General features: G+C 73.2%; 56 protein-coding genes and 2 tRNA genes (1 of these 58 only partly in view). 34 read left to right on the forward strand and 24 right to left on the reverse strand.

Annotation, left to right across the window (positions count from 1 at the left end; translation table 11 throughout):
• The first annotated feature begins 200 nt into the window (after nt 1-200).
• From QRT03_RS31400 to QRT03_RS31470, 15 genes are all read left to right on the forward strand, one after another.
• Entirely contained in the window at nt 201-1,223 is a 1,023-nt protein-coding gene (locus tag QRT03_RS31400; RefSeq protein ID WP_286057113.1) for a LacI family DNA-binding transcriptional regulator, read from the forward strand.
• A gap of 55 nt (nt 1,224-1,278) precedes the next feature.
• Nucleotides 1,279-2,052, forward strand: a complete 774-nt coding sequence (locus QRT03_RS31405) for a cyclase family protein (protein WP_286057114.1) — start codon at nt 1,279-1,281, stop codon at nt 2,050-2,052.
• On the forward strand, nt 2,052-2,867 hold the full coding sequence (locus QRT03_RS31410; protein WP_286057115.1) for an enoyl-CoA hydratase/isomerase family protein: 816 nt from the start codon (nt 2,052-2,054) through the stop codon (nt 2,865-2,867). Before QRT03_RS31405 ends, QRT03_RS31410 begins: the two co-directional genes overlap by 1 nt.
• A gap of 11 nt (nt 2,868-2,878) precedes the next feature.
• Nucleotides 2,879-5,101 carry a xanthine dehydrogenase family protein molybdopterin-binding subunit gene (locus QRT03_RS31415; protein WP_286057116.1) on the forward strand — a complete coding sequence of 741 codons (2,223 nt, stop codon included), beginning with the start codon at nt 2,879-2,881 and terminating at the stop codon, nt 5,099-5,101.
• Nucleotides 5,098-5,898: an FAD binding domain-containing protein gene (locus tag QRT03_RS31420; protein ID WP_286057117.1), complete on the forward strand. Its 801-nt coding sequence runs from the start codon at nt 5,098-5,100 to the stop codon at nt 5,896-5,898. Before QRT03_RS31415 ends, QRT03_RS31420 begins: the two co-directional genes overlap by 4 nt.
• On the forward strand, nt 5,895-6,347 hold the full coding sequence (locus tag QRT03_RS31425; protein ID WP_286057118.1) for a (2Fe-2S)-binding protein: 453 nt from the start codon (nt 5,895-5,897) through the stop codon (nt 6,345-6,347). The genes QRT03_RS31420 and QRT03_RS31425 overlap by 4 nt, the downstream gene beginning before the upstream one ends.
• Before the next feature lie 69 nt (nt 6,348-6,416).
• Nucleotides 6,417-7,733 (forward strand): MFS transporter, encoded by a 1,317-nt coding sequence (locus tag QRT03_RS31430; RefSeq protein ID WP_286057119.1) that lies wholly within the window; start codon nt 6,417-6,419, stop codon nt 7,731-7,733.
• 92 nt (nt 7,734-7,825) lie between these two features.
• Nucleotides 7,826-8,767, forward strand: a complete 942-nt coding sequence (locus tag QRT03_RS31435; protein WP_286057120.1) for an NADP-dependent oxidoreductase — start codon at nt 7,826-7,828, stop codon at nt 8,765-8,767.
• The gene (locus QRT03_RS31440; RefSeq protein WP_286057121.1) at nt 8,757-9,683 is read left to right on the forward strand and encodes a ketopantoate reductase family protein; all 927 of its coding nucleotides are present in this window, start codon (nt 8,757-8,759) and stop codon (nt 9,681-9,683) included. Before QRT03_RS31435 ends, QRT03_RS31440 begins: the two co-directional genes overlap by 11 nt.
• Nucleotides 9,684-9,786: 103 nt before the next feature.
• Nucleotides 9,787-10,647: an aldo/keto reductase gene (locus QRT03_RS31445; protein WP_425604933.1), complete on the forward strand. Its 861-nt coding sequence runs from the start codon at nt 9,787-9,789 to the stop codon at nt 10,645-10,647.
• Between the two features lie 46 nt (nt 10,648-10,693).
• Complete coding sequence (locus QRT03_RS31450) at nt 10,694-11,695, forward strand: amidohydrolase family protein (RefSeq protein WP_286057123.1); 1,002 nt, start codon at nt 10,694-10,696, stop codon at nt 11,693-11,695.
• A gap of 152 nt (nt 11,696-11,847) precedes the next feature.
• A complete protein-coding gene (locus QRT03_RS31455; protein ID WP_286057124.1) occupies nt 11,848-12,765 on the forward strand; it encodes a helix-turn-helix domain-containing protein in 918 nt (305 codons plus the stop codon).
• Nucleotides 12,766-12,962: 197 nt separating this feature from the next.
• A complete protein-coding gene (locus tag QRT03_RS31460; protein WP_286057125.1) occupies nt 12,963-13,388 on the forward strand; it encodes a VOC family protein in 426 nt (141 codons plus the stop codon).
• 303 nt (nt 13,389-13,691) lie between these two features.
• Nucleotides 13,692-14,606 carry a PP2C family protein-serine/threonine phosphatase gene (locus QRT03_RS31465; protein ID WP_286057126.1) on the forward strand — a complete coding sequence of 305 codons (915 nt, stop codon included), beginning with the start codon at nt 13,692-13,694 and terminating at the stop codon, nt 14,604-14,606.
• Between the two features lie 159 nt (nt 14,607-14,765).
• Entirely contained in the window at nt 14,766-14,909 is a 144-nt protein-coding gene (locus QRT03_RS31470; protein WP_286057127.1) for a hypothetical protein, read from the forward strand.
• A gap of 716 nt (nt 14,910-15,625) precedes the next feature.
• Here QRT03_RS31470 and QRT03_RS31475 read toward each other — a convergent pair.
• The gene (locus QRT03_RS31475) at nt 15,626-16,348 is read right to left on the reverse strand and encodes a mycothiol-dependent nitroreductase Rv2466c family protein (protein ID WP_286057128.1); all 723 of its coding nucleotides are present in this window, start codon (nt 16,346-16,348) and stop codon (nt 15,626-15,628) included.
• A gap of 51 nt (nt 16,349-16,399) precedes the next feature.
• Here QRT03_RS31475 and QRT03_RS31480 point away from each other — a divergent pair, with 51 nt between their 5' ends.
• A complete protein-coding gene (locus QRT03_RS31480) occupies nt 16,400-17,161 on the forward strand; it encodes an N-acyl homoserine lactonase family protein (protein WP_286057129.1) in 762 nt (253 codons plus the stop codon).
• 149 nt (nt 17,162-17,310) lie between these two features.
• Here QRT03_RS31480 and QRT03_RS31485 read toward each other — a convergent pair whose 3' ends face one another.
• Nucleotides 17,311-17,733: a DoxX family protein gene (locus tag QRT03_RS31485; protein ID WP_286057130.1), complete on the reverse strand. Its 423-nt coding sequence runs from the start codon at nt 17,731-17,733 to the stop codon at nt 17,311-17,313.
• A gap of 206 nt (nt 17,734-17,939) precedes the next feature.
• On the opposite strand from QRT03_RS31485, the gene QRT03_RS31490 reads away from it, so the two are divergent.
• Nucleotides 17,940-18,992 carry a catalase family protein gene (locus QRT03_RS31490; protein WP_286057131.1) on the forward strand — a complete coding sequence of 351 codons (1,053 nt, stop codon included), beginning with the start codon at nt 17,940-17,942 and terminating at the stop codon, nt 18,990-18,992.
• Nucleotides 18,993-19,086: 94 nt separating this feature from the next.
• Here QRT03_RS31490 and QRT03_RS31495 read toward each other — a convergent pair whose 3' ends face one another.
• The 3 genes from QRT03_RS31495 to QRT03_RS31505 form a co-directional block, all read right to left on the reverse strand.
• Nucleotides 19,087-19,944 carry an alpha/beta hydrolase family protein gene (locus QRT03_RS31495; protein ID WP_286057132.1) on the reverse strand — a complete coding sequence of 286 codons (858 nt, stop codon included), beginning with the start codon at nt 19,942-19,944 and terminating at the stop codon, nt 19,087-19,089.
• Between the two features lie 316 nt (nt 19,945-20,260).
• Complete coding sequence (locus QRT03_RS31500) at nt 20,261-21,433, reverse strand: DUF3182 family protein (RefSeq protein WP_286057133.1); 1,173 nt, start codon at nt 21,431-21,433, stop codon at nt 20,261-20,263.
• Nucleotides 21,434-21,474: 41 nt separating this feature from the next.
• Nucleotides 21,475-23,022 carry an MFS transporter gene (locus tag QRT03_RS31505; RefSeq protein ID WP_286057134.1) on the reverse strand — a complete coding sequence of 516 codons (1,548 nt, stop codon included), beginning with the start codon at nt 23,020-23,022 and terminating at the stop codon, nt 21,475-21,477.
• 343 nt (nt 23,023-23,365) lie between these two features.
• Here QRT03_RS31505 and QRT03_RS31510 point away from each other — a divergent pair, with 343 nt between their 5' ends.
• Complete coding sequence (locus QRT03_RS31510; RefSeq protein ID WP_286057135.1) at nt 23,366-23,836, forward strand: single-stranded DNA-binding protein; 471 nt, start codon at nt 23,366-23,368, stop codon at nt 23,834-23,836.
• A gap of 150 nt (nt 23,837-23,986) precedes the next feature.
• Here the strand turns inward: QRT03_RS31510 and QRT03_RS31515 are convergent.
• The 7 genes from QRT03_RS31515 to QRT03_RS31545 all read right to left on the reverse strand — a co-directional run bounded on the left by QRT03_RS31515 (nt 23,987) and on the right by QRT03_RS31545 (nt 31,004).
• Nucleotides 23,987-24,062: transfer RNA gene (locus QRT03_RS31515), tRNA-Lys, on the reverse strand.
• Nucleotides 24,063-24,124: 62 nt separating this feature from the next.
• A tRNA-His gene (locus QRT03_RS31520) sits at nt 24,125-24,197 on the reverse strand.
• Nucleotides 24,198-24,489: 292 nt separating this feature from the next.
• Nucleotides 24,490-25,098: an oligoribonuclease gene (gene orn, locus QRT03_RS31525; protein WP_286057136.1), complete on the reverse strand. Its 609-nt coding sequence runs from the start codon at nt 25,096-25,098 to the stop codon at nt 24,490-24,492.
• Between the two features lie 105 nt (nt 25,099-25,203).
• Nucleotides 25,204-26,295, reverse strand: coding sequence for an acyl-CoA dehydrogenase family protein (locus QRT03_RS31530; protein ID WP_286057137.1), 1,092 nt, complete (start codon nt 26,293-26,295; stop codon nt 25,204-25,206).
• A gap of 57 nt (nt 26,296-26,352) precedes the next feature.
• Nucleotides 26,353-27,972: an AMP-binding protein gene (locus QRT03_RS31535; RefSeq protein ID WP_286057138.1), complete on the reverse strand. Its 1,620-nt coding sequence runs from the start codon at nt 27,970-27,972 to the stop codon at nt 26,353-26,355.
• Entirely contained in the window at nt 27,969-29,984 is a 2,016-nt protein-coding gene (locus tag QRT03_RS31540; protein WP_286057139.1) for an SDR family oxidoreductase, read from the reverse strand. The genes QRT03_RS31535 and QRT03_RS31540 overlap by 4 nt, the downstream gene beginning before the upstream one ends.
• A gap of 111 nt (nt 29,985-30,095) precedes the next feature.
• Entirely contained in the window at nt 30,096-31,004 is a 909-nt protein-coding gene (locus QRT03_RS31545) for an AraC-like ligand-binding domain-containing protein (protein WP_286057140.1), read from the reverse strand.
• Between the two features lie 83 nt (nt 31,005-31,087).
• Here QRT03_RS31545 and QRT03_RS31550 point away from each other — a divergent pair, with 83 nt between their 5' ends.
• Nucleotides 31,088-32,266, forward strand: coding sequence for an acyl-CoA dehydrogenase family protein (locus QRT03_RS31550; RefSeq protein WP_286057141.1), 1,179 nt, complete (start codon nt 31,088-31,090; stop codon nt 32,264-32,266).
• A gap of 4 nt (nt 32,267-32,270) precedes the next feature.
• Here the strand turns inward: QRT03_RS31550 and QRT03_RS31555 are convergent, their stop codons facing one another.
• Nucleotides 32,271-32,465 (reverse strand): hypothetical protein, encoded by a 195-nt coding sequence (locus QRT03_RS31555; RefSeq protein WP_286057142.1) that lies wholly within the window; start codon nt 32,463-32,465, stop codon nt 32,271-32,273.
• A gap of 87 nt (nt 32,466-32,552) precedes the next feature.
• Here QRT03_RS31555 and ligD point away from each other — a divergent pair, with 87 nt between their 5' ends.
• Complete coding sequence (gene ligD / locus QRT03_RS31560) at nt 32,553-33,551, forward strand: non-homologous end-joining DNA ligase (RefSeq protein ID WP_286057143.1); 999 nt, start codon at nt 32,553-32,555, stop codon at nt 33,549-33,551.
• Between the two features lie 71 nt (nt 33,552-33,622).
• Here the strand turns inward: ligD and QRT03_RS31565 are convergent, their stop codons facing one another.
• The 5 genes from QRT03_RS31565 to QRT03_RS31585 form a co-directional block, all read right to left on the reverse strand.
• The gene (locus tag QRT03_RS31565; protein WP_286057144.1) at nt 33,623-34,498 is read right to left on the reverse strand and encodes a DUF1206 domain-containing protein; all 876 of its coding nucleotides are present in this window, start codon (nt 34,496-34,498) and stop codon (nt 33,623-33,625) included.
• A 135-nt stretch (nt 34,499-34,633) separates the two neighbouring features.
• Nucleotides 34,634-35,008, reverse strand: coding sequence for a hypothetical protein (locus QRT03_RS31570; RefSeq protein ID WP_286057145.1), 375 nt, complete (start codon nt 35,006-35,008; stop codon nt 34,634-34,636).
• 76 nt (nt 35,009-35,084) lie between these two features.
• Nucleotides 35,085-35,984, reverse strand: coding sequence for a glycosyltransferase family 9 protein (locus QRT03_RS31575; protein ID WP_286057146.1), 900 nt, complete (start codon nt 35,982-35,984; stop codon nt 35,085-35,087).
• Nucleotides 35,985-36,022: 38 nt separating this feature from the next.
• Nucleotides 36,023-36,847: a SigB/SigF/SigG family RNA polymerase sigma factor gene (locus QRT03_RS31580; protein ID WP_425604934.1), complete on the reverse strand. Its 825-nt coding sequence runs from the start codon at nt 36,845-36,847 to the stop codon at nt 36,023-36,025.
• Entirely contained in the window at nt 36,844-37,272 is a 429-nt protein-coding gene (locus tag QRT03_RS31585; protein ID WP_286057147.1) for an ATP-binding protein, read from the reverse strand. Before QRT03_RS31585 ends, QRT03_RS31580 begins: the two co-directional genes overlap by 4 nt.
• 249 nt (nt 37,273-37,521) lie before the next feature.
• On the opposite strand from QRT03_RS31585, the gene QRT03_RS31590 reads away from it, so the two are divergent.
• The 7 genes from QRT03_RS31590 to QRT03_RS31620 all read left to right on the forward strand — a co-directional run bounded on the left by QRT03_RS31590 (nt 37,522) and on the right by QRT03_RS31620 (nt 44,498).
• Nucleotides 37,522-38,031, forward strand: coding sequence for a D-glycero-alpha-D-manno-heptose-1,7-bisphosphate 7-phosphatase (locus QRT03_RS31590; protein WP_286057148.1), 510 nt, complete (start codon nt 37,522-37,524; stop codon nt 38,029-38,031).
• A complete protein-coding gene (locus tag QRT03_RS31595) occupies nt 38,022-39,074 on the forward strand; it encodes a glycosyltransferase family 9 protein (RefSeq protein WP_286057183.1) in 1,053 nt (350 codons plus the stop codon). Before QRT03_RS31590 ends, QRT03_RS31595 begins: the two co-directional genes overlap by 10 nt.
• A 51-nt stretch (nt 39,075-39,125) precedes the next feature.
• Nucleotides 39,126-40,184, forward strand: coding sequence for a glycosyltransferase (locus tag QRT03_RS31600; RefSeq protein ID WP_286057149.1), 1,059 nt, complete (start codon nt 39,126-39,128; stop codon nt 40,182-40,184).
• 180 nt (nt 40,185-40,364) lie between these two features.
• A complete protein-coding gene (locus tag QRT03_RS31605; RefSeq protein ID WP_286057150.1) occupies nt 40,365-41,645 on the forward strand; it encodes a glycosyltransferase in 1,281 nt (426 codons plus the stop codon).
• 101 nt (nt 41,646-41,746) lie between these two features.
• A complete protein-coding gene (locus tag QRT03_RS31610) occupies nt 41,747-42,286 on the forward strand; it encodes a D-sedoheptulose-7-phosphate isomerase (RefSeq protein ID WP_286057184.1) in 540 nt (179 codons plus the stop codon).
• Nucleotides 42,283-43,815 carry a D-glycero-beta-D-manno-heptose 1-phosphate adenylyltransferase gene (gene rfaE2 / locus QRT03_RS31615; protein ID WP_286057151.1) on the forward strand — a complete coding sequence of 511 codons (1,533 nt, stop codon included), beginning with the start codon at nt 42,283-42,285 and terminating at the stop codon, nt 43,813-43,815. The genes QRT03_RS31610 and rfaE2 (QRT03_RS31615) overlap by 4 nt, the downstream gene beginning before the upstream one ends.
• Nucleotides 43,812-44,498 (forward strand): SDR family oxidoreductase, encoded by a 687-nt coding sequence (locus QRT03_RS31620; RefSeq protein ID WP_286057152.1) that lies wholly within the window; start codon nt 43,812-43,814, stop codon nt 44,496-44,498. Before rfaE2 (QRT03_RS31615) ends, QRT03_RS31620 begins: the two co-directional genes overlap by 4 nt.
• Here the strand turns inward: QRT03_RS31620 and QRT03_RS31625 are convergent.
• Complete coding sequence (locus tag QRT03_RS31625) at nt 44,489-44,908, reverse strand: anti-sigma factor antagonist (protein ID WP_286057153.1); 420 nt, start codon at nt 44,906-44,908, stop codon at nt 44,489-44,491. The genes QRT03_RS31620 and QRT03_RS31625 overlap by 10 nt on opposite strands.
• Before the next feature lie 179 nt (nt 44,909-45,087).
• Here QRT03_RS31625 and rfaE2 (QRT03_RS31630) point away from each other — a divergent pair, with 179 nt between their 5' ends.
• Nucleotides 45,088-46,560, forward strand: coding sequence for a D-glycero-beta-D-manno-heptose 1-phosphate adenylyltransferase (rfaE2, locus tag QRT03_RS31630; protein WP_286057154.1), 1,473 nt, complete (start codon nt 45,088-45,090; stop codon nt 46,558-46,560).
• Nucleotides 46,553-47,377, forward strand: a complete 825-nt coding sequence (locus QRT03_RS31635) for a glycosyltransferase family 2 protein (protein WP_286057155.1) — start codon at nt 46,553-46,555, stop codon at nt 47,375-47,377. Before rfaE2 (QRT03_RS31630) ends, QRT03_RS31635 begins: the two co-directional genes overlap by 8 nt.
• A 72-nt stretch (nt 47,378-47,449) precedes the next feature.
• Here the strand turns inward: QRT03_RS31635 and QRT03_RS31640 are convergent, their stop codons facing one another.
• The 3 genes from QRT03_RS31640 to QRT03_RS31650 form a co-directional block, all read right to left on the reverse strand.
• Complete coding sequence (locus tag QRT03_RS31640) at nt 47,450-49,498, reverse strand: 4-alpha-glucanotransferase (RefSeq protein WP_286057156.1); 2,049 nt, start codon at nt 49,496-49,498, stop codon at nt 47,450-47,452.
• Between the two features lie 208 nt (nt 49,499-49,706).
• Nucleotides 49,707-50,063, reverse strand: coding sequence for a hypothetical protein (locus tag QRT03_RS31645; protein ID WP_286057157.1), 357 nt, complete (start codon nt 50,061-50,063; stop codon nt 49,707-49,709).
• A gap of 79 nt (nt 50,064-50,142) precedes the next feature.
• The gene (locus QRT03_RS31650; RefSeq protein WP_286057158.1) at nt 50,143-51,852 is read right to left on the reverse strand and encodes a RecQ family ATP-dependent DNA helicase; all 1,710 of its coding nucleotides are present in this window, start codon (nt 51,850-51,852) and stop codon (nt 50,143-50,145) included.
• 50 nt (nt 51,853-51,902) lie between these two features.
• Here QRT03_RS31650 and QRT03_RS31655 point away from each other — a divergent pair, with 50 nt between their 5' ends.
• Nucleotides 51,903-52,976 carry a DNA topoisomerase IB gene (locus QRT03_RS31655; RefSeq protein ID WP_286057159.1) on the forward strand — a complete coding sequence of 358 codons (1,074 nt, stop codon included), beginning with the start codon at nt 51,903-51,905 and terminating at the stop codon, nt 52,974-52,976.
• A 9-nt stretch (nt 52,977-52,985) separates the two neighbouring features.
• Here the strand turns inward: QRT03_RS31655 and QRT03_RS31660 are convergent, their stop codons facing one another.
• Nucleotides 52,986-53,750, reverse strand: coding sequence for an ATP-binding protein (locus QRT03_RS31660; RefSeq protein WP_286057160.1), 765 nt, complete (start codon nt 53,748-53,750; stop codon nt 52,986-52,988).
• Between the two features lie 118 nt (nt 53,751-53,868).
• Between QRT03_RS31660 and QRT03_RS31665 the strand changes: the two genes are divergently transcribed.
• On the forward strand, nt 53,869-54,399 hold the full coding sequence (locus QRT03_RS31665) for a proteasome activator (protein WP_286057161.1): 531 nt from the start codon (nt 53,869-53,871) through the stop codon (nt 54,397-54,399).
• 10 nt (nt 54,400-54,409) lie between these two features.
• Here QRT03_RS31665 and QRT03_RS31670 read toward each other — a convergent pair whose 3' ends face one another.
• On the reverse strand, nt 54,410-54,724 hold the full coding sequence (locus tag QRT03_RS31670) for a WhiB family transcriptional regulator (protein ID WP_286057162.1): 315 nt from the start codon (nt 54,722-54,724) through the stop codon (nt 54,410-54,412).
• Between the two features lie 287 nt (nt 54,725-55,011).
• On the opposite strand from QRT03_RS31670, the gene QRT03_RS31675 reads away from it, so the two are divergent.
• The 3 genes from QRT03_RS31675 to QRT03_RS31685 all read left to right on the forward strand — a co-directional run.
• Nucleotides 55,012-55,413: an STAS domain-containing protein gene (locus tag QRT03_RS31675; RefSeq protein ID WP_286057163.1), complete on the forward strand. Its 402-nt coding sequence runs from the start codon at nt 55,012-55,014 to the stop codon at nt 55,411-55,413.
• A gap of 181 nt (nt 55,414-55,594) precedes the next feature.
• Nucleotides 55,595-56,062, forward strand: a complete 468-nt coding sequence (locus QRT03_RS31680) for an ATP-binding protein (protein WP_286057185.1) — start codon at nt 55,595-55,597, stop codon at nt 56,060-56,062.
• Nucleotides 56,059-56,544, forward strand: partial view of an RNA polymerase sigma factor SigF gene (locus QRT03_RS31685; RefSeq protein ID WP_286057164.1) — the 5' portion only. Its footprint extends 303 nt past the window's final position; only the first 486 of its 789 coding nucleotides appear in the window; it begins with the start codon at nt 56,059-56,061; its stop codon lies beyond the right edge, outside the window. The genes QRT03_RS31680 and QRT03_RS31685 overlap by 4 nt, the downstream gene beginning before the upstream one ends.

Below are 56,544 nucleotides of genomic sequence, written 5' to 3' on the forward strand. Positions count from 1 at the left end.
CGACGGGCGGGGCCGGTCGGCTGCGCGGCGACCTCGGGCGGCACGAGCGCCCGACGGGCACGGAGGAACTCGCCGAGTTCGTTGCCGTGATCCATGCGATCGACGCTAGCCACGCCGTGCGCCGCCCGCGTGGGTGCGCGACACCCACCTCCGACTCCCGGCGCGCGGGTACGGTCCGCGCGACGAGAGGGGGTCGGGCGATGGAGAGGCGACGCCGCCCCACGCTGGCGGACGTCGCGCGGATGGCCGGGGTGGACGCCAGCCTGGTGTCCCGGGTGCTGCGCAACGATCCCCGCGGGTTCGCCTCCGCCGAGACGGCCGAGCGTATTCGCGCGGCCGCCGGGGAGATCGGCTACCGGGCGAATGCCGCTGCCCGCGGTCTGCGCAGCGCACGGACGATGACGCTGGGGCTGCTGCTGCCCGGCTTCTCCAGCCCCGTGTACGCCTCGATCGCGCACGGCGTCGAGGAACGCGCGGGCGAGCAGGGTTACGGGCTCGTGCTCGGCACGCACGCCGCGGGCGATCCTCACGAGACGATCACCGGCATGCTCATGCACGGGCGGGTGGACGGCCTGCTGGTGTCCTCGGGTCGGATCGAGGACCGTGCGCTGCGCCGGCTCGTCGAGCAGGCCCCGCAGTCGGTGGTGCTGGTGAACCGTCAGGTCCGCGGGGTGGCGGCCAGTGTGGTGCTTCGGGATGCCGACGCGTCGGCGGTGGCGGTGGCGCACCTGGCCGAGCTCGGCCATCGCCGGATCTGCGGCATCTTCGGGCCACGCAGCCTGGACACGATGGTCCGGCGGCGTCGGGGCTTCCTCGCGGAGGCGACGAGGCGCGGCGTCGAGGCGTCGGTGGTGGAGATGGCGGAGCGCGACCATCGGGCCGGTGCGGACGGTGTCGTACAGGCGCTGAAAGGTGGAACTCGGCCGACGGCCCTGGTGGCCGGCACATTTCCCATGGGGGTCGGGGTACTCGCCGGACTGCACGAGGCCGGGGTCGACGTGCCCGGGCGTATCTCGGTCGTCGCGCTGCACGACGACGGCCTCGCCGACTACCTCGTTCCTCGGCTCACGACGGTCGCGATGGCGGCCGAGCGGCTCGGGGCGGAGGCCGTCGACCTGGCGATCGCGTTGGTCGACGGGGCCGATCCGCGTCGGGTGGTGGTGCCCGACCCGCCTCGGCTGGTGCGGCGGGAGTCGACCGCGTCCTTGATATCAAACGATTGACCAGGTTCCCGTGCGGTTCGTAGCTTCTCGATGTCACCGACAAGGAGAGTCACCGATGACCCGCATCGTCGACATCTCGATGACGCTCGAGAACGGCGTCCCCTCGGACCCCCCGGGCTACGAGTTCGAGATCGAGTACACCAGCCATCAGGACACGGTGGCGATGCTGCAGAGTCGCTACGCCGGCCTGCGGCCCGACGAGCTGCCGAACTCCGAGGCGTTCGCGCTCGAGACCGTGCACCTGTCCACCCACAACGGCACCCACGTCGACGCACCGTGGCACTATGCGTCCCGGATGGAGGACGGCGGCCGACCGCGCACCATCGACGAGATGCCGCTCGACTGGTTCCAGCGTCCAGCGGTCAAGCTCGACTTCCGGCACGTCGAGGACGGCTACGTGGTCACGGCCGCCGATCTCGAGGCCGAGTTCAAGCGCATCGAGTACACGCTGCGACCGCTGGACATCGTCCTGGTCAACACCTCCGCCGGCGCGCGCTTCGGCAGTCCGGAGTACGCCCGCAGCGGATGCGGGATCGGGCGGGAGGCGACCCTCTGGTTGTGCGACCGGGGAGTGCGGGTCGTCGGTACGGACGCCTGGAGCTGGGACGCCCCGTTCCCGTACGTGGCGGAGCGCTACGCCCGCGACAAGGACGCCTCGATCATCTGGGAGGGGCACAAGGCCGGACGGCACACCGAGTACTGCCAGATCGAGAAGCTGCGCCATCTCGAGCAGCTGCCCGACCACGGATTCACCGTCTCCTGTTTCCCGGTCAAGATTCACGCCGCGTCCGCAGGCTGGACCCGAGCCGTCGCGATCCTGGAGGCCTGATGTCGACCGACAGCACGCACAGCCACGCCCACGCGATGTCGCACCTGGACCGGGAGCCGACGTCCTTCGACTCCTACAAGGACCGCTACAAGACGATCCTCATGGAGCGGACAGACGGCATCCTGGAGGTGACGTTCCACACCGACGGCGGTCCGTTGCAGTGGAGCCTGTTGGCGCACCACGAGTTCGAGGACGCCTTCCTCGAGATCGGTCGGGACCGCGAGAACGACGTCGTGATCCTGACGGGCACGGGCGAGGCATTCAGCGGGCCCGCGATTCGGCCTGGCGAGCACCCCAACCGCCGCACCATGACCCCCGAGGTCTACGACCCGATCCAGTGGGAGGGCAAGCACCTGCTGCCCAACCTGCTGGCCATCGAGGCGCCGGTCATCGCGGCGATCAACGGGCCGGCGGTCCGGCACGCGGAGATACCACTCGTGAGCGACATCGTGCTCGCGACCGAGGACACCTACATCCAGGACACCGCACACTTCCCCGGCGGCATGGTGCCCGGGGACGGCATGCACGTGATCATGCCGCTGCTCATGGGGCCGACGCGCGGGAGGTACTTCCTCTACACCGGCCAGCAGGTCGGTGCCGCGGAGGCGAAGGACATGGGTCTGGTGAACGAAGTGCTGCCGCGAACAGACCTGCTGCCGCGGGCCCGCGCGCTCGCTCGGCTCCTGCTGCAGCAGCCCCGGCTGGTGCGTCGCTACAGCCGGACGGTGCTGACCGAGGACCTGCGCCAGCGCCTGCACGGCCTCCTGGGCTATGGCCTCGCCCTCGAGGGCCTGGCGCGCATGAAGAGCAGCTGATGATGTCCGCGGTGAACGCAGCCGCGGCCGACCCGGCCCGGTGGCCGAAACGGAACGCCTTCGAGTTCGCGGGCGGGACGGCCGTCTTCATCGACGACGTCCGTCCGTCCGTCCTGCTGCACATGGCTGTCGTGCGCAGCAGTCGGGCCCATGCCCGGCTGCGTCGGGTGGACACCGCCCAGGCGAAGGCCGTTCCGGGAGCGGTGCGAGTCCTCGAGGGCCGCGAGGCCTCGCTGCACCTGCGGCCGCTGCCGTACCAGTTCGGCGATCCCGAGATGATCGGTGGTCGACGGATCGTGCTCGAAGCCCTCCCGGTGGACGAGGTGCGCTATGTCGGCGAGCCGATCGCGATCGTCGCGGCCGAGAGCCCGCGGGCAGCCCGGCGAGCGGCCGCAGCGGTCGTCGTGGACTACGAGGACCTGCCCGCGCTGCTCGACGCCCGAGCGTTCCTCGCCGACCCGGACCCGATCCATGTCATCGCCGAGAACGAGGTCGTGTCAGGCGCTGCCGACGAGGTCTTGCGCACGGCCGAGCACCGGTTCGGCGCGGAGTTCGCCCTGGGCCGCAGCAGCACCGCGCCCATCGAGCCCCGCGGGTACGTCGCAGCCTGGGACGGAACGCGGCTGACCGTGCACGCCACCCATCAGCAGCCTCACCAACTCCGCACCGAGCTGGCCGAGGTCCTGGACCTCCCTGCCCACGCGATCCGGGTCGTGGTGCCGAACGTCGGCGGAGCGTTCGGGCTCAAGATGACCGGGCCCGTCGAGGAGCCGTTGGTGTGCCTGCTCAGCATGCTGTGCGGGCGGCCGGTGAAGTGGATCGAGTCCCGCGCCGAGTGCTTTCTCGGCGGAGGCCGTGAACAGCTCCACCAGGTCGAGGTCGCACACGCGGCGGACGGCCGGCTCCTCGCCCTGCGGGACCAGGTCGTCATTCCGGTGGGGGCCGAGGCCGTATCGCCGGGCTGGCGGCAGGCATACGTGAGCACGGCGTCGTTCCCCACCGCCTACGTCGTCCCTCATCTCGACATCCGGTCCCGCGTCGTCGCGACCAACCTGCCGCCCTGGCACTCGTGCCGAGGATTCGGGAAGGAGGCCCCTGTGTTCGTCATGGAACGGATCCTGGACATGGTGGCCCGCCGGACCGGGCTCGATCCCGCGGAGGTCCGTCGACGCAACCTGCTGCGCCCCGAGGACCTCCCGCACCGCATGGCGTCCGGATACCGGATGGACAGCGCCGACCTCCCGACGGTGCTGAACCGGGTCCTGGAGCTCGACGGCGGTGCCGAGGCGGACGGCGTCGGGATCGCGGTCGAGGTCACCCCCGAGGGCGGCGGACACGCAGGGGGACGGTCGCGTCCCGGAGCCACCCCGACCGTCGCAGCCCCCGAAGCCGCCGCGGTTCTCCTGCGGTCCGACGGCCAGGTGGAGGTCCGCACCGGTGTCACGAACCCGGGCGGCGGCAACGACATCGCCCTCGTACGCCTGGCAGCCGGTGAGCTGGGCCTCTCTCCGGACTCGATACGCCTGGTGCAGGGCGACACCGACCTGTGTCCGCCCGGGACGGGCAATGCCAGCAGCCGGGGCGTCGCGATCGGCGGGGCCGCAGTGGTGCTGGCGGCCCGCGCGCTGGCCGACACCGTCTCCCGCCTCGGCGCGGGTCCCCTCACTGAGTCGACCATCGCCGAGCTGGTCGTCCGGTACGGGCCGCTGGAACACGTCCGCGAGTACCGCCCGGACCCACCCGAGGACCTGGAGTACCGCTACAGCTACCCGTACTTCTCCTCCGGTGCCTACGTGGCGAGGGTGGACGTCGACCGAGCCACCGGACGGGTCCGGCTGCGGTCCCTGACCGCCGTGCACGACTGCGGCCGCGTGATCGAACCGGTGCTGGTCGAGGGGCAGCTGCACGGCGCGATGGCGATGGGCGTCGGGCTGGCCCTGTCCGAGGAGAGCCGGTTCGACGCCCGAGGCGTCCTGCAGGCCTCCTCGTTCAAGGAATACCTCGCGCCCCGAGCGAACGACCTCCCCGACTTCGTGATCGGCCATCACGAGACCCGCGCGCCGCACACGCTGCTCGGCGCCAAGGGCGCGGGGGAGTCCGGACTCGGCGGCGCCCTCGCGGCGATCGCGAACGCTGTCGACGACGCGCTCGCACGCTGCGGCGGCAGGGAGGTCACCTCGATCCCGCTCGACCCACCGACGGTGCTGGCGCTCCTGCCGGAGGTGGACCAATGACCACGACATTCGCGCGGAGCCTCGACGAGGCGCTCACCGCCCTGGCCGAGAGCGCGGCCGCCGGCGCGAAGCCGGTCGTGGTGAGCGGCGGCACTCTCTGCGTCCCAGCGATGGTCAGGGGTGAACTGGACGCGGCCGACGTCGTCGACCTCGGTCGTACAGGCCTGAACACGCTCGCGGTCGGGTCCGTGATCGAGCTCGGCGCACTCGTCAGCTACCAGCAGGTGATCTCCTCTCCCAGGGTGCGTGCCGAGCTGCCGCTGCTGCACCGGATGGCCTCCGGCATCACGGGCGGGATCCAGATCCGGAACCAAGGCACCCTGGTGGGCGCGCTGTGCGCCGCCCGGCCTCAGTCCGACGCGCTCGCCGTCCTGGTCGCGCTCCAGGCCGAGGCCGTCGTCGTCTCCGCCTCGGGCACACGGACAGCGCCGGTCGCGGACCTGCTCGTCAGTCCGGGTACAACACATCTCGCGGCCGACGAGCTGGTCGCGGGCCTGCGCATACCGGCATGCCTCCACGGGACCGGATACGTGAAGCTCAAGTTCGCCGAATCGTCCTGGCCCGTCGTCACAGCGGCCGCTGTCCAGGACCGGGTCGTCCTCGGGGGAGTGGCCGGTACCCCGCAGGTCGTCCCGCTGCCCTCGAGACGCGAGGTCCGGGCGGCCGTCGTCGACCATCTCGACGCGCTGCCCACCGAACACCGGTGGGCCGACCTGCGGGCGCCATGGGCGTACCGCCGGCGCGTCGCACCGGAGATCGCGGCACGTGCGGTCGAGCTGGCGGAGGAGGCACGGTGAGGCTGCAGGTCGACGGGGCGCACGTGCAGATCGACCCCGACCCGGAGGACACCCTCGTCGACGTGCTGCGCGACGAGCTGGGGAGCACCGCGGTGCGGGTCGGGTGCCGCAACGGGGACTGCGGGACCTGCACCGCGCTCGTCGACGGGCAGTGCGTGAAGACATGCCTGGTGCTCGCGGGGCGAGCAGAAGGCGCCCGTGTCGAGACCCTGGCGAGCCTGGGGACCGAGACGAACCCGCACCCCGTGCAGGAGGCGTTCCTGGCCGAGTACGCCTTCCAGTGCGGATTCTGCCTACCCGGCATGATCCTGTCCGCCGTCACTCTCCTCGCCGACACCCCGTCGCCGTCGGACGCGGAGATTCGGAACGCCCTGAGCGGCAACCTGTGCCGCTGCACCGGCTACGTCAACGCCGTCCGCGCCGTGCGGCGCGCCGCCGCCGCCCGCTAGCTCCACCCGTTCCCCACCGTCGCGGCACGGCCGCCGGCGGGGCTCGTCGACCTGCCCGAAGGAGGGCACGTGTCCGCACCCAGCCACGACATCCCCGCCACCGCAGCGCCCCCTCGCCCCTTGCGCACCCTGCTCGGCGCAGGGGTCGGCAACGCGCTCGAGTGGTACGACTGGAGCGTCTACGCGATCTTCGCGTCGTTCTTCGCCGCGCAGTTCTTCGTCGACGACGGGACCACCGGAGCCCTGCTGTCCACCCTGGCCGTGTTCGCGGTCGGGTTCGTCATGCGGCCGATCGGCGGGTTCGTGTTCGGGTGGCTCGCTGACCGCCGCGGTCGCCGGTACTCGATGACCAGCTCGATGATGCTCATGGCGATCGGCAGCCTGGTCATCGGGCTCGCGCCGACCCACGCGCAGGTCGGGGTGTGGGCGGCGATCATCCTCCTCCTCGCCCGGCTCGCCCAGGGGCTCGCCCACGGCGGAGAGATCGCCGCGTCGTACACCTACATCGCCGAGGTGGCGCCTCGCGCCCGCCGAGGCCTCTGGTCGACCAGCCTCTACGTCTCGGTGACGGCCGGCATCGTGCTCGCCTCACTGATCGGTGCAGGCGCCAGCAGCGTGTTCGGCGCCGCAGCGTTGCACAGCTGGGCATGGCGGATTCCCTTCCTGATCGGCGCGTTGCTCGGGCTGGTCGGCCTCCACCTGCGGCGAGCACTGCCCGAGACCGACGCGTTCGCCGAGCAGGGCGATCGAGGGACCGGGTCGAGCGCGCAGAGCCACCGCACGACCCGGGATCTGCTCCGCGGCCTCGCCGAGAACAGGCGGAGCGTCGCGCGCATCGTCGGGTTCAGCCTGGCGAGCACGGTCGTGGTCTACACCTGGGCGATCGGGCTCGCCAGCTTCGCGATCTCGGTCAAGGGCGTTCCCGCCACGGGCGCGCTGTGGGCCACGGTCGGGGCCAACCTCGTCTTCATGGCCACGCTCCCGCTGTGGGGACGACTGTCCGACCGCGTCGGCCGCAAGCCGGTCTTCCTCGTCTACGGGGTGGCGTTCGTCGTGCTGTCCTACCCGCTGCTCGCCACGTTGAACGATTCCCCGTGGCGCATGTTCGCGGTCATGGTCGTCGCGCTCTTCTTCCTCGGGGCCTTCGTCGGGATCATGCCGGCCTACTTCGCCGAACTCTTTCCGACCTCAGTCCGCGCATCCGGGATCGGAGTGCCCTACTCGTTCGTCGTCGCGTTCTTCGGCGGCACGGCCCCGTACGTCCTGACCTGGCTGAGCAGCCACGACCTGGTGTGGATCTTCTCCCTGTACTCCGTCGTGCTCGCGCTGATCGGCGTGGTCACCACCCTGCTCAGCCCAGAGACCAGAGCACGGGAACTCGAGTGACTTCGGTCAGCAGGAGGGTGGGTGTGCTTCACCTACCCACGCCGCGCGAGCCGCTCCTACCGTTGTCGTCGAAGATCGAGAGGAAGAGAACGATGTCGAGCGATCGGATGAAGGCCGTACGCATCCACGGCTTCGGTGACGAGTCGGTCCTGGCGGTGGAGTCCGCACCGATCCCGGAGCTCGGTCCCGGCGACGTCCTGGTGCGGGTGCACGCAGCAGCAGTGAACCCGGTCGACTCGCTGGTCCGGCAGGGGATCTTCGCGGTCTCGCAGCGGCCGCTGCCGTGGATCCCGGGCTGGGACTTCGCTGGGACCATCGCAGCGGTCGGGACCGAAACCACCGCATGGGCGGCCGGCGACGTCGTCTACGGCCGGCCATCCCTGGCCCGGGACGGTAGCTACGCCCAGTACCTCGCGGTCGACGCAGGAGAGATCGCGGCGATCCCGCGCTCCCTGTCGCTGGAGTCCGCCGCGGCCGTACCCCTCGTGACGCTCACTGCCTGGAAGGCGTTGTTCGACCTCGGCGGACTCGAGCCGGGCGGGACGGTCCTCGTCCACGCCGGAGCGGGCGGAGTCGGCACGATGGCGGTACAGCTGGCCCACCACCGCGGAGCGAAGGTGGTGGCGACGGCGTCCGGGGACGGCATCGCGCTCGCCCGTTCGCTGGGCGCCGACGAGGTGATCGACTACCGCAGCGAGGACTTCACCGTCCGCGGCAGGTTCGCCGACGTCGTGCTCGACACCGTCGGGGGCGAGACGCTCGAGCGCTCGTACGGTGTCGTGGCTCCCAGCGGCACGCTCATCACGATCGCAGGCGCCCCCGACGAGGCGAAGGCAACCGAACTCGGGATCGAGGCCCACACCTTCGTGCTCGACTCGAACGGTCCACGGCTCGCCGAGATCGCCGGGATGATCGATGCGGGCGACCTCCGCCCCGTGGTCACCCGAGTGCTCGACCTCGACGAGGTGGCCCAGGCGCATCGGCTGATCGACTCGGGCCACACGCACGGGAAGGTCGTCCTGCGTGTCGGGTGAGCGGATCCTGGTCGCCGGGGCCGGCGCGATCGGCTCGTTCTTCGGTGCCCAGCTCGCCGCCGCCGGCCGGGACGTGACCTTCCTGGTCCGCCCCGCCAGACGAGCCGCGTTCGCCTGTGGCCTCTCCATCGCCAGCGCATCGGTACCGGTCGAGCTGGCGCAGCCACGGACGATCACCGCCACCGACCTCGGCTCGGAGCCTCCGTTCGGACTGATCCTGCTGGCGTGCAAGGCCTTCGACCTCGACGCGACGGCGTCCGACATCGAACCCGCCGTCGAGGCGGGTGCGCTCGTGCTCCCGCTGCTCAACGGTGTGCGCCAGCTCGACGTGCTCGACGAGAGGTTCGGCGCCGACGCAGTGCTCGGTGGCTCATGTTTCCTGTCGGTGCACCGGACCGACGAAGCCACCGTCCGCCACGACGGCCAGAAGGCGCGGCTGACCTTCGGCGCTCGCGGACCGGTCCGCCGGCCGGTGGAGGCGGTCGAGGCGCTCCTGACCTGCCCGGGCTTCGCGGTGCACCGCGCGCCGGACGTGGTCGCCGAGATGTGGGCGAAGTGGGTCTTCATCGCCGCGGCCGCCGGCGCCACCGGCCTGGTCGGCGGCACCGTCGGCGAACTCGTCGACGCGGACGGGGCCTGGATCGGCGCCCGGCTGCTCGCAGAGGCTGCCGCCATCGCCGCGGGTCACGGATATCCGCAGGACGAGACAGCCTTGTCCTCCTCTCGGCGCACCATCACCGAGCCGGGCTCCACCCTGGTCCCGTCCCTGCTGGCCGACGTGCGGTCCGGCAACCGGACCGAGGCCGAGCACATACTCGGCGACCTCGTCGCTCGCCGAGGAGACCCCACTCCCGGCCTGCTGGACGCGGTACTCGTGCGCCTCCGCGTGTATGACGCGACCCGGCCGAGTTCCTGAGGGTGCCGGGCCGGCGCGGGGACCGCCACTCCTCCCCGGCACGTCCTCCAGACCGCACATCGAACTCCCGCAGAGAGGTCATCTCATGACAAGCGAGGTCCGCGTGCCGAACGCGGCCGCGTCCGGCTCCTTCGAACTCGGCGGCGATCTGCCGGTGATCCGGCTCGGGTACGGGACGATGCAGCTCACCGGGTCCGGTATCTGGGGCGAGCCTGCCGACCGCGATGCGGCCGTTCGTGTCATCCGCCGCGCCGCCGAACTGGGCGTCACGTTCTTCGACACCGCAGACTCCTATGGCCCCGTCATCGCCGAGCCGCTGCTCCGCGAGGCCTTGCATCCCTACTCCGACGACATCGTCATCGCGACCAAGGCCGGGCTCACCCGCTCCGGCCCACACGACTGGCGTCCGGTCGGGCGCCCCGAGTACCTGCGCCAGCAGGCACTCCTGAGCCTCCGCCACCTGGGCGTCGACCACATCGACCTGTTCCAGCTCCACCGCGTCGATCCTCGGGTGCCCCTCGCCGAGCAGATCGGGGAGCTCAAGCTCCTGCAGGACGAGGGCGTCGTCCGGCACATCGGCATGTCCGAGGTCACCGCGGACCAGCTCGAGGAGGCCGGCAAGACCGCGCGGATCGCGGCAGTGCAGAACCTCTACAACCTGGCCGACCGCAGTGCCGAGCCCGTCCTCGACTACGCCGAGCAGAACGGGCTGGCGTTCATCCCGTGGTTCCCCCTGGCCACCGGGGCGCTCGTCAAGAGCGGTGGCCCGCTCGCCGCCATAGCCGAGCAGCACGGAGCGAGTCCGTCCCAGCTCGCGCTCGCATGGCTGCTGCGTCGTTCCCCGGCGATCCTGCCCATTCCGGGCACCTCGTCGGTCGAACACCTGGAGGACAACATTGCCGCGGCGGACGTCGATCTATCGGATGCTGACGTCGAGGCACTGACCCGGGCCGTCGCAGAATGAGCGGTCCGTCCCGCCGTTCCGGTTGTTCGCTGCAGAGGAGATGACGATGGGCAGCGTTGCGATCACCAAACGCTCGCCGAGTGCCCTGGTCGACGGGTGGATCGACGTCCACGCACACTTCAGTCCGCCGCGCACCGCCGACATGGTGGTGGCGCAGATGGAGCGATTGCAGGCGGGCTGCTGGCAGGTCGACGAGGCACCGCAGTGGGACGCCGAATCCACCTTGGCCTACATGGACCGGACCGGTATCCAGATGCAACTGCTCAGCAACATACCCCTGGAACTCGGCGCTCTACGCGACTCGAACGACTTCGGGGTCTCGCTCGTGGAGGAGCATCCGACGCGATTCGGGCTGTTGGTCGCTCTGCCCACCGACGATCCGGCGGCGTGCCTGGCCGAAGTCGACCGCGCAGACCGATGGAGGGCAGAGGGATTCGCTGTCACGTCCTTGTACAAGGGTACGTACCTCAGCGATCCCTCCCTCGAGCCCGTGTGGGCAGAGCTCAACCGCCGCAAGGCCGTCGTGTTCGCCCACCCCGATGCCTATCGAGCCACGATGGGGCGCCCCGACGCTGTCTTCGAAGTCGCGTTCCAGACTGCCCGCACCTTCGCTGACATGCTCTACAGCGGCGTGTTCCGTCGCTACCCCCACATCACCTTCATCCTCGCGCACTGCGGCGGAGCGCTGCCATCGATTGCGGGCCGCCTGCAGCTGATCGGAACCGAGCGCTGGATCCCGAACCCGAACAACGTCACCCACACGGAGATTCGAGAGCATCTGCGTCGCCTCTACCTCGACACGGCAGGGATAGCGCCGAACGGCCTGGCGAGCGGCCTGATGATGACCACGGCAGATCACATCGTGTACGGGTCGGATTGCGGTGTTCCGTGCACCACCGACGCCACCATGGACACCAACCTTCGAGGAATCTTGGCCTACGACGGCTTGTCCGAGGAGCAGATCGAATCGATTGGGACGAACGCCCTCGGTCTCTTCCCCGCGGCGGCTGCGAGGATCGTCGCGGTGGCCGAGGGGCAGCGTCCGTGAAAGATCGTGCTGATGTCGGCGGAGGGTCCGGGGCCGTGCGCTGAATGGCATCGGGCGCACGGTCGGTCGGCAGGAAAGGTGGTGCACCGGTGCCGGCCGAGCGGGTGACGAGCACACCGGCCGGGGCGCCACACCGCGAGGAGAGTGAGCGCATGAGCATCACCCGCGCCAGCGGAAGCCCATCCCCACGCGCCAGTCGCACGGACGACAGGGGAGCGCTGAGTGAGTTCCTGCGTGCTCGACGGGCGCTCGCGTCGTCGACCGCGGCAGGCTTCCCCTCCGATCGGTCCAGGCGGGTCCCCGGTCTGCGCCGGGACGAGGTCGCCCTGCTCGCCGGTGTGAGCACCGACTACTACACCCACCTCGAACAGGGGCGGGAGCGCAATCCCTCCCCCAAGGTCCTGACCGCTCTCGCCGCCGCACTGCAACTGGAGGACGAGGCTCGTACCCATCTGCTCCAGTTCGGGGTCGAGCCCCTGCCTCGAGCCCCTTTAACTGAACGGGTCGAGCCAGACCTGGTCGGATTGCTCAACCGGTTGACCGAGATTCCCGCCCTGATCATCGGGCCCAGCCAGGACGTCCTGGCCGCCAACACTCTCGCTTCCGCCCTGTACTCGGGTTTCGAGCGGTTTGACAACCTCATCAGGATGATCTTTCTGGATCCGTTCGCGAAACAGTTCTTCGACGACTGGGATTGGGCTGCTGAAGTGGCAGTGAAGAACCTACGGTCCTCGTCGGCGTCTCATCCGTACCATCCGCGGGTCACGCATCTCGTCGGCGAGACGAGCCGACGGAGCACCACCTTCTCGCGCCTCTGGTCGCGCTACGAACTGCAGCCGAGAGCGCGCGACACCAAGACGTTCCATCACCCCCAAGTCGGGGAGCTCCGGCTAAGCCACGAGTCCATGGCCATCACCAGCGCACCAGGGCAGACAATGTCGGCGTACATGGCGGAGCAGGGCAGCGACAGTGCGCTGCGACTGAGGCTGTTGGTGAAGGCGACTCCGACAAGGGTGGAACCGTGCGCACAAGCGCAGCCCGAGAACGGTGAGGCTGCGGGGTCTGAGTGATCAAGCGGCGAGCTTGCCGCCCGACCACACCGCACCTTGATATCAAGAGCTGGACGGTCCGGATCACCCTCGATACAGTCCATCTTCTTGGTCATCGAATCGTGATCCATCCGCCGCCGGTTGAAGTAGGGCGTCGCGCGGCGGGACGACACGCAGGACCGTGCTCAGCAGGAACCGTCACTGAAGATGGGTGCACCATGACGCAAGCCGGCCTCGAATTCGACAACGTCGCCGTGTCGGTCACCGATCTGGATCGCTCGCTCGAGTGGTACGAACGAGTGCTAGGCTTTCAAGTCTTCTATCGCACTTTCAGTACTGCGGTGGGCGCGGAGCTCGTCGTCATCCAACGGGGTGGTGCCCGGATCGAACTGCTCCTGAAGGACGGCGCCCGTCGGAACCCAGAAGCCGACGTGGTGCCGGGTCCTCATCTCCTCACCACCGGTGTCAAAGCGATCGTATTCCGCACCGATGATCTCGAAGGCATCACCGAGTACCTGGAATCCTGCGACGTCACTTTCGACTGGAAAGTCAGAACGCTGTCTGCCGACGGGCTGCGTTCAACCATGATTCGCGACCCCGACGGGGTTCTGATCAACGTGCTCAGCTATCCGACCGCGACGTAGACCCCGAACCCTTCTCGACGATCCAGCCACACTGCGGTGATGAGCACGGGCGGCTGCGGCCCCTCCGAAACGTCCCTCGGCGATGAAGGCGCCCTGCGAGCGTCGGCGCCGGCCGACAACCGATCACGAGCGACTCCTACTCGCGCGGGCGGCCGCCTCCTCGGGGCCGTCGACGTCCCGGCCGACGACGACGGGAGTCCCGTGCGCCGCGTCCGCAGCCACGAGCACGTGCCGCCTGATCCGGCCCCAGGACCTCTCGGCCGTCCCGTCTACCTCTGTCACCGTCGGGTGGGCAGTCTCTGCGTGATCGACTACGACGTGCGCGAGTGGACAGCCGCGGAACTCGACATGTTCCGCAGCGTCGCGCTGGCCGCGAGCAGCGAGGTCGCGCTGCGCACCGCCCTGCGGTCCTCCGAGACCGCGGCACGACTGGCCGAAGAAGCGTCCCGGCGCGCCGAGGAGCACGCGAAGGAGGCCTCCGAGCTCGCCCGCGTCCTGCAGGAAGCGCTCCTGCCCACCTCGATGCCCCAGATCCCGGGTCTGGAGCTGGCCACCCGCTACCGCGCGGGAGCCGACGGCACCAAGGTCCTCGGCGACTTCTACGACGTCTTCCCGATCCCCTCCGGCTGGGGCGTCGTCGTCGGCGACGTCTGCGGCAAGGGCATCCAGGCCGCCCGGACCACCGCCCTGGCGCGCTCGACGGTCCGCGCGGTCGGCCACACCGAGGACGACCCCGAGGTCGTGCTGACGACCCTCAACGAAGTGCTCCACGTCTGGTTCGGCGACCAACGCAGCTTCGTCACAGCCGCCTACGCCGCCCTGCACCAGCACGAGCACGGCGTGGAGGTCACGGTCGCCAGCGCCGGCCACCCAGCGGGCTTCGTCGTGTCCTGGAACGGGCGGGTGCAGCGCCTCCATGACGGCGGGCGGGTCCTCGGCATCTACGCCGAGTCCGACGTGGCCGTGGAGAACATCCCACTGGAACCCGGCGACAGCTTCGTGCTGTTCACCGACGGCATCACCGAAGCGCGACGCCCGGGGGACCCAGCACAATTCGACGAGGACGGCGTCGACCGGACGCTGCGTGCTCTCGCTCCGGGAACCTCGGCCGACGGCATTGCGACCGCCGTCAGCGACGCGGCCCTCGCCCACGCCGGCGGTGAGGTCTCCGACGACACCGCCGTCCTCGTCCTCCGCAAGCCGCCCGAACAACGCTGAACGGAGGTCAGGGCGCGAGCGCAGCCCTGCCCGGGGGTCACCCGAGGAGGAGTTGCTGCAGCTCGACATCCGCGCGGCGATGTTGACGTCGCGGCCGAAGTAGTCGCCGCCGTCGAACCTGGGTCGGCCGAGACGGACACCGCCGCGCTGCCGTAACCGGTGCCCGCCCATCTCCTCGGGGTCGAGCCCGTTGACGAGGTCGAGGACCGCGCCGAGGCCCTGGGCGTCGACGGCCACGGCCGCGAAGCTCTGCTCGAGCTGCTCTCTACGCTCGCCGGCCGCGTGAACGGGCCGGCGAGCTGACGTGACCTCGTCAGCCCGGGTGCATCATCTGGTGACCTGGGGTGGCCCGTCGAGAAGATCCAGCACGTCCCGCAGTGCCAGGTAGGCCTCTTCGCGGTCGCCGATCGCCAGGTAGGCGCACGCCGTCGTGACTGCGATCCGCGGCGGTCCGGGCTGCTCCGTCCGTCGTCCGGTGGCCCAGTCGCAGGGGAGGAGGTGGCGTGGTGTCCGACTCGCCCGCCCATCGACGCGCGTGGGGTCTCGGTCGAGGTGTGGTGGTCACGGAAGACCTCATGGTCGTCGCCGTCCCACGGTCGACGAATGGCCCGAAGACCGACACAACGGTCGGACAGCAGTACGGCTGAGGTTCCCGACCTCCCCTCTGACCACAGGCAGGGTGCACCCGGCCCACGCACGACCTCTCGCCCCTCGAGCGAGGTGTGAACCGGCCCAGCGTGTCCGGACACCTCGTCGGGGTCACTTCCCCGCAGGCGTGGCGAGGCCGGCGAGCCCTCGCGGGCCCAGTGTCCGGAGCCCGTCCGGCAGAGCGAGCAGGTGGTGGGAGAGCCCGCCAGGACGCCGCCGTCATGCGGCAGCGCAAGGTAGCCGCCGAGCTCGCCGCTCATCAGCAGCGGCAAGGCGCGGTGGTTGTCCTTCTCGACCATGCGCCGATCAACGCTGCTCGCCCTGCTCGCGTTCGCGTGGCGCGACGGGGGCGCGCACGACGGTCCGCGTGGTCACCGCACGTAGGTGTCGGTGCGTGCGAGCTTCGCGGAGAGCGGGGTCTCGGGGAACGAGCGCACGGTGCGCTTGAGCTCGGCGAACCCACGCCACCTGGCGAGGGTGACGACGGCGTCCCACAGGGGCAGCGCGTCGTCGTCGGAGGGGACGGCGTCGATGACCGGACCGAACAACGCCGGACCGCCCTGCTCGCCGCCGTGCCCGGGCGGGTCGAAGGACAGGATCGGGGTGCCGACCCCGCCCCCGCAGCGCTCGGCCGCCTCCTGGGTCTCGGCGCGCAGCGCCTCGTCGTGCGAGCTGTCGGAGGCCGCGTCGGCGAGGTCGGTGGGGAGACCGACCCGCTCCAGGGCCGGGCGGAGATCGCGGCGGCGAGCCATCTCGTGCATGACGGCGTCGAAGTCGTCGCCGGCCGGAGCCTCCTGGTCCCACACCAGCTCCCCCAGTGCGGTGTAGAGGTCCCCGACGACATCGGGTCCGTGCGCCTCGCGGGCGGCGTGCACGACGCGCAGCATCTCGAGCCCGCGCAGGTGGCCGTCGGGGTACTCGGGTGAGGCCTGCTTGCGCTCCTCGTAGCTGGTCTCCTCGTTGAGGATCGCCAGGGAGAGCGGCCGCCAGGTGATGTCGAGATCGCGGTGCGCGGAGACCTGGACCACCCAGCGCGAGGTCACCCAGCAGAACGGGCAGATCGGATCGAAGAAGAACTCCAGTCGGGTGGTCATCTCTTGCGGGTACCCCGCGGTCGCGGACGATCACCCGGGGAGGAGACCACCATGACGGCGCGTCGACTGTGGGCCCTCGACGGCGCCCGACTGACGATGGACCGGGCGGAGATGCTCGACGGCGTCGCGCCCGGCCCGGTCACGCTCGTCGTACCGAGCTTCCTGATCGAGCACGACCACGGGCTGGTCCTGTTCGACACCGGCCTCGCCCCGGAGGCGGCAGTCGATGCGCAGGCCGCCTACGGCGAGATCGGCCGCCAGATCGCGTTCGCCCCGGAGAAGCGGGTCGACCGTCAGCTCGAGTCGTTCGGGTTCGCGCCCTCGCAGGTCACCCACGTCGTGGTCTCCCACGTCCATTTCGACCACACCGGCGGCCTGCGCCTGTTCCCGCGGGCCCGGTTCCTGCTCGGCGAGGGCGACCGGGCAGCGGTGGACGACCCCGAGGGGTCGGACCTCGCCCGCGCGGAGGATCTTGCTCCCGTCCGGGAGTCCGACTGGACGTTCGTCGAGGGCGACCTGGACCTGTTCGGGGACCGGAGCGTGGTGATGCTCGCGATGCCGGGCCACACCCCCGGCAACACGAGCCTGCTCGTGCGGTTCCCCGGCCGGACGATGCTCCTCACCGGCGACACCGCCCACCTGCGCTCTGCCGTCGAGACTCCCGCCCCCATGGGCGCCGACACCGATCCGAACGCGGCGGTCGCGTCCCTGCACCGTGTCCGTGCGCTCGCCGAGGAGGAGCACGCCGAGGTCTGGGTGGCCCACGATCCCGATGACTGGACCCACTTCTGCGGGCCCGGGCGGATCGTGTGACGGCCCCCTGACCTCGTGGCACGTCAGCGATGCCGCTCGGCGGCGCGGTCCATCGCCGCCGAGCAGGCCCACGTCGTCCACGAGGCCGGCAGCGAGGTCAGCGCTTCCGGATGCGGTCGACCTCCTGATCCCGCCGTCTGGGAGGACGCTCAGCGACGGAGCACGCGGCGCAGGTGACCACCTGCGTGCAGCGCCACAGTCCACATCACCGGCTCGGCGGCGAGCCTCACCGTCCGCTTGCGCGCGCTGTCGAGCCCCGCCCCGTCGTGACCGTGTCGGAACTGCGAGATGTTGCCCGGGAAGATGCCGATGAGGAAGGCCGTCAGCAGGGCCGACATCGTGCGGCGTTCCGCCGGCAGGATGATCATGCCCAGACCGGCCGAGAGCTCGACGCCGCCGGAGACGAGCACCGTGGCGTCCGCGTCGAACGGAACCCAGTGGGGCACCTGGGCGCGGAAGCCTTCGCGGGCGAACGTCAGGTGACCGAGGCCGGCCAGCAGCATGCCGGCACCGGCGACGTAGCGAGCGACCTCCTCGCTCGTGGTGGGTGCCGGCTGCGATCGCGGACTCATCAAGCCTCCGCTCTCCGGTGTCGATCTTCTTCTGCCCCTCGCGCGGTGCCGCCCGACCGGTCGCCGGCGGGCCAGGTGGTCGGGCTTGAACCGGTCGCCTCTAGGAGTGGGCCGCCATCGGCTGGGAGGTCCTCCACCTCGAGTACACGTGTCCCCCGGCCCCGTCTGCTCGGTTGTGCGCGATCGATGACGGGTAGATCGCTCCCATGCCCGCACCGCTGCCCTGGACGGACGACGTCGAGCGGATCCAGCCCGACGAGGCCGAGCACATCCGGCGCTGCATCGACTCGATGCTCCGCGTGAACGCGATGACGTTCGACCTCCACCGGCACGGCGTCCGCGCCACCCACGCCAAGAGTCACGGCTTCCTGCGCGGGACGCTGACCGTGCACGACGACCTGCCGCGCGAGCTGGCGCAGGGCCTGTTCGCCACCGCCGGCGCGACCCACGACGTCGTCGTGCGCCTCGCGACCGAGTCGGGTCAGCTCGACGACGACCGCAAGGCCAACGCCCGCGGGCTCTCGCTCAAGGTGTTCGACGTCGAGGGCGAGACCCTCGAGCCGGGCACGACGACGCACGACCTGCTGTTCAACACCCTGCCGATCCTCGGACCGGGCACCGCGCAGAAATTCATGGAGCTCTCCGAGATCCGCGAGCGCCACTTCTCCGACGAGAGCGCGATGACCGAGGAGATCCAGTCCCGCCCGGACGCCGAGCAGATGACCGCCTTCCACCGCCTCGTCGGGAACATCCACCCGCTGGCGCACGCCTATTACACCCAGGGCGCGTTCGGGTACGGGGACCATGTCGCGAAGATTTCGGTGTACCCGGGGACGGCCGAGCAGGAGGCGCTCGCCGACCGGGAGGTCACGAGCGACGACGACGGCAGCGTGCTGCGGGCGCTCGTCGAGTCCTGGACGACCGACCGCGAGACCGTCTTCGACGTCCGGGTCCAGCTGCGGACCTCGGAGGACATGCCGGTCGAGGACGCGTCGGTGGACTGGTCGCAGGACGAGAGCCCCTACCGCAGCGTCGCCACGGTGCGCCTGCCCCCGCAGCAGCCGTACTCGAACGCCCGCCGGGTCTTCGGCGACGACCGGCTGGCCTTCCGCCCCTGGCACGGCCTCGCCGCGCACCGCCCTCTGGGCTCGGTGAACCGGCTGCGGCAGCAGGGCTACGAGGCGCTCGGGAAGCAGCGCACCGACCTCAACGCCACCACCGGCACGACGATGACCTCGGCCTCCGAACTCCCGGACTGAGCGCTCGCGCAGGGGTTGACGGCCCGGAGAGCCTGACGGCTCCGTGCAGGACGAGGCTGGAGATCGTCCGCCAGGGCTCGTCCGGGGTCGGGCTCTAGCCGGGGAACGCGTCGAGGACCCGGCCGAGGAAGTCCTGGACCGTCGGCAGCATCTGCAGCCCGTTGTGTCCCACTCCGGGGACGAGGTCGAACCGCGCCTCGATGCCGTGCTCGGCGAAGTTGTGGTGCAGGGCGCGGAGCCGCTCCACCCGGGTGGCGCCGGCGGCGTCGGCGCCCGGCATCCAGTTGGTGCCGCCCGGGTTGTTGATCTCCCAGGTCTCGACGTCCTGCTCACCGACGACCATCTGCACCGCGACCCGACGCGCCGCGTCGAGGTCGATGTCCTGCCCGAACCGTTCGGCGAGGTCGGCGGTGCCGAGCCACCACGGGTTCGTCGGGTCGAGCATGGTGATCCGCCCGGGAGCGCCGATCGACGCCGCGGCCAGCCGGTCGGGGTGGAGGTACAGGAACCGGTGGGTGAACTGCCCGCCGCCGGAGAACCCGTGGAGCAGGAACTTGTCGGTCCGCACGCGATAGCGCTCCCCGACCTCGTCGACCATGCCGAGGAGCACCTGGTCGAACCGGATGCCCCGGTAGGCGATGAACTTGTAGTTGTGCAGGTCGTCGGGGTCCTCGATACCGGCCGGGAACAGGGGTGCCATCACCACGCACCCGTGCTGCTCGGCGAACTCGACCAGGGTGTTCCGGTAGAGCTCCGCGGTCCGTGCGGTGCCGTGCACCACCACGACGAGGGGCAGTGGGGTCGACGTCGTGCGGTGGGCCCGGGGCACGTGCAGGGTGTAGCTGAAGCGCTGGTCGACCTGCGCGGCGACGAACGGGGTCGACCCGGAGCGGTAGAACCCGGTCGGGTCGAGGACCTGGTCGTCACCGAGGTCGTTCGGGCTGTCATCCATCATCGAACAGTCCAGTCGACGACGAGCGGGCCGGCAACCGGTCCTCGGTCGGCATCGGTGTGGCCTGCGACAGCTCCTCGATCTCGTCCGGGCCGGGCGTCCGGGTGAACTCGTCGAGAGCGGAGAGATCACCGACCCCGGTAGAGCGGGGTGCCGTGCTCCCGCACGCTCGTGTCGTGCTCGCGCATCGCCGCCAGCACCGTGAGCACCGAGCCGATCCGGTAGATGACCACGCCGGAGCCGATCTCCCGGATCGACGATCGCCTCCAGGTCCGCGCGGGCCGTGAGCGCGCGGCGGCGCCACGACCGGCGCCCGTCAGTACGCTCCGATGAAGACGTACCTGCCGTCCCAGTGCTCGTCGACGCCGTTCCAGAAGACCCTGCTCCCGGGAACCGAGGCGGCGTGCCGGGCGTAGGCGACGGCCTCGTCGTCGAAGCCGTGCCGGGAGCTCCGGACGGAGTGGGACAGCGCGGCGTCCTCGCGCAGGGCGAGGATGCCGAGCAGTTCGGCGGAGGAGGCCCCGCCGACGCGGGCGGACTCCTCGACCGACGCGGCGATCTCCGTGCGGGACCCGTCGCGACGCGCCAGCTTCCCGGTGATCACGTCGACGTTGGCGCGGGTCTCGACGACCCCCTCGGGCTCCCAGGCCCGCATGCCCTCGATGAAGCGCTGCGCCGCCCGGACGACCCCGGGAGGCGGGGCCAGGCGAATCTCCTCGTGGCGTACCGGGTCGTCGACGACGACGCCGTCGTCGGGGAGGTCCTCCAGTGCGTCGGGGTCGCCGCGCACCACCACCACCGAGGTGCCGCCGTAGTTCTGGACCGTCCCCCGGACCTCCAGATCCACGGTCATCTCCAGGATGCGGCCGAACGAGCTGTAGCAGCCGTCGGGCATGCGGGTCAGTGTGACACTCCACGCCTCGACGTCGTCGATGTCGGCCTCGACCACGTACCCGTAGTGGGCGAGGTACTCGGTCAGCTCCACGTCGCAGCTCGTGCCGATGTCCTCGGCGACCTCGGCGAGGACCGACTCGAGGTTCCCGGCATCGCGGATCGTCCACTGCCCGACCCCGCTGGCCCCGTTCGGGTCCTTCAACCGCACCGCCACGAACTCGTCGAGCAGCTCCCGGGCCGCGGCCGCCAACGAGTCGGGGGAGAAGCAGCTGTACCCGGGCACCGTGGTCCCCCGGAGGTGGCGGGGAAAGCCGAGGTCGAACCACGCGGGGACCTCGGACTCGTCGAACGGCTCGTGGACCTGCACCTTGCTCGTCCGTTCCAGCAGCGCCCGCGGCAGCGTCGATCCGTAGATCCACAGCGGGGTGCCGTCGGCGTCGACCGGGTCGGACCCCGGCCGGTACTCGCAGAGGTCCTCGGTGGCGACGGCCTCGTGGGCGATCACCACGCGGTAGCCGTCGGGGACGATCTCCGCGCACAGGTCGACCAGGCCTCGGTCGCGGGCCTCGATGCCCGACAGGTACTCCGTCTCCATGGCTGCTCCGGCTCCCGGTTCTGCGTCGTCGAAGGTCGGGGTCAGTGGTAGGTGTGGCCCGCGTGCGTGCGCCCGGAGGAGGCGTGCGCCCGGTCGCAGTGACGGTCGTCCGCGCCGGGCTGCTCGTCGTCGAGCTGGTCGTCCTTCGTGTTCGTCTTCGACGACGACGGCGTCGACCGGCGACGACCCCTCAGGAGGTCGCCCACGCCGAGCGCGAACGCCGCGACCACGAATGCCGTGATGACGAGCATGCCGGTGCTCAGGGCCGCACCGTAGTCCCGACCCGACGACGCCAGGACGGTGAAGAAGACCGACGCCACCAGGGCGATGCCGATCGAGGACCCGATGCGCTGCGCGGTCTGCTGCATGCCCGCGGCAGTCCCGCCCTCGTCGGTGGGGACCTCCTGCAGGGTCAGGGCCTGGTTCGGGGTGATCACCAGGCCGCTGCCGATGCCCGAGAGGAACAGCGGCCCGGCGGTGAGCAGCCCGACCATGGGCCCGGTCTCCCCGCGCACGATGAGCAGGGTCGAGACGATCCCGACGGCCATCACCACGGTGCCCGCCACCACCAGCGGCCGGCCGAAGCGGCCGACGATCCGCCCGCCGATGGCGGCGGCGATCGCCGACCCGACGGCGTAGGGCAGCGACGCGGCCCCGGCCTCGAGCGCCGAGTAGCCGAGGCCCTGCTGGAAGTAGACGGTGAGCACGAAGAAGATCGCGGTCGAGCCCGCCATGTAGATCGTGCCCAGCGAGGAGCCCAGCACGTAGCCGGGGCTGCGCAGCACCCGCCCGTTCGCGAGCGGGTCGCCCCCGCGGGCGGCGTAGCGGCGCTCCCACCAGACGAACACGGCCAGGAACACCGCCCCGATCGCGATCGTCCACCACGGCGCACCCGCCGGGTCGCGGTCGGCGAGCACGAGGGGCAGCAGGACCGCGACGACCGAGAGGGCGAGCAGTCCGGCGCCGACCGGGTCGAGCGAGACCTGCGTGCTGCGCTCCTCGCGAGGCGGGTCGGCGGGCAGCAGACGCGGGGCGAGCACCAGGGCCAGCAGGGCGAACGGCAGGTTGACCAGGAACACCAGCCGCCACCCGAACTCGGGGCCGCCGGCCTCGATGAGCAGTCCGCCGACCAGGGGGCCGATGGCGGTCGAGGAGGCATTGACCGCGCCGAACACTCCGAACGCGGTCCCGCGCTCGGAGCCGGAGAACATCTGCTGGATGAGCCCGAGCAGCTGGGGGTTGAGCAGGCCGCCGGCGATGCCCTGGGCCAGGCGGGCGACGACGAGCCACAGCGGGGTCATCGCCAGGCCGGCGGCGACGCTGGCCAGCGCGAAGAGCACCAGCCCGACGATGAACATCTTCTTGCGGCCCCGGCTGTCGCCGAGACGTCCGCCGGGGACGAGCGCGATGCCGAAGGCCAGCGTGTAGCCCGCGACGATCCAGGAGAGCTCGGACGGGGCGGCGCCCAGGCCGGTCTGGAACGACGGCAGGGCGACGTTGACGATGCTGACGTCGATGAAGATCATGACGCCGGCGGCCATGCAGACCGCGAGCGCGCGCCATCGTCCGGGAAGGGGATTCTCGGGCATACGGAGTCGTTACCCGGGTTACGGATCGACCATGTGGGGCCCGGGGGCGGTGTGGGCTTGACCGCGTCGGGCTGTACGGGCTCGTCCGTGTCCCTCGCCGGGGTGGGCGTCAGACGTCGGCGAGGACCTGCAGGACGGCGATGCTCCCGGCGTGTCGCCGGGCGGCCTCGACGAGGAGGTCGTCCAGGCGCTCGGGGTCCGGATCGTCCTCGGCCGCGGTGAGCACGGCGTGGACGCCGGGCCCGTCGAGCTGGACACGGGGCCAGCCTTGTCAGGTCCTCTCCGGACGCTGCTGAGCGGGAGCGCGTCACATCAGCACCGAGCGCCACCAGGACGCCCCACGATGTCCACCGCGATCCAGGTCACCGGCAACCTCACCGCCGACCCCGAGCTGCAGTACCCGCCCAACGGCCGCGCCGCCGCCCGATTCACCGTCGCGGTGAACGCCCGCCGACGCACCGAGGCAGGCGAGTGGGTCGACGGCGAGCCCACCTTCTACCCGGTCGAGACCTGGGGTGAGCAGGGCGAGCACGTGGCCGAGTCCCTGACCAGGGGCGCCCAGGTCGTGGTCCTGGGGACCGTCAAGGCTCGGTCGTGGGCGCCGACGGAGGGCGAGCGCGGTGGGAAGACCCTGACCCGGCTCGAGGTCACCGCCGAGACCGTCGCGGCGAGCCTGCAGTGGGCGACGCTGACCGTCACCACGGCCAAGCGGGTCGGCTCCTGGGCGAGGCGCCGGCGGCGAGCAGGAAGCACCGCTCTCATCGAGCCCTTGCCGGCTCGGCTCTCTGCGGGCGGACCGAACCTGTTGCTCTAGCAGAGACCTGTCGGCGTTCGAGACCCTGTGAGGGGTCAGCCGCGCGAGCAAATCTGATCTTCGACCGCGAGCCCCGTAAACAGTTTCCGGACGCTCGCACGATCAGCAATGACGTCATCAATGACGACGTAAACCGCTGACCAGCCAAGATGGTGCGCCGTCAGGGACTCGAACCCCGAACCCAGTGATTAAGAGTCACTTGCTCTGCCCATTGAGCTAACGGCGCGTGACCAGAAGACTAACATTGCTGATCTTCCAGTCCGGCAGCGGGGGTACCACTGCCGTCCGGGTGAGTGACGGGACTTGAACCCGCGACACCTGGGATCACAACCCAGTGCTCTGCCAACTGAGCTACACCCACCATTGGCTGCCACCGGCGTCCCGGCGACGACGTAGAGACTACCCGCCGCGGTCCAGCCGGTTGCCACCGGGGCGGATCGCTCGCCGGCCTGTCGCGGTGAACCGACGGGACGTCGGTGCCTTGTCGCTCTGAATCACCGCGACGAGGCCGTGGCAGGGGGCCGGGAGCCCGCGACCAGCCGGTGCCGGGACCCGGTCCGCCGCATGACGCGGGTCGTACTCCCGGCGTTTGTGACGTCCAGTGTCAGCATGGCCGCACTGCTGACGGACCGAGAGCCGACCCACACCCGCCGTCAGGAACCGTCCGCGTCGACGACGTCGGCGGCAGCCGCGCGGGCCTGGTCGGTCGTCGGGCCGGGGAGCGGCACGAACGCGGTGCGGCGGTAGTACTCGAGCTCGCGGATCGACTCCCGCGCATCGGCCAGGGCGCGGTGGGCGAGGCCCTTCTCCGGCTGGGCGTAGTAGATGCGCGGGTACCAGCGCCGGCACAGCTCCTTGATCGAGCTGACGTCGATCATGCGGTAGTGCAGGTGGGCGTCCAGCTCCGGCATGTCCCGGGCGATGAAGCCGCGGTCGGTGGCGATCGAGTTGCCGCACAGGGGAGCGGTGCGCGCATCCGGGACGTGCTCGCGGATGTAGTCCAGGACCAGCTTCTCGGCCTCGGCGAGCGTCACCGTCGACGCCCGGACCTCCTCGGTCAGCCCCGACTTCGCGTGCATCTCGACGACGACCTCGGGCATGTTCTCGAGGTCCTCGTCCGACGCGTGGATGACCACGTCCACGCCCTCACCCAGCGGGACGAGCTCCTGGTCGGTCACGAGCGCCGCGATCTCGATGAGCTTGTCCTTGCCGAGGTCGAGCCCGGTCATCTCGCAGTCGAGCCACACCAGCCGTCCGTTCACCCGGACGACCCTACTGATCTCGGCGGATCCCGGCGCGCGGGCGGCGTACCACCGGCGATTGTGACGTCCAGCGTCAGTATGGCCGCACTGCTGACACCCGGGGCCTCACGAACCCGAGAACGCCGCCAGCTGCGCCGCCCGGACGTCGTCGGTCTGGGCCTGCACCAGGTGGAACATCGCCTCGCGGGACCAGCGCTGCTCGTGCGAGGACGAGTACATCGCCGACCCGCCGCGCGCGGCGACGAGCCCGGCGGCCGCCCGGACGGTCAGCTCCGCGATCCGGCCGCGCAGCTCCAGCCGCTCCTCGACGAAGCGGTCCCGCTGCGCACTGAACTTCAGCTCGTACGCCCGCTCGCGCAGCGGCCACGCCGTCGCCGCCAGGGCCTGGGCCTCCTCGACGGCGGCAGGGCGGTCGCGCTCGTGGCCGGTGCGGAGCGTCTCGTCGATCACCCGGAGCAGGAGCCCCATCGTCGCGGGCTTGGTGTCCACGACGGTGCCGGCGTCGCGCCGGCGCCACTCGTCGACCGGCACGACGGCGGCCACCTCGTCGGGGCCCACGGCCACGTCGTGCAGCGACAGCCCGACCGTGCGCGTCCCGCCCATGACGGCCAGCGAGTACGGCTCGGAGGCGGTGAGCCCGCGCCGCTCGTGGGCGGGGAGCAGGGCGAACACGATCTCGCCGGAGTCGGCGACCGCCGCGATCAGCACGAGGTCGACCAGCCCCCACCCGGTGCACCACTCCGCCCGACCCGTGAACCGCCACCCGGACCGGCCGTCGGGAACGGCCGTGATCGCTGGTGGACCCGGACGGCGCAGGTGCGCGACGGCGATCCCGCCGAGCTCGTCGCCGCGGCACAGCGCCTCGCGGTACTGCTCGGCCGCGGGGTACGACGAGTCCAGGGTCAGCTTCTGCGGCGTGCGGTGCTGGGTGAGGACGAACCACGACGCCGCGTCGGCCCCGGCGAGGATCTCCTCGACCTCGGACAGCGCGCGCTCGTCGCGCCCCAGCCCGCCGTGCTCGGCGGGGGCCGCCACGCTGTAGAGCCCCTGCGCGGCCAGCCAGCGCAGGATGCAGCGCTGCACGCCGATCGCGGGGTCGTCGCTGTCGGCGGCGTTCTCGAGCAGCATCTCGGCGGCACCGCGCGCGAGGGCGAGCGGGTCACTGCCGAGCGTCAGGTCCGGGGGGTGGACGCTCATGACCTCAGGGTCTCCAAGGGGAGCGGGGGAGTCGAGATCCTGTCTACCAGCGGGAGGTCACGAACCGAGTTCGGACTTCACGACCTTCCCCGTCTGGTTGCGGGGCAGCTCGTCGACGAACTCCACGTCGCGCGGGGACGCGAAGCGGGCGAGGTGGTTCTTGACGTGGTCGCGGACCTCGTCGGCGGTCAGCTCCGCGCCGCTCTCCAGCACTAGATAGGCCGCGAGACGCTGGCCGTACTCCTCGTCGTCGACCCCGACGACCGCGGCCTCCTTGACGCCGTTCATGTCCCCGAGCAGGCCCTCGACCTCGCCGGCGTGGATGTTCTCGCCGCCGGAGACGATCATGTCGTCGGCGCGGCCGGAGATGAACAGCAGGCCGTTCTCGTCGTAGTGCCCGAGGTCGCCGGTGCCGAGCATGTCGTCGACGACCTCGGTCTCGCCCCGCCCGCCGGTGTAGCCGGTGAAGAGCATGTCGTTCCCGACGAAGATGCGGCCGGTCTCGCCGGCCGGGAGCTCCTGGTCGTCGTCCCCCAGGATCTTCACGTCGGTGCCCGCCGGCGGGCGACCAGCCGTGCCCGGTTCCCGACGGAGCTCCTCGGGCTTCGCGATCGAGGCCCACGAGACCTCGGTGGAGCCGTAGAGCATGTAGAGCTTCTCGCCGAAGGTGTCCAGGAACTCGGTGACCTTGTGCGGCGGCATCGCCGACCCGGTCGCGGTGACCGTCTTCAGCGCGGACGTGTCGTAGCGGGCGATCACGTCCTCGTCGAGCTCCAGGATGCGCTGCAACATCACCGGCACCGCGAACATCGACGTGCAGCGGTGGATCGCGAGCTGGCGCAGCGCGTCCTCCGGGTCGAACTTGCGGCGCAGCACCAGCGTCGAGCCCATGAGCGAGCCGATCTGGAACGCCGCGAAGCCCCAGGTGTGGAAGAGCGGCGCGGACACCAGGGCGGGCTCGCGGGCGGTGAGCGGGATGCGCGAGAGGATCGCGTTGACCGGGCCGATGCCGTTCGGGGACGGACGCTCGGCGCCCTTCGGCGTCCCGGTCGTCCCCGAGGTGAGCACGATCGTCTTGCCCGTCGGTGGCTTCGTCGGCAGCTCCTTCGAGCCGTCGACCGCGATGAGCCCCTCCAGGGTGTCGTCGCCCCAGCAGCCGGAGCCCTCGTCCTGCCACGCCCCGATGCGCGTGACCGACTCCGGGACCTCCTCGAGCCGGTCGGCGAGGTCGGAGTCGACGACGACGCTGGTCAGCTCCTGCTCCTCGGCCACCGCCTTCATCTGCCCGGTCGACAGGCCGGTGTTCATCAGGACGACGTCCGCGCCGATCTTCGAGGTCGCGATGATCGTCTCGATCGGGCCGCGGTGGTTGCGGCAGAGCACCGCGACCTTGCTGCCCGGGCCGACACCGCGGTCGGCCAGCGCCCGGGCGAGCCGGTCGGTGCGCTCGTGGAGCTCGCGGTAGGTCAGCGTGCCGCGGTCGTCGACGATCGCGATCTGGTCCGGGTGGCGCCACGCGCCGATGGTGTAGGCCGTGGTCGGCGTGAACCCGTACCGGTAGAGCGCGTACGGGAACTTCACCACCCGGTGCGGCGCGATCGGCGCGACCACCCCGGCCCCGATCAACAGACGGACACCCGTCGCGAGCTCGGTCGGGGTACCGAAGGGCGTCCTCACCAGTGCACTCCAGGAAGCAGTCGGGCAAAGGCCTGCGCGCCCCGGGAGAGGGGACCGGTCTGCAGCGCGCGGTCCTCCCCGGGGGTCTTTCCGTCACTACCCTCACGCGCCGCCCGTGATTCCGGGAACACGCGATAGGCGATGTGCATGACGACGTCGACGAGCCTCGGGGTCAGCGACGACGAGACCGCGCCGAGCGTGCCGAGGGCCGTCCCGACGTGCTTGGGTCGGTCGATCAGCGCGTTCACGACCATGTCCGCGGCCTCGTCGGGCGAGAGCGTCGGGAAGGCGTCGTAGATCCGGGTCGGCGCGATCATGTCCGTGCGGACCAGGGGCATGTGCACCGTCGTGAACGTGACGCCGTCCCCGATCACCTCGGTCGCGACGATCCGCGCCCACGCGTCCAGCGCCGCCTTCGAGGCGACGTAGGCGGAGAACCGGGGCGGGCCGGTCTGCACGCCGATCGAGGAGATGTCGACGACGTGGCCGAAGCGCCGCTCGATCATGTGCGGCAGCAGCGCCATCGTCAGGCGGATCGCGCCGAAGTAGTTGATCGCCATCGTGCGCTCGAAGTCGTGGAACCGGTCCAGCTCCAGCTTCACCGAGCGCCGGATCGAGCGGCCGGCGTTGTTCACGAGCATGTCGATGCCGGTGTCCGGCCCGGCGTGGTCGGCGAGCATCGACTTCACGGTCGCATCGACGGATTCCGCGTCGGTGATGTCGCAGGAGTAGGCGTGCGCCTGGCCACCCTCGCGCTCGATCTCGGCCTTGACCTCCTCGAGCTCGTCCGAGCGCCGCGCGACCAGCAGCGGGACCCCGCCGTTGCGGGCGACCCGGATCGCGGTCTCGCGGCCGATGCCGCTGGAGGCTCCGGTGATCACGACCCGGCGGCCGAGCAGGGGCGGACCCGGCCGGTCGCGGCGCGCTCGGTTCGGGTCGAGGTGCTCGCGCCAGTACCGGACGAGGACCGGGGCGTAGTCGCCGAACTCGGGCGGCTGGAAGCCGTCCAGGGCCTGCACGGTCTGCTCGGCCGCGTAGACGCACGGGAAGGTCAGGTGCGGCAGGACCTCCGGCGGGATGTCGAACTCGGCCAGCGCGATGTCGCGGGCGGACCCGCCGGCGCCGGTGTCGGCGAGCGAGTCGGCAGCGCGAGTCAGGGCCTTCCCGACGGCGGTCGGCAGCACCGGCAGGAGCTTCGGGGCCCCGAGCGGGCCGGCGAGCGCGTTGTAGATCTCCGACAGCGGCTGGGGGCGCGGGTTCACCAGGTGGAACGCGCGGCCGTCGAGGTCGGGGGTGTGCACCAGGCGGACCATCGCGTCGGCGACGTAGTCGACCGGGACGATGTTCGTCGCGCCCAGTTCCGGCGCGGGCAGGCGGAGGAATCCCGGGAGCCGGCCGAGGGCGCTGATCGCGCCCATCAGGTAGTACGGCCCGTCGATCTTGTCCATCTCGCCGGTCTGCGAGTCACCGACGACGATCGCGGGCCGGTACACACGCCACGCGACCGTCGACTCCTCGCGGACGATCTTCTCCGCCGCGAACTTCGTCTCGTGGTACGGGTTGCCGAAGCTCTGCCCGAGGTCGAAGTCGTCCTCGGTGAACACGCCCTCGTGCTCGCCGGCGACCGCGACGCTCGAGACGTGGTGCAGGCAGCGCGCCCCGATCTCGGCGGCGACCGCGACGACGTGGCGCGTCCCGTCCACGTTCGCGGTGCGGTTGGCCTCCTCGTCGGCCGTGACGTCGTAGATCGCGCCGAGGTGCAGCACGTCGTCGACCTGGCCGGAGAGGTCGTCCACGGTCGCGTCGTCCAGCCCGAGCCGCGGCGCGGTCAGGTCGCCGGTGACCGGCACCAGCTTGTCCGCGCCGTCCAGCTCGCGCGTCCGCCGGCGCAGCTTCTCCACCGACCCGCCGCGGACCAGCGCGTAGACCGCCTCGCAGTCCTCGCGCGCCAGGAGCCGGGCGAGGACCGCGCGCCCGAGAAACCCGGTACCGCCGGTAACGAGGTAGCGCATGGCGCTGGATCGTGGCACGAGACACCCGAGCGCGCTACGCCGAGTGCACCGTTCGTCGTCGCCCGGCGACCGGTGGTGCGATCGGGGGACGACCGGAGGCAACCCGGCCGTTCACGCGAGCATCGCCCGGCGATAGGCGGTGGGCGTCCGTCCCGTGTGTCGACGCACCAGCTGACCGAACCGGGTCGCGTTCGGGAACCCCCACCGTCGCGCGATCGACGACACCGGCGTCGCCGCCTCCGCCGGGTCGGCGAGGTCGGCCAGGCACCGTTCCAGACGGCGGGTGCGGATGGTCCCGGCCGGGGTGCGGCCTGCCTCGGCGAGCACGGCGTGCAGGTGGCGCGGCGAGACGAACAGCGCGGCCGCGGCCGAGCGGGGCGTGAGGTCCACCTCGGCGAGGTGGGCCTCGACGTGCTCGTCGAACGCGGCGCGCAGGCCCTCGTGCGGGTCGTCCGGGACGAGCAGGCCGCGCCGGCCGAGCTCGTCGTCGAACAGGGTGCGCGCGAGCTCCACGGCCTGCTGGGCCGCGAGCCCGGCGCCCGCGCCCGTCGAGGACTGCAGGCCGGTCAGCAGGCCGGCCACCGCGGGCGCGAGACCGTGCGCGCCGCGCAGGGTCGTGGCGGTCAGCGGGTCGGGGCGCCGGTGCGCGCCCGGACCGGTCGTCGGGAACCGGAAACACAGGCTGCGGTAGCCCGCGGCCGCGACGATCTCGACCGGGCGGGCGGAGTCGTAGAAGACCAGGTCACCGGGCCCGACGATCGCGGTGCGGCCGTCCTGGCGGAACTCCGCGCCGCCCTCGAGCTGCAGCGAGAGCAGCGTCTCCGCGGAGGCGTGCGCGGCGATGTGCTCGCGGGCGCGCACCGCGACGTGCGGGTGGGCGACCATCGCGATCAGCGAGGTCGGCCCGAGCCGGCGCGTCGTCACCCGCCCGCGGAAGCGCTCGGGGCGGGAGAACGAGAAGTCCGCGGCGACGAGGGCGTCCGACACCACGTCGGACCAGGCGGTCGCGTCGGCGTCCATGTCCCCACCTCGTGCGCCCGTCGGAGAGGCCCGTGCACTGTAGCGAGAGCCCTGAGACGCACGCCACACCTAGCGTCGGGGTCATGACCGAGCAGCTCACCCGCCCCGGCCTGCACGTCGGCGACGACGCCGCGATCCTCGCCCGCCTCGAGGCCCTCGACCCGCTGCTGCGCGACGAGGCCGACGCCGTCGAGACCGGCGGCCGCCTCACCCCGCGGGTGGTGGAAGCCCTCGAGGACGCGGGCGCGTTCGACGTCGGGATGCCGGCCGAGCTCGGCGGGCCGGAGTTCACGCCCAGCCAGCTGATCCGGGCCGTCGAGACCGTGTCGCGCGCCGACGCCTCGACCGGCTGGGTCGTCATGACGCTGCAGATGGTCGCGGGGACCACGGTCGCCTATCTGGGCGCGGACACCGTCGCGGACATGCTCGACGGCGGCCACCGGATCCTGGCGGCCGGGCAGGGCACGCGGCCGGGCCGCGCGCGGGCGGTCCCGGGCGGCTACCGCGTGTCCGGGTCCTGGCAGTTCGCCTCCGGGTTGCTGCACTGCAGCCACGTGCACACCGCGGCGATCGTCGAGGAGACCGGCGAGGCGCTCGTGTTCACCCTGCCCAAGGATGAGGCGTCCCTGGTGGAGAACTGGGACGTCATGGGCCTGCGCGGCACCGGCAGCATCGACTACCACCTCGACGACGTGTTCGTCCCGGCCGCGCGGACCTACGTCGCGACCACCACCGAGCCCCTCGTCGGCGGGGCCGTCTACCGGTGCGGCCTGGCGAACATGGCCGGCATCTGCCACGCGGGCTGGGCGCTCGGGGTGGGGCGACGGCTGCTCGACGAGATGTCCGCACTCGCCGTCGCGAAGAGCGGGACGTACCGGGCGGGCGTCGACACGACGGAGTTCCACGCCGCCTACGCCCGGGCGGAGGCGACGTTGCGCGCGGCGCGGGCGTGGACGTTCGAGGTGTGGGCCGACAACGAGGCCACGCTCGCGACCGGCTCCCCGCTCACCACCGACCAGGAGACCCTCACCCGCCTCGCCCTCGCGTCGACGACGGAGGCGGCGCTCGAGGTCGGCCAGACGGTCTACCGGTGGGCCGGGACGACCGCGCTGCGCTCCGGACCGCTCAACCGCGTCTTCCGCGACCTGCACGGGGGAACGCAGCACGTCACGTCCGGACCCGCCGTCGTGCAGGGGGCCGGGAAGCGGTTGGCCGGGCTCGCGCCGGACGCGCGGTGGGTGTTCCTGGACCTGGTGGAGTGAGCGCCTAACGGTCCTCGTCGGCCATCTTCTCGACCTCGTCCGCTGTCTGGTCGTCCTTGGCGACGGCCTCGATGCGGTCCTTGGTCTGGTCGGAGTCGTCGCGGTCCGGGTCGAGCCCGGTCAGCGCCTCCTCGGTGCCCTCGTACTCGTTCACGTACTGCTGCTCGAGGTCCGCGGCGCGCTGCGAGGGGTCGCTCATGCCGTCGGATTGTCGTTCCTGACGACCGGTGGCGCAGGTCGGGTGATCGGGCTCGCCCCCGGGCGGCCGACCGGGTAGGGAAGGCCCGTGGTCGACCTCGCGAACCTCCCGCCGGACCAGGTGCGTGCGCTGCGCCGTGCCCCGGACGCCGGGTTCCGCCCGCCGATGCTCGCGACCCTCTCGAAGCCGGTCGACCCGCCGCCCCCGCGGGCGGGCTGGACGTTCGAGCGCAAGCTCGACGGCGTGCGGGTGATCGCGACCCGGGAGCGGGGGGAGCGGCCGCGGCTGTGGAGCCGCAACCACAAGCCGGCGGACGCGAGCTACCCGGAGGTCGTCGACGCCCTGGACGCGGCCGGGCCGGACCGGTTCGTGCTCGACGGGGAGATCATCGCCGCCGACGGCCGGTTCGGGTCGCTGCAGGCGCGGATGCACCTGTCCGACGAGCGCCGGGCCCGGGCGACCGGCGTGGCGATCGAGTGCCACCTCTTCGACCTGCTGGTCCTCGACGACCTCGACGTCACCCGCCTCCCGCTGGGCACGCGGCGGGCCCTGCTGGAGACGGTCGTGCGGCCGGACCCGCCGGTCCTGGTGATCTCCCCGGTGCTCGACGGCGATCCGTTGCAGCTCCGCAACGCGGCGTGCGCCGACGGGTGGGAGGGGCTGATCGCGAAGCGCCTCGACGCCCCGTACACCGAGGGTCGCAGCCACGACTGGCTCAAGCTCAAGTGCGTCCGCGACCAGGAGTTCGTCATCGGCGGGTGGACCGACCCGGCCGGGTCGCGCAGCGTCCTCGGAGCGCTGCTCGTGGGCTACTACGACGGCGGGGTGCTCCGCTACGCCGGGAAGGTCGGGACCGGGTTCGACGATGCGGCGCTGAAGCTGCTGCGCTCCCGGCTCGACCCGCTGGCCACCGACGAGGACCCGTTCTCCGACGCCCCCCGCGAGCGCGGCCGGCACTTCGTGCGCCCGGAGCTGGTGTGCCAGGTCGGGTTCGGCGAGTGGACCTCCGACGGCCGCCTCCGCCACCCCCGATACCAGGGGCTGCGGGAGGACAAGGCGGCCCGCGAGGTGGTGCGGGAGATCTGATGTGGCCTGCGGCCAGGTGAGCACTTGGTGGGGCTATAGCCCCACTAAATGCTCACCTGGCGCAGCCACATCTAGGGGTGCCGCGCGTACGCGTCCATCACGCAGTAGACGCAGTAGGCGGCGAAGCCCAGGGCGGCGACGACGAACATCGCAGCACCGACCGTGTACGACGCCATCGTGCGCAGGGCGATGTCGACGCCGCCGATGCGGTCCGGGTCGTCGTTGATCGCCGCGGCCACCGTCAGGACCCCGACGACCCCGAACGTGATCGCCCGCGTCAGGTTCCCGACCGACCCCGTGACCAGCGTCAGCCTCCGCCGGTATCCCGCGAGCTTCTCGGGCACCAGGTCGCCCATGAACGTCGCGCGGACCCCGGTGTAGGTCATCGAGACGAACATCCCGACGGCGACCAGACCGATGACCGCGACGAGCCACCGCCCGCCCGGGTAGGCGAAGACGTCACGCACGGTCTCCTGGAAGGCGTTGCGACGGCCCTGCAGGCGGGTCGCGAACTCCGCGGCGATGTAGGCCACGGACAGCACGCCCAGGGCCTTCGCCCCCGCGCCGAGCCGCTTGCGCCACCGCTCCTCGGGCCGGGCCCACCGGAACCCGACCGCGGCAGCTCGGATCTGCCAGAACGCGAAGGCCACCAGCGCGATCGCCGCGGCGGCGAGCAGCCAGCGCCCGAAGAACCCGCCGCCGGCGGCGACGAGCGAGACGGCACCGCGCGGGTCGGCGTGCCCGTCCTCGCCGTGGCTCGAGCGGGGTCCGAGTGCGGCGATCCGGACGGCGAGCACTGCGATCCCGAGGTGCACCAGCCCGTAGGCCACGAGGCCGACCCGCCCGATCGACTCCACCCAGGCGGGGGCGTCGCGCAGGTCGTCGGCGTCGTCAGATCGGTCGAGCACGGGCCCCTCGTCCACGGTCGAGGCGGGCACGATGCTCATGACGACAGTGGTACCCCCGCGCTGCGGATCTGTCGCTGTGGGGCACCTGTGAGGTGTGGCGCACACCCGTCCGGAACGACGAACGCCCCGCCCCCGGGAGTCCGGGGACGGGGCGTCCGTCGTCTCGCTGCGGTGCTACAGCCCGCCGAGCCCGCCGCCGAGCACGGCCCCGAGCGGGGCGGTGAGCACGTCGAGCGGCGAGCCGCCGCCCTGCTGCTGGGCCGCGGCCTGGCCGGCACCCGTGACGTCGTCGGTGCCCTGCTGGTCGTCCGAGCCCTGCTCCTCGTCGGACCCCTGCTGCTGGTCCTCGGAGTCCGACCCCTGCTGGTCGTCCGAGCTCTGGTCGCCCGAGCTCTGCTGCTGCGACGCCGAGTCGATCGAGTCGGTCTCGGTCGGGGCCGCCGACGCGGTGCCCGCGCCGAGCGCGGCCGTCGCGGCACCGAGGACGAGGACGCCCGCGGCGCGGCGGCGCCAGGCCGAGGTCGTGTCCTGGTCGAGGTCGTGAGTCATGCGCTTCTCCGTTCCCGTTGGGGGAGCACTCCGGGTGGTCGAGCGCCGGCAACCTAACAGAGCAATCACGGCGAGATCACGAAACGGTTACGGCCGCGTTGAGGACCTCCTGGACCCCGATCGCGAGCAGAGCAGGGTCGGGACGGTCGGCGAACCGCTCACCACGGCGCACGGACGGATCGGTGAGCGTGACGTGGCGCGGGTCGAGCGGTGGTCCCCACTGCTCCGGCCCGACCGGCCCGAACAGCGTCACCGACGGCGTGCCGTACGCCGTCGCGACGTGCGCGATCCCGGTGTCCCCGGCGATCACCAGGCGGGCGTGGGCGACCAGCCGGCACAGGTCCCCGATCGACGTCCGCCCGGCCAGGTCCCGCCCCGGCACCCGGCGGGTCAGCGCCACCTCGTCCGCCCCGCCGGTGACGACGACGTCGTGCCCGGCGTCGGCCAGCGCACCCGCCACGGCGGCGAACCGCTCCACCGGCCACCGCTTCGAGCCGAACGCGGCCCCCGGGTGGATCACCGTGACCCCCGTCCCGACGTTCGGTGGGGGCGGTTCGGGTAGGCGGAGGTCGTCGGCCGCGGACGCCGCCTCGTCGGGGGAGACCAGGCCGCACGCGGCGAGCAGGTCGCACCAGCGGCGCCGCTCCGGACGGGTCGGGTCGTCGGTCCACGGCGGGCCGTCCCAGCCGGGGGCCGCGTGCCCGATCCGCCGGGCCACGGCACCGTCGGGAACGAGAGCGTCCAGCCGGGCGTGGCTCTCCGGGCCACGCCCGTGCAGGTTCACCAGCACGAGCGGCGACGGCGACCCACCGGATGCGTGCAGCGGGACATCGTCGATCGGCCGTGGTGCGTCGCCAGCCGGGGGCGGCAGTACGGGGAACCCCGGCACGTCCCGCACCCACGCCGGCCCGTACAGGACGCACGGCGCGTCCGGCAGCGCCCGGCGCAGCAGGCGTAGGGCGGGGACGGCGACCAACAGGTCCCCGAGCCCGAGGTCCCGCAGGACATGAACCGTCAGCGGGCGTTCTCCCCGAGCCCGTCGCGCAGCTGCATCAGGGTCCGGGCCAGGAGCCGGGACACGTGCATCTGCGAGATCCCCACCTCGGTGGCGATCTGCGACTGCGTCATGTTCTTGAAGAACCGGAGCATGATGATCGTCCGCTCGCGCTGGGGGAGCGCGGCCAGCAGCGGGGCGAGCGACTGCTGGTACTCGACCTTCTCCAGTGCGGCGTCGGCCTCGCCGAGCAGGTCGGAGACCGTGCCGGAGTCGGGGTCGTCGACGAGCATCTCGTCCAGCGAGCCCGACCGGTACGCGTTCGAGGCCTCCAGCGCCTCGAGCACGTCCTCCTTGGGCAGGTCGAGGTGCTCGGCGAGCTCGGCGGCCGTCGGCGCCCGGCCCAGCGTCTGCGACATCTGGCCCATCGCCGAGGACAGCGTGACGTTGAGGTCCTTGAGCCGCCGCGGCACCCGCATCGACCAGGCCTGGTCACGGAAGTGGCGCCGCACCTCGCCGGTGATCGTCGGCACCGCGTAGGAGAGGAAGTCCGTGCCGCGCTCCGGGTCGTACCGGTCCACGGCGTTGATCAGCCCGAGCGTGGCGACCTGCTCGAGGTCCTCCTCGGGCTCGCCGCGCCGGGAGAAGCGGCGGGCGATGTGCTGGGCGACCGGCAGGTGACCCCGCACCAGCTCGTCGCGCAGACGCAGCCGCTCGGGGGAGCCGGGCTCGAGCCGGGCGTGCTCGGCGAGCTTCGGCATCAGGTGGTCGTACTCGCCGCGGGAGCCGCGGCGCTCGCTCGGGGTGGTGGTGCCGGAGGCGGTGCCGGTGTCGCTCGCCGTCACGAAAGCTCGGTCCCGAGCCGCCGGACCGAGAGGCGCAGGGCGAGCCGGAACGGGTCGCCGGTCGACGAGAGCATGCGGACATCGTCGGCCAGGGTCGTCAGGATGCGCCAACCGAAGGAGTCGGTGGGCAGCCGTTCGGGGCCGGGCGTCAGGACGGTGGCGGTCACCGTGATGCGCTCCTCGTCGAGGATGAAGGTGCAGGTCAACTTCGTGTCGGGGCGGGCGAGCGGGACGAGGCTGGAGCACGCCTCGTCGACGGCCATCCGGAGGTCGGCCACCGCGTCGAGCGTGAACTCCGCCCGGGCGGCCAGGTCCGCCGCGACGGTGCGCATCGTCACCACCGCGCGGGGCACGGCCGGGACGCGGACCTCCACGTCCTCGGGCGGGCCGTCCTCGTCGGCGAGGGTCGAGCTGGGCCGCGCCACGAGCACCTCCTCGTCCCGCTCCACGACGCCGGGGGCCGCGGACGACGGTGCTCCACGGAGACCCGACGGAGCGATGAGTCTCCGCGGCGCCGGGTGGGTCCCCGAGCCGTCTCGGTCGCGGTTCGTGTACCCGAGGCCCCCGCCGACAAACCGGGGCGTCGCCCGCACCGGGACCACCCGGCCGGGCCTCGGGGGCCCGGGCGACCTGCGACGCCCGCCCCGACGTGGTCTGCTCACGAGGTGCCCCGCGTGCGCGCCGTCCTGTTCGACCGCGACGGCACCCTCGTCCACGACGTGCCCTACAACGGCGACCCGGAACTCGTCGACCCCGTCCCCACCGCCCGCCCCGCCCTCGACCGGCTGCGGGCCGCCGGGCTCGCGACGGGCGTCGTCAGCAACCAGTCCGGGATCGCCCGCGGGGTCCTCACCACCGCGCAGGTGGACGCCGTCAACGCCCGGCTCGACGAGCTCGTCGGCCCGATCGGGGTGTGGGCCTGGTGCCCGCACGGTCCCGACGACGGGTGCTCCTGCCGCAAGCCCGCCCCCGGGCTCGTGCTCGACGCGGGCCGGCGCCTCGGGGTGGCGCCCGACGAGGTGGCCGTGATCGGCGACATCGGTGCGGACGTCGGGGCCGCGGCCGCCGCCGGGGCACGGTCCGTGCTCGTCCCCACCGCCGTCACCCGGCAGGCCGAGATCGACGCCGCGCCCCTCGTCGCCCGCGACCTGCTGCACGCCCTCGACCTGCTGGGCTGTCCGTGAAGGTCCTCGCCGTCCGCCTCGACTCCGACGGCGACGTCCTGCTCACCGGGCCCGCGATCCGCGCGATCGCCGCGCGCGCCGACGAGGTCGTGGCCGTCGTCGGGCCGAAGGGGCGCCAGGCCGCGGGCCTGCTGCCGGGGGTCGACGAGGTCGTGGTGTGGCACTGCAGCTGGGTGGACGGCGACGCCCCGGCCCTGACGCCGGAGTCGGTCGCGGCGACCGTCGAGCGGCTCGCCGCCCTCGGCGCGGACGAGGCCGTGGTGTTCACCTCCTTCCACCAGTCCCCGCTGCCGACCGCCCTGGTGCTGCGGATGGCCGGCGTCCGGCGCATCGCGGCGGCCTCCGTCGACTTCCCGGGCGACCTGATCGACGTCCGCCTGCGCCCCGGCGACCCCGCCCTCGACCCGACCGTGGACCTCGACGACGACCTCCCCGAGCCCGAACGCGCGCTCGCGATCGCCGGGCGCGGCGGCTACCCCCGTCCCGACGACGGGTCGCTGCGGGTCCGCGCGGTCGGGCCGTCGCCGGTCACGGGCCGCTACGTCGTGCTGCACCCCGGGGCCTCCGTCCCCGCGCGCGCGTGGCCGCAGGCGCGGTGCGCCGAGGCGGTGACCGCGCTGCGGGCTGCGGGGCACCGGGTGGTGGTCACCGGCTCGCCGTCCGAGACCGCCCTGACCGCCGCGGTCGCCGGGCGCGACGGGGTCGACCTCGGCGGCGCCACGAGCTTCGCGGAGCTGGCGGCGGTGCTGCGCGACGCGGACGCGGTCGTCGTGGGCAACACCGGGCCCGCCCACCTCGCCGCCGCGGTCGGTACCCCGGTCGTGTCGCTGTTCGCCCCCGTGGTGCCCGCCCGACGGTGGGCGCCCTATGGCGTGCCCCACGTCCTGCTGGGCGACCAGCACGCCCCGTGCCGGGGGACGCGGGCCCGGATCTGCCCGGTCCCCGGGCACCCCTGTCTTGCGGATGTGTCCGCCGCGGAGGTCGTGCGGGCGGTGAACGCGCTGGTCAGCATCGGTTGCCCTGCCGGTGTTCACGGTGAGTAGTAGTTTCCCGACGAGCGTTTACCAGCTCGAAGCCGAAGGGATTCCTCGCCGGTGACCTCCACCCCCGCCACGAGACCGTCGCTGACGGTGCTGCACTGGCACGTGCACGGCTCGTGGTCCACCGCCTTCGTCCAGGGACGGCACCGCTACCTGCTGCCGACCCTGCCCGAGCGCGGACCGTGGGGAGGCGGCCGTCCGGCCGCCTGGAGCTGGCCGGATGCCGCCGTGGAGTGCTCGCCGGAGGAGCTCGTCGCCCGCGCGGACGAGATCGACGTCGTCGTGCTCCAGCGCCCGGAGGAGATCGAGCTCGTCGAGCGCTGGACCGGACGGACACCGGGGACCGACCTCCCGGCGGTCTGGCTGGAGCACAACACGCCGCGCGGGGATGCACCCGCCACCCGCCACCCGGTCGCGGAGCGTGACGACATCCCGGTGGTCCACGTGACCCACTTCAACGCGCTCATGTGGGACTGCGGGCGCGCGCCGACCCGCGTCGTCGACCACGGCGTGCTCGACCCCGGGCACCGCTACACCGGCGAGCTCGACCGGGCCGCCGTCGTCGTCAACGAGCCCGTGCGCCGGAACCGGGTCACCGGCACCGACCTGCTCGCCGGGTTCGCCGACACGTGCGGCCTCGACGTCTTCGGCATCGGCACCGAGCGACTGCCCGAGGCGGTCGAGCATCCCGACGTCCGGGTGATCGGTGACCTCCCGCAGCACCGGATGCACGCCGAACTGGCGCGTCGCCGGGTCTACCTGCACCCGATCCGCTGGACCTCGCTCGGCCTCGCGCTCATCGAGTCGATGATGCTCGGCCTGCCCGTCGTCGGGCTGGCGACCGCCGAGGCCGCCGTGAGCGTGCCGCCGGACGCGGGCGTCGTCTCCACCGACCTCGACGTGCTGCACGAGGCCCTGCGCACCTACCGCGCCGACCCCGATCTCGCCCGGGCCCACGGGACGCGCGCCCGCGAGATCGCCACCGCCCGGTTCTCCGTGGACCGGTTCCTCACCGACTGGGACGACGTGCTCGCCGAGACCGCTGCGAGCCGTTCCACCGTCCCCGCCCGCAGCGGACCCGACGCCAGACCCGTCGCACCGGTCCCGCTGTAACCGCACGGCCGGGCCAGCGTCGGCCCGGCCTCGTCCACCGGCACCACCCTCCGCGGTCGCGACTTCAGCCCATGGTCGCCGTCCGACCATCCCGAATCGCCGTGCGCCCCTGCGCGCTCCTGCGACCCGCCGTCACGGCCGGTCGTGGCGTGCGCGCGCGCACCGGAGGAGGACACCGCCATGCGCATCGCCATGGTCTCGGAGCACGCGAGCCCCCTCGCCGTGCGCCCCGCCGGACCCGGCACGGGCGCCGGCGCCCTCGGCAGCGTCGACGCGGGTGGACAGAACGTCCACGTGCACGCGCTCGCCGAGGCGCTCGCCCTCGCCGGCCACGAGGTCGTCGTGCACACCCGGCGCACCGACCCGCACACCCCCGAGCAGGTCCGCCTGCCCTCGGGGGTCGTGGTGGACCACGTGCCCGCCGGGCCGGCCGTCGAGCTGCCCAAGGACGACCTGCTCGAGCACATGGACGAGTTCGCGACGGTGCTGCGGCAGCGGTGGGCGATCAGGCGTCCCGACGTCGCGCACGCGCACTTCTGGATGTCCGGCCTGGCCGCCCTCGACGCCGGGCGCGCGCTGGGCGTGCCGGTGGTGCAGACCTTCCACGCCCTCGGGTCGGTGAAGCGCCGTCACCAGGGCGCCGCCGACACCAGCCCGCCCTCCCGGGTGGCGCTGGAGTCCGACCTCGGCGCCTCGGTCGACCGCGTGATCGCCACGTGCGCCGACGAGGTGCGCGAGCTGATCGCGCTCGGCGTGCCCGCGACCACCGTCGACGTCGTGCCCTGTGGGGTGGACGTCCGGCGGTTCGACCCCGGCGCCGGTGCCGTCGACGGTCGGGTCGCCGGCCCGCCGCAGGTCCTGACGGTCTCCCGGCTCGTCCCGCGCAAGGGCGTCGACACCGCGATCCGCGCGATCGCCCGGGTCCCCGGGCCCGCGGAGCTCGTGGTGGCGGGCGGCCCGGAGGGCGCGCAGCTCGCGGGCGACCCGGAGGTCGAGCGGCTGCAGGCCGTCGCCGCCGCCGAGGGCGTCACCGACCGCGTCCGCTTCGCCGGGCGGGTCGGACCGGCCGCCGTGCCCGACCTGATGCGGGCCGCCGACGTCGTCGTCGCGCTGCCCGCCTACGAGCCCTTCGGCCTGGTCCCGCTCGAGGCCATGGCGGCCGGGCGTCCCGTCGTCGCCGCCCGGGTCGGCGGCCTCGCCGACACCGTCGTCGACGGCGTCACCGGCCTGCACGTGCCGCCGGGCGACCCGGACGCCGCGGCCCGGGCGATCGCCACGCTGCTGGCCGACCCGGACCGCCGGGAGCGCCACGGCCGCGCCGGCCGCGCCCGGGTGCTGGAGCACTACGCCTGGGACCGGGTGGCCGCCGCGACCGCCGCGGTCTACGCGGACGTCGTCACGACCGCCGCCGCGGCCACGCCCGCCGTCCCCGCCGCCGACCTGACGGGAGTGCGCTCGTGACCACCGTCCCCCCGACCTCCGACACCCCCGTCGCTCCGCTCGTCCGGCCGACCCGGACCGGACAGGACCCGGCGCTCGTCGTCGGGAAGCACCTCGACGGCCTGGCGGCCACCCTCGACGCCGTCCGCGCGCACGCCCCGGTGTTCGCCGCCTGGGGCGCCGAGCTGGCCGCGCGGCTCTCGTCCGGACGACGGCTGCTCGCCGCCGGCAACGGCGGGAGCGCCGCCGAGGCGCAGCACCTCACCGCCGAGCTGGTCGGGCGCTACCGCGGCGAGCGCGAGCCGCTCTCGGCGCTCGCCCTGCACGCGGACACCTCGACGATCACCGCGCTCGGCAACGACTACGGCTTCGTCGAGATCTACGCCCGCCAGGTCCGCGCGCACGGGCGGCCCGGCGACGTGCTGATCCTGCTCTCGACCAGCGGGAGCAGCGAGAACCTACTCGCAGCCGCCGAGGTCGCGCGGGCCCTCGGGGTCACCGTCTGGTCGATCACCGGGCCCGCGCCCAACCCGCTGGCCGAGTGCAGCGACGAGGCCATCTGCCTGCCGGGGGTCACCCCGTCGGTGCAGGAGGCACACCTGGTCGCCGTGCACCTGCTCTGCGAGATGGTCGACTCGACGCTCGGGAGGTCGGTCGCATGAGCGCCCCCCTCCTGGTGATCGGCGACGCCCTGCTCGACGTCGACGTCGACGGCTCCGCGTCCCGCCTGTGCCCGGACGCCCCGGCGCCGGTCCTCGACGCCACCGACGAACGACCCCGTCCCGGTGGTGCCGCCCTGGCCGCGCTGCTCGCGGCGCTGTCGTCGTCGCGCCCGGTCCGGCTCGTGACGCCGCTGGGCGACGACGCGTCGTCCCGGCGGCTCGTCGAACTGCTCGCCGGCACCGTCGAGGTCGTCGGGCTCCCGACGACGGGTGAGATGCCCCGCAAGACCCGGATGCTCGCCGGCGACCGCCCGCTGCTGCGGCTGGACACCGGAGGTCTCGGCGGCGGGCCGTGGGACCTCGACGCGGTTGCCGCGGAGCTGGGCGCGGCCGGCGCGGTGCTGGTCGCCGACTACGGCCGCGGCACCACCGCCGACCCCGACCTGCGCGCCCTGCTCACCGACGCCGCCCGCCGCGTGCCGCTCGTGTGGGACCCGCACCCGAAGGGCACCGACCCGGTCCCGGGCGCGTCCCTCGTCACGCCCAACCTCGCCGAGGCCGGCGCGACCGCCGGCTCCGACTGGCTGTCGACCGCCTCCCGTGCCGCCGCCGACCTGCGCGAGCGGTGGGCGGCCGAAGCCGTCGTCGTCACCGCGGGCGCGCACGGCGCACTGCTGCGTTCGGCCGCGGGCAACGCGGCCGTGCCCGCCCGGGCCGCGAGCGGCGGCGACCCGTGCGGCGCCGGTGACCGGTTCGCCGCGGCCGCCGCCCTCGCCCTCGCGTCGGGCCGCGCGCTCGACGACGCCGTGTCGGCCGCCGTGGCCGCTGCCAGCAGCTTCGTCGGCGGCGGGGGAGCGGGCGCGGTCCGCCGCGCCGACGACGGCACCTGGCACCACCCGGGCGTCCACCGCGATTCGACCGGAGGGCCCCATCGCTCGGATAGACCGGCCATGGGCGCCCACCGCCAACCGGCGGCCCCCGGCCCCGATCCGAGCGAAGGGCCCCTTCGGTCGGATAGGTCGGCCACGGGCGCCCACGGCCAGCTGATCCCCGGCGACGCCGACGCGGCCGTCGCGCTGGCCGAGGAGGTCCGCGGCCGTGGCGGACGGGTCGTCGCCACCGGCGGGTGCTTCGACCTCCTGCACGCCGGCCACGCCCGGACACTGGCCGCCGCCCGCGCGCTCGGTGACGTCCTGATCGTGTGCCTCAACTCCGACGCCTCGGTCGCGCGGCTCAAGGGCCCTGCCCGCCCGATCGTCGGGCAGTCCGACCGCGCCGAGCTGCTGGCCGCCCTGGCCTGCGTCGACGCCGTCGCGGTGTTCGACGAGGACGACCCCCAGGCCCTGCTCGCCCGCCTGCGCCCCGACGTGTGGGTCAAGGGCGGCGACTACGCCGCGGACGACCTCCCCGAGGCACCGCTGGTCCGTTCCTGGGGCGGCGAGGTCGTCGCCGTCCCGTACCACGCCGGGCGCTCGTCGACCCGGCTCGTGTCCCAGGCAGCACGCTCGATCGAAGGAGCATCCGCATGACCGACCCCGGCACCGTCCTGATCACCGGAGGCTCGTCCGGACTCGGCGCCGCCGTCGCCGAGGCCGTCGCGAACGCCGGCGGCACGCCGGTCGTCCTCGACCTCAAGGCCCCCGACGCCGGGCACGCCTTCGTCGAGGTCGATCTCGCCGACCCGACCGCCGCCCAGGCCGCCGTCGCCCGGGCGATCGACGAGCACGGCGGGCTCGACGGCGTCGTGACCGCGGCGGGCATCGACCGCTGCGGGCGCATCGTCGACGTCGAGTGGGACGAGTGGGAGCGCGTGGTCGCGGTCAACCTGCTCGGCACGGCCGCCGTCGTCCGGGCGGCCCTCCCGAGCCTCGAGGAGCGCCACGGCACCGTCGTCACCGTCTCGTCGACGCTCGGGATCAAGGCCGTCTCGGACGCGTCCGCCTACTGCGCCTCGAAGTTCGGCGTCGTCGGCTTCACCCGCGCGATCGCCGCGGAGTGGGCCGGCAAGGTCGGCGTGACGCTGCTGATCCCGGGCGGGATGTGGACGCACTTCTTCGACGATCGCCCCGAGCAGTACAAGCCAGGCCCCGACGCGGAGCTCAACGACCCGGCGCAGACCGCGGAGGCGGCGCTGTTCGCGCTGACCCGCCCGCCCGGCAGCGAGGTGCGCGAGCTGGTCGTCGCGGCGTCCGGGGAGTCGTCCTACCCGTGATCCGCACCGTCACCGGCCGCGGCGCGGGCGCTCGCGACGTCGTCGTGCAGCGTCAGCACCCGGTCCAGCCCGGTGATCCGCAGCGGGCGGCGCACGGTGCGGGCCTGCGAGGCCAGCAGCACCGGGACGCCGCGTCCGCGCAGGTCCTCGGTGATCTCGAGGAGCAGCGTCATGCCCGCCGAGGCGAGCAGCGCCACGTCGTCGAGGTCCAGCACCACCGCCCGCGCGTCGGTGGCGGCCCGCTCGACGCCGGCGCGCAGCGTCGCCGCGGCGGCGCCGTCCACGTCGCCCGCGACCGCGACCACCGCCACGCCGTCGTCGGTGTCGCGCACCGCGACCTCCACCGTCCCGGGGTCCGGGGCCGGGCGCGCGCCATCGCCGGCGCTGCGCTCGCCCCGGTCGGGGTGCACACGGCCTCCTGGGACACGGGCGACCCAGGGAGGGAGCCCACGGGTCGTCGGTCGGGGCCGGGGGCGCATGGCTGGACCCCACGGTTCTGGCGTCGGAACCCTAGCGGAGACGGCCCCGCGGTCCCCGGCCACGTGAGCACCCGCGCACGTCCCACCATCACGTCCGAGGAGGAGGACCGTTGTCCCTGACACCCCTCGACCGCGCCCCGCTCGCCGTCGACCTGCCGCACCGGCTGGCCGGCAGCGCGCCGCGGGTGGTCGTCGTCGGCGACGCCGTCCTCGACTGCTGGATGACCGGCCCGAGCCACCGGCTCTCCCGCGAGGCGCCCGTGCCGGTCGTCGAGATCGACCGCACGCGCTGCCAGCCCGGCGGGGCCGCGAACACCGCGGCCAACCTGGCGGCCCTCGGAGCGCGGGTCGCCCTGGTCTCGGTCGTGGGTGACGACGACGACGGGCGCACGGTGCGCCGGCTCCTCGCCGAGGCCGGCGTCGACACGTCCGGCGTCCTCGTCGCCACCGACCGCCCGACCGCGGCCAAGCGGCGCATCGTCGCCGACGAGGCCATGGTCGCCCGCTACGACACCGTGCCCCCGGTGCGCCCGGTGGGCGGGTTCGACCGGGCCCTCGACGACGCCCTGGCGGGGGAACCGGACGCCACCGTGGTCTGCGACTACGCCGCGGGCGCCCTGGACGACGACGCGGTGGCCGCGCTCGTCGGGCGCCGCGACCGGCTCGGGGTGCTCGTCGTCGACGCCCACGACGTCGCGCGCTGGCAGCCGGCCCGACCCGACGTCGTGACCCCCAACGCCGGGGAGGTGGCCACCCTGCTGGGCCGGCCCCTGCCCGCACCGGACCGGGTCGCGGCCGCCGAGGCCGCCGCACCGGAGCTGCGCGAGCGGTCCGGGGCGTCGACGGTCGTGGTCACCCTCGACCGGGACGGCGCGGTGCTGCTGGCCCCCGACCAGCCCGCCCACCGCACCTGGGCCCGCCCCGCGCCGGAGAGCCGCACCTGCGGGGCCGGGGACTCCTTCACCGCCGGGCTCGCCCTCGCCCTCGCCGCCGGGACCCCCGCGGCGACCGCGGCGGAGCTCGCCCAGGCGGCCGCGGACGTCGTCGTCGCCCGCGCCCACACCGCCGTCTGCTCGACCTCCGACCTCGCGGCGCGGGTCTCGGCGTCCGGGGAGGCGCTGTCCACCCCCGACGAGCTCGCGCGCCTGGTCGCCGGCCACCGCGCCGAGGGGCGGCGGATCGTCTTCACCAACGGCTGCTTCGACGTCGTCCACCGGGGCCACGTCGCCTACCTCAACCAGGCGAAACGACTCGGTGACGTGCTGGTGGTCGCGCTCAACGCCGACGAGAGCGTCGGCCGGCTCAAGGGCCCGGAGCGTCCGGTGAACCCGCTCGCCGACCGCGCGGCGGTGATCGGGGCGCTGTCCTGCGTGGATCACGTCGTCGGGTTCGCCGAGGACACCCCGGTCGCTCTGCTCGAGGAGCTGCGCCCGGACGTCTACGCCAAGGGCGGCGACTACACGCCGGACATGCTCCCGGAGACCCCCACCGTCAGCGCGTACGGCGGGCAGGTCGCGATCCTGGACTATCTGCCGGACCGGTCGACGTCGCTGATCGTGGAGAAGATCCGCGCTCGTGGCTGACATCGACGTCCTGATCCCGACGAAGGACCGCCCCACCGAGCTCGCCACCACGCTGGCCGGCCTGGCCGCGCAGAGCGGCGTCCCGTTCCGCGTCGTGGTCTCCGACCAGTCCGACGGGGACGCCTCCTTCGACACCCCGTCGACGACGACGCTGGTGCGCGCGCTGCGCCTCCGGGGCGTGGAGGTCGAGCTGACGCGGCACCTGCCGCGGCGGGGGATCGCCGAGCAGCGGGCGTTCCTGCTGTCCCGGTCGTCCGCGCCGGCGGTGCTCTTCCTCGACGACGACGTGTGGCTGGAGCCGGGCGTCCTCGCGCGCCTGCACTCCGCACTGCGGGAGCTCGGGTGCGGGATGGTCGCCGCCGCCATGCAGGGCCTCTCGCACCTCGACGACGACCGCCCGCACGAGCGCGTCACCTACGAGCCCTGGGAGCCCGGTCCGGAGCGGATCGAGAAGGAGTCGCCGGCGTGGCAGCGGTGGCGCCTCGGCAACGCGGCGAACGGGCTGCACCTGGCGTTCGCGGAGGGCCTGGATGCCCCCGGCGGGGCGGTGCCCGACCCGTCGTCGTGGTCGGCGTACCGGATCGCCTGGGCGGCCGGGTGCGTCCTGTTCGACCGGGCCGCGCTGCTCGACGCCGGCGGGTTCGACTTCTGGCGCGAGGTGCCGCAGGACGCCCACGGCGAGGACGTGCTCGTCCAGCAGCGGGTCATGGCCCGCTCCGGCGCTGCGGGGATCCTGCCCAGCGGCGCCTACCACCAGGAGTCGGCGACGACGCTGCCCGACCGCGGGTCGTCGGCGGTGGACCTGCTGCCGCTCTGACCCCCTCCGGGGTGTCAGCACTGCGGCCATGCTGACGCTGGACGTCACGAATCCGGGGGGTACGGCGGCGCCCTACCGCCCGCGGAGCGCCGCCACCGTCGCCTGCACCCGGGGGTCGCGGAGCAGCTCGTCCACCGCGAGCGGCAGCGGGATGCGCCAGTTCGGGTAGGCGTCGGTGGTCCCGGGCAGGTTCGGCTGGCGCACCTCGTCGAGGACGTCGGTGAAGGCCGCCAGCACGATCCGCGAGCCCGCCCCGGCGAGCAGCCGGTGCATCGCGGCGACGATCGCCCCCTCGGACCGGTCCTCCCCGAGCGCCCCCTCCGAGACGAGCAGCCCGACGAGCTCCTCGCGCTCGCGTGCGGCCTGCTCCCGGGCCGCGTCGACGTCGGTCAGCAGCCCGGCCTCGTCGCGGGCCCGGACGTGCTCGTCGCGCAGGAACCCGACCGCGGTCGGCAGGTCGTGGGTGGAGATCGTGCCCAGCGTCATCGGGTCCCACCGTGACGGCGGGAGCAGGTCGCCGTGCTCGTCGCGCTGGAACCAGAGCACCGCGCAGCCCAGCATCCCGTGGGCGGCGAGCCCCTCGGTGACCTCCGGTTCGACCGTCCCGAGGTCCTCCCCGACGACGACCGCCCCGGCCCGGGACGCCTCGATCGAGAGCACCGCGAGCATCGCCCGGGCGTCGTAGTGCACGTAGGTGCCCTCCGTGGCCGGGCGGCCCGGCGGGATCCACCACAGCCGCCAGAGTCCGGCGACGTGGTCGATGCGCACCCCGTCGGCGTGACGGAGCACCGCGGCGAGCATGTCGCGCAGTGGCCCGTAGCCGGCCTCGGCGAGCCGGTCCGGGCGCCACGGCGGCAGCGACCAGTCCTGGCCGCGCTGGTTGAAGTCGTCCGGCGGCGCACCGACGTGGACGCCGGGCGCGAGGAACGACTGCAGTGCCCACGCGTCCGCCCCGTCCGGCGCGCACCCGACCGCGAGGTCCGCGATCAGTCCGACCGGCATCCCGAACGTCGCCGCGTGCGCGTCCGCGAGCTGGAGGTCCAGCAGGTACTGGCACCAGGCGTGGAAGGACACGCGGTCGGCGAGCTCGTCCCGGGCGGCCTCGATGCCGGGCGCATCGGGGGAGCGGACGTCCTCGGGCCAGGTCCGCCACTCCGGGCCGTGCCGCTCGGCGAGCGCGTACCAGGTCGCGACGTCGCGCAGCGCCTCCGGGAGCGCGTCCACCGTCGCGCGGTGCTCGGCGGCCAGGGCGGCGTCCGGGTCGTCGGCGTGCTCCTCGGCGTACGCACCGGGGACCGGCGGGGCGGCGCGCTCGACGCCGGGCAGCGCGCCGACCGAGCCGGCGAACGGCCGCAGCATCGCCAGTGCCGCGCGCTTCGCGGCCCAGACGGCGTCGTAGTCGATCAGGTCGGTCGGCTTCTCGTCGGCGAGAGGGTCGGTCGGGACCAGCCGGTCGACCGCGTGCCGCACGTGGGCCGGCGCGGCGCGGTAGGCCGGGGTCGCGGTCACCCGCAGCGAGACCGGGTGCAGGAACCGTCGGGACGAGGGGGAGTAGGGCGAGGCCTCGACCGTCGGCTCCAGCCGCAGCGCGTGCAGCGGGTTGCACAGCACCGCTCCCGCGCCCTGCTCCGACGCGGCGGCCAGCAGGTCGCGCAGGTCCACCAGGTCGCCGACGCCCCACGAGCCGGACGAGTGCAGCGAGTACAGCTGCACCATCCAGCCCCAGGTCCGCGGGACGTCGGCCAGCGTCGACGGCGGCGCGAGCACCGTCGCCTCCTCCGGCCCGACGCGCACGCGGTGGTACCCGACGGGCAGGTCCGCGAGCCGCGCGACCTGCTGCACGGTCCCGTCCTCGAGCGTCAGTTCCCCGGGCGCGGGCAGCTCCACGGGCTCGTTCCCGACGACGAGCGTGGGCGGCAGGCCGCCCTCCCGGCGGTCGTCGAGCGCCGCCCGGAGCGCCTCCGGCGTGGAGGCGTCCACGTCCAGGGCGGCGAGCACGTCGACGACGACGGACGCGTCCACCTGCACCGTCCGCTCGCCCGCGTCGCGGTAGGAGGTGGCGACGCCGTGCGCGGCGGCGAGCGTCGCGAGGTCGTCGGAGACAGCGTTCTCGCCGGGCACCGGGCTCCTCTCGGGGGTCGGACGACCAGGATCCCAGGTCTACCCGGTCCGGCGTGCGTGGACCCGCCGTCGGGATCGAGCGAAGGGCCCCCTCGCTCGATCTACCCGAGTGAAGGGGCCCTTCGGTCGAACGGCGTGGTCCCGGCGAAGGGCGCCCACGGCCCGCTCTATCGAGCGAGGGTGCCCTTCGGTCGGAACGGGGAGCGGGTCAGCCCGAGCGCGGGTGCGGCACGCGCGTGAGCGGACGGCGGTTCGCGACGAGGCGGTCGGCGACGTCCGAGGCGGAGGTCCGCGGCCGGCGCACGGACGCGAGGGCCTCGATCTGGGAGCGGGTCAGGTGCACAAGCCCGTCGAGGGCGGAGCTCACCTCGGGGGCGGTCCAGCCGCGCTCGAGGAGCAGGTGCACCAGGGCCAGGGCGGAGCCGCGGTCGCGGCGGGCGCGCACCACGAGGGAGCCGAGGTCGTCGGGGAGGACCCGGGTCGGGTCGGGGAGCGGGGTGACGGGGAGGTCGGCGTCGATGAAGTCCCCGGTGTCGGGCCGGGTCGAGATGGGGTCGAGGAGCACGGGCACCTTCCGTTCGACAGCAATCCGGGACAGCACTACCAGAATCGGCGCTCGGCGTGACGGGCAAACACCGGCGCGGTCACACGGAGGTCAACAGGCCCCGCTCCCGGAGGACGGGGATCGACAGCGTGCGGTAGCCGGCGTCGTCGAAGAGCACGACCACCGTGTCGTCCCCCACCGTCTGCACGACGCCGTGCCCCCACTCGTCGTGGGTCACGGCCTCGCCGGGCGCCGGCTCCCCGTGGGACGCACCGGACCGCTCGCCGGGGTCGCCGACGTCGCCGGAGTCACAGTGGTCGCAGTTCCCGCACGGCTCGTCGCGGGCCTCGCCGAGCACCTCGAGCAGGGTCCGCCGCCGGCACCCGCTGCCCTCGGCGTACCGGCGGACCAGCTCGACCTTCGACCGCTGCCGTTCGCGGCTGCGCATCACCAGTCCGGCCGCGGCCGCGGCGACCTCCGCGGCCGGGGCGTCGTTCACCCCGGCCACCAACCGTCGGCCGGGCGCCTGCGCCACGCTGCCGCCCACGACGAGGGCCGGGACGGCCCGCGACAGGGCGGCCTTGGACAGCCCGGCCGCGTCGGCCAGCTCGGCCTGCGCCACCCCGTCGTCGTGCAGGCGGATCGCCTCGACGACCGTCGCCAGCGCCGCCGCCCGGGCGTCCCGGCCGGAGGCGAACAGCTTCGGCCGGGCCAGGTCCTGCGGCCGGTGGAACAGCACGGCCCGCGCGGACCCGCCGTCGCGCCCGGCCCGGCCGATCTCCTGGTGGTAGGCGTCGATCGAGGTCGGGGTGTCGCCGTGGACGATCCAGCGCACGTCGGGCTTGTCGATCCCCATGCCGAAGGCGCTGGTCGCGACGACGACCCGCAGGTCGCCCGCCATGAACGCGTCCTGGACCTCCTGCCGCTCCTTGCGACGCATCCCGCCGTGGTAGGCGCGGGCCGGGACGCCCGCCGCAGTCAGGCGATCGGCGACCTCCGTGGTGTGACCCCGGGTGGTGACGTAGACGATCCCGGCGCCCTCGGACCCCGTCACCGCGTCCACCACCTGCCCCCACTTCGCCTCCTCCTCGTGCACCAGGCGCACCGTGAGGTGGGTCCGCGGCCGGTCGACGTCCCGGACGACGACGCACGCCTCCGGGATGCCGAGGAGGTCCAGGATCTCCTCGCGCGCGGGCACCGACGCGGTCGCGGTGAGCCCGAGGAGGCGCGGGGAGCCGAGCGCCCGGGCCGCCGGCGCGAGCGCCAGGTAGTCCGGCCGGAAGTCCGGGCCCCAGTCGCTCACGCAGTGCACCTCGTCGACGGCGAGCAGCGTGGGGGATCCCGCCGCGAGCTCGCGCAGCACGTCGGGGCGGGCGAGCTGCTCGGGTGACGTGATCAGCACGGCGAGCTCGCCGGCGGCGAAGGCGGCCGCAGCCCCGGGACCGGTCTCCGAGTTCAGCGCGGCCGCGGCGACCCCGGCGTCGACGAGGTGCGCGGCCTGGTCGCGGTGCAGCGACAGCGTCGGCGACACCACGATCGTCCGGCCCCCGAGCAGGTCGCCGGCGATCGCGTAGATCGCGGTCTTGCCCGCGGCCGGCGGGAGGACGGCGAGGGTGTCGGTGGTCAGGGCGGACAGGATCGCGTCCCGCTGGCCGTCGCCGAGCTCCGCGCCCTCGCCGAGGAAGCGGGTCGTGGCCTCGTCGAGTCCCGCGACGACCGCGGGCACCGGGCCGCACGGGCCGATCACGTCGCTGGGGTCCGGAGCCGTGGGGTCCTGGGCCGTGGTGTCCGCATCGGGGCGCGCTGTCACGGCGCCGGGGTGGGTCGCTCCCCGTCCCTCGAAACGCGGGTTGCGGGTGGGTGACCGACGGGTACGTCGGGCCGGTGACGCTGACGCGGGTCGACCCCCACGGGCCCGGGCTCGGACGCCGCCGCCGGGGGAAGGGCTTCAGCTACTTCGACCTCACCACCGGCGAGGCGGTGACCGACCCGGAGACGCTGGACCGCATCGCCGCCCTGGTGATCCCGCCGGCGTGGCGCGACGTCTGGATCTGCCCGCGCGCCGACGGCCACATCCAATCGGTCGGCACCGACGCGGCCGGGCGGCGTCAGTACCGCTACCACGCCGAGTGGACCGAGCAGCAGTCGCGCGAGAAGTTCGTCCGCGTCGCGCGGCTCGGCGCCCAGATGCCCGAGGTCCGCAAGACCCTCCTGGAGCGGTTGGACACCGACGGCCTCGGCCGCGACCGGGTGATGGCGGGCGCGGTCTGGCTGCTCGACCTCGGGGTGTTCCGCGTCGGCGGCGAGGAGTACGCCGAGGGTGACAAGTACTCCGAGGCGTCCTTCGGCCTGGCCACGCTGCGCCGCGAGCACGCCAGTGCCCGCAAGGACGGGTCGGTGCAGTTCCGCTACGTCGCGAAGGCGGGCGTGCCGCGCACCCTGACGATCGCCGACCCCGCGACCCACCAGCTCGTCACCTCGCTCAAGCGTCGCCGCGGCGGGGGCGACGATCTGCTGGCCTGGTCGACGACGCGGCAGCGTAAGCGGGTGTGGCACGACGTCACGGCCGACGACGTCAACGAGGCCGTCCACGAGCTGGTCGGCGACGAGTTCACCGCGAAGGATCTCCGGACGTGGAACGCGGGCGTGGTCGCCGCCGTCGCGCTCGCCACCCAAGTCGGGCCGGACGGGAACCCGCCGACCGCGGAACGCAAGCGGAAGTCCGCCGTCACGCAGACCATGAAGACGGTCGCCGGTCAGCTGGGCAACACCCCGGCGGTCTGCCGGCGCTCGTACGTCGACCCGGTGCTCGTGGAGCACTTCGAGGCCGGCCGCACCGTGCTCGACGCCATCCGCGAGGCCGACCCCTCGGACCTCGCCATGCGCGAGCAGGTCGAGGCGGCCGTCCTCGAGCTGGTCACCGACCGGGACTGATCTCCCGGCTCAGACGCCGACCGAGCCCGGCGTCATCTCCGCCCAGATCGTGGTGCCGTCAGGGTGGCGCCGGATGCCCCACTCGCGGGACACCGCCGCGACCATCGCCAGCCCCCGCCCACGCGGCGAGGACGTCGGCGGGGCCACCCAGCTCGGGGCCTCGGGGATGCGGTGGCCGACCCCGTAATCGCGCACGGTCATCAGCAGCGTCGTGTCCCGGCGCTCCACCGATACCACCGACGCGCTGGTCGCGTGCTCCACGGAGTTCGTCACGAGCTCCGTCACGACGATCTCCGCGGCCTCGCGCACCTGGTCGCCCACACCCCAGCGGTCGCACGTGTCGCGCACCTTCGCCCGTGCCAGGCCGGGGGCGTGCGGGTCGACGGTGAAGCGCCACCAGGCCCGGAGCAGCCGCGGGCGGTCGTCGAGGTGGGCGGCAGCCTCCGCGACGTCGGCGAACACCGGCACGCGGTGCGCGACGCCGGAACCGGTGAGCAACGCCGCGAGCGTGGGATCCGGGGCGGCCAGGGCCAGGCACGCCGAGGGCCAGCCGCCGGTGCGCTCGATCGCCTCGGTGAAGGCGTGCACCACCGACGCGTGCTGGGGTCGGAGGGCGGAGACGTCGACGACGACCCGGTGGTGGTCGACGAGCAGGTCCGTCAGGGCCGCGACGAACGCCTCGCGACCGGTCCGGTCCAGGTCGCCCTCGACGGTCGCGACCACGGCGCCGCCCCGCGAGGGGGCGGCACGGACCTGCCACGCGATCTGCTGCACGAATTCACCTCGCGGCCGTGGTACCCCTGGGCGGGACGGGTCAAGCCAGGCCGGACGGCCCGGATCGTCGGCCGGGTCCCGACGGCGACGGGAGCGGGAACGGGCCATGATGGGAGCCATGAGCACCGACGCCGAGCAGGGCGCCGACGAGCGCCCCGGACCCACCTCCGCCCTCGCGGCGGCCGCGGCCAGCGGCGCGGGGGACGGGGCGGGCACGGGGGACCTGGTGGAATCGCCGGGCGCGGTGATGCGCGTGGCCGGGATGGTCGGCAAGCTCATCGAGGAGGTCCGCTCCGCGCCCCTCGACGAGGCGGGGCGGGCACGGCTGGCCGACATCCACGCCCGGTCGATCACCGAGCTGGGCAAGGGCCTGGCGCCGGAGCTCCGCGACGAACTCGCGCGAATCTCACTGCCCCTCGGGACGGACGAGGTCCCCTCGCAGGCCGAGCTGCGGATCGCCCAGGCCCAGTTGCTCGGGTGGCTGGAGGGTCTCTTCCATGGCATCCAGAGCGCCGTGCTCGCGCAGCAGATGGCGGCCCGGGGTCAGCTCGAGCAGATGCGGTCCGGCCGCTCGGGCCGTGGCGGTGCCGCCCTTCCCGGCGGCACCGGGCCCGCCGAGGGTGGCCAGTTCGGCGGGCAGTACCTCTGAGACGAGGGGCTCAGCCCTCGAGCACGACCTCACCGGCCTCGGCGTCGTGGCGGGGACGACGCAGCGCGGAGCGGCGCTCGTCCTCGGTCAGCCCGCCCCACACGCCATAGGGCTCGCGGGTGGCGAGGGCGTGCCGACGGCACGGCTCGAGCACCGGGCAGCTCATGCAGACCCGCTTGGCCTGGCTCGCGCGCTGCTCGCGACGTGGCCCGCGCTCGCCGTCGGGGTGGAAGAAGAAGCTCGAGTCCATGCCTCGGCACGACCCGTGCAGCTGCCAGTCCCACTCGTCGATGATCGGTCCGGGGAGCAGACGAACATCAGCCACGGGAATCTCCTCAAGCGTTCGGACACGAACGTCGGTGGTCGTGTGTCGACCTGTTCGACGAGGGCGAGGCGGGTATAACCGTCGGTCCGAGATCACAAACCCCGCGCGCGTCACCCGGTCGGACCTGGATCGGGCCCCGGAGCGGGTGTGCGCCGGTCGGCGCCGTGCGATCGGCCGACGACCCTGCGTCGCGAGTAGTGTCCGCGCCAGTGGGTATCGTGCGGCCACCCACGGCGTTCGTGACCGCGGACGTGGCGGGCCGTGACCGTAGTCGAGGAGTGCAGTGCATGACTGACAGCGCAGGGAACGGGGGGCGGGAGTCCGTGGCCACCGACGAGGACTTCTCCACCGAGGAGCCGATGGGCGTCGACGTCGAGCGCTCCGGCGAGACGTCGGTCATCCGCCTGTCCGGTGAGATCGACATGCTCACGACGCCGGCGCTGCGGGCCAAGGTCACCGAGGAGCTGGCCGCCGGACTGTCGGTCCTGGTGCTGGACATGCTCGCGGTGGAGTTCCTGGGGTCCAGTGGGCTGGCGCTGCTCGTCGAGGCCCTCGACGAGTCCCGCAACCGCGGCGTCGCGCTCCGGCTCGTGGCCGACAGCCGTCCGGTCAGCCGGCCGCTGCAGGCCACGGGGCTGACGGACCTGTTCGAGATCCACACGACGGTCGAGGACGCCCTCGCGGCCTGACCGCGGGCCGCACCCGCCGACGTCACCGCGGTCCGCGCCCGACACGCTCGGCGCGCGGGTGGTGACCGACGGCGGGTGCGCCGATACGGTGACGCGGCGAGGAGCGGTGCGCCGTCGTCGCCGGCGACGATCTCGAGATCGACGACCACGAACCGCCGAACGGAGACCAGCAGTCGTGCAGATGCCCGAACCGCAGCAGCGCGTTCCCGAGGTCCCCGCCGCGGGCGTGGCGACCGAGGTGGACGGCCTGCCCGACGCGACGAGCCTCGCGGAGGTCCCGAGCCCCGTCGAGGTGCGGGTGCACGCCGACCCGGCCCTGATCCCGTCGATCCGCGCGGTGGCGGCGGACCTCGCGGCACGCGCCGACTTCGACCTGGACGCGGTCTCCGACCTGCGCATGGCCGTCGACGAGGCCTGCTCGGCGCTGGTCCCGCTGGCCACGCCCGGCGGGCAGCTGCGCTGCGGGTTCACCGTCATCGGCGGTCGCATCGCCGTGGTCGCCCGGGTGCCGGTCGACCACCCCACCACCCTGCGCCAGGACACCTTCGGCTGGCGGGTGCTGGACACGCTTACCGACACCGCCGAGGTGCTCGACGCCGACGCCGCGTGGATCGGGATCCGGCTGCTCAAGGACCGGACCTCGGCGTGAGCGTCCCGGCCGAGCACGAGAAGCGCGACGACTCCTACGGGCACCTCGCGCCCCTGCTCGCGGAGCACGCCTCCCTCCCGGCCGGTGACCGGCGGCGCGAGGCGCTGCGCGATCGTCTCGTGCAGGGCTACCTACCGCTGGCCAAGCACATCGCGCGGCGGTTCTCCCAGCGCGGCGAGCCGCAGGAGGACCTCGAGCAGGTCGCCACCGTCGGCCTCATCCACGCCGTCGACCGCTTCTCGCCGGAGCGCGGCTCGGACTTCCTGTCCTACGCTGTCCCGACGATCACCGGCGAGGTGCGCCGCTACTTCCGCGACAAGGCCTGGTCGACCCGCGTCCCGCGGCGGCTGAAGGACCTGCGCCTGGCCATCGGCTCCGCGATGCCCGCGCTGTCGCAGGAGCTCGGGCGCGCCCCGACCGCGGGGGAGCTCGCCGAGCGCCTGTCCCGCCCGCGCGAGGAGATCCTCGAGGCGCTCGAGGCC

Source organism: Actinomycetospora termitidis (assembly GCF_030286555.1).
GTDB classification, from domain to species: domain Bacteria; phylum Actinomycetota; class Actinomycetes; order Mycobacteriales; family Pseudonocardiaceae; genus Actinomycetospora; species Actinomycetospora termitidis.

Excerpts from the sequence above, each read along its gene's own strand:
- QRT03_RS31400 (WP_286057113.1), top strand. The coding sequence starts at position 201 with ATGGAGAGGCGACGCCGCCCCACGCTGGCGGACGTCGCGCGGATGGCC.
- QRT03_RS31405 (WP_286057114.1), top strand. The coding sequence starts at position 1,279 with ATGACCCGCATCGTCGACATCTCGATGACGCTCGAGAACGGCGTCCCC.
- QRT03_RS31410 (WP_286057115.1), top strand. The coding sequence starts at position 2,052 with ATGTCGACCGACAGCACGCACAGCCACGCCCACGCGATGTCGCACCTG.
- QRT03_RS31420 (WP_286057117.1), top strand. The coding sequence starts at position 5,098 with ATGACCACGACATTCGCGCGGAGCCTCGACGAGGCGCTCACCGCCCTG.
- QRT03_RS31435 (WP_286057120.1), top strand. The coding sequence starts at position 7,826 with ATGTCGAGCGATCGGATGAAGGCCGTACGCATCCACGGCTTCGGTGAC.
- QRT03_RS31450 (WP_286057123.1), top strand. The coding sequence starts at position 10,694 with ATGGGCAGCGTTGCGATCACCAAACGCTCGCCGAGTGCCCTGGTCGAC.
- QRT03_RS31455 (WP_286057124.1), top strand. The coding sequence starts at position 11,848 with ATGAGCATCACCCGCGCCAGCGGAAGCCCATCCCCACGCGCCAGTCGC.
- QRT03_RS31460 (WP_286057125.1), top strand. The coding sequence starts at position 12,963 with ATGACGCAAGCCGGCCTCGAATTCGACAACGTCGCCGTGTCGGTCACC.
- QRT03_RS31475 (WP_286057128.1), bottom strand. The coding sequence starts at position 16,348 with ATGACCACCCGACTGGAGTTCTTCTTCGATCCGATCTGCCCGTTCTGC.
- QRT03_RS31480 (WP_286057129.1), top strand. The coding sequence starts at position 16,400 with ATGACGGCGCGTCGACTGTGGGCCCTCGACGGCGCCCGACTGACGATG.
- QRT03_RS31485 (WP_286057130.1), bottom strand. The coding sequence starts at position 17,733 with ATGAGTCCGCGATCGCAGCCGGCACCCACCACGAGCGAGGAGGTCGCT.
- QRT03_RS31490 (WP_286057131.1), top strand. The coding sequence starts at position 17,940 with ATGCCCGCACCGCTGCCCTGGACGGACGACGTCGAGCGGATCCAGCCC.
- QRT03_RS31495 (WP_286057132.1), bottom strand. The coding sequence starts at position 19,944 with ATGGATGACAGCCCGAACGACCTCGGTGACGACCAGGTCCTCGACCCG.
- QRT03_RS31500 (WP_286057133.1), bottom strand. The coding sequence starts at position 21,433 with ATGGAGACGGAGTACCTGTCGGGCATCGAGGCCCGCGACCGAGGCCTG.
- QRT03_RS31505 (WP_286057134.1), bottom strand. The coding sequence starts at position 23,022 with ATGCCCGAGAATCCCCTTCCCGGACGATGGCGCGCGCTCGCGGTCTGC.
- QRT03_RS31510 (WP_286057135.1), top strand. The coding sequence starts at position 23,366 with ATGTCCACCGCGATCCAGGTCACCGGCAACCTCACCGCCGACCCCGAG.
- QRT03_RS31530 (WP_286057137.1), bottom strand. The coding sequence starts at position 26,295 with ATGAGCGTCCACCCCCCGGACCTGACGCTCGGCAGTGACCCGCTCGCC.
- QRT03_RS31540 (WP_286057139.1), bottom strand. The coding sequence starts at position 29,984 with ATGCGCTACCTCGTTACCGGCGGTACCGGGTTTCTCGGGCGCGCGGTC.
- QRT03_RS31545 (WP_286057140.1), bottom strand. The coding sequence starts at position 31,004 with ATGGACGCCGACGCGACCGCCTGGTCCGACGTGGTGTCGGACGCCCTC.
- QRT03_RS31550 (WP_286057141.1), top strand. The coding sequence starts at position 31,088 with ATGACCGAGCAGCTCACCCGCCCCGGCCTGCACGTCGGCGACGACGCC.
- QRT03_RS31555 (WP_286057142.1), bottom strand. The coding sequence starts at position 32,465 with ATGAGCGACCCCTCGCAGCGCGCCGCGGACCTCGAGCAGCAGTACGTG.
- QRT03_RS31565 (WP_286057144.1), bottom strand. The coding sequence starts at position 34,498 with ATGAGCATCGTGCCCGCCTCGACCGTGGACGAGGGGCCCGTGCTCGAC.
- QRT03_RS31570 (WP_286057145.1), bottom strand. The coding sequence starts at position 35,008 with ATGACTCACGACCTCGACCAGGACACGACCTCGGCCTGGCGCCGCCGC.
- QRT03_RS31605 (WP_286057150.1), top strand. The coding sequence starts at position 40,365 with ATGCGCATCGCCATGGTCTCGGAGCACGCGAGCCCCCTCGCCGTGCGC.
- rfaE2 (WP_286057151.1), top strand. The coding sequence starts at position 42,283 with ATGAGCGCCCCCCTCCTGGTGATCGGCGACGCCCTGCTCGACGTCGAC.
- QRT03_RS31620 (WP_286057152.1), top strand. The coding sequence starts at position 43,812 with ATGACCGACCCCGGCACCGTCCTGATCACCGGAGGCTCGTCCGGACTC.
- QRT03_RS31665 (WP_286057161.1), top strand. The coding sequence starts at position 53,869 with ATGAGCACCGACGCCGAGCAGGGCGCCGACGAGCGCCCCGGACCCACC.
- QRT03_RS31675 (WP_286057163.1), top strand. The coding sequence starts at position 55,012 with ATGACTGACAGCGCAGGGAACGGGGGGCGGGAGTCCGTGGCCACCGAC.
- QRT03_RS31680 (WP_286057185.1), top strand. The coding sequence starts at position 55,595 with ATGCCCGAACCGCAGCAGCGCGTTCCCGAGGTCCCCGCCGCGGGCGTG.